This is a genomic window from Amycolatopsis sp. NPDC059021 (genome assembly GCF_042739895.1).
Lineage (GTDB): Bacteria > Actinomycetota > Actinomycetes > Mycobacteriales > Pseudonocardiaceae > Amycolatopsis.
Genome location: NZ_JBHYIQ010000011.1, coordinates 100334 through 158004, shown reverse-complemented (window position 1 = coordinate 158004; position 57671 = coordinate 100334). Strand labels below are relative to the sequence as shown.

Sequence of the window (57671 nt, the reverse complement as noted above, 5' to 3'; positions counted from 1 at the left end):
GCTCGTAGCGCGCTCCACGGAGCGGGTCCACATCCCATGAACCGATGTCCGAGTGGAGATCGACGTCGTGCGGCATCAACGCACCGTCGTCCCCATGGCTCCCGCGTACGATCACGCGGTCACGCTGTGCGGCCCCATCCGCGACGATCAACAATCACCGGCGCAAATTTACGCGACCCCGACGAACGGGTGGGCGTTCCTGACGCCGCCCATACGCGATGTGCCCCGCCCCACAACAAAGCAAGAGCTGATCACCTGATCGCGTCCTTCGACGGCCGTAGCCTGTTTCCCGGATTTCTCCACCGATCACCTCTGACGGGGCGCCTGTCCCCACGTTCACACTGGAGCCGTGGCGGACGCATGATCAAGGACGATCGTGCGTCCGCCCGAGTTGCTCGCGGGAGGACACCATGATCGCTTCGGCCACACCGATCTCCGGGGCCAGGTGAGCCGGCGGTGACGGAAACCATCCGGATCGTGCGCGCCGTCCTGGTCGCCGCGAACGCTCCGCTCGGGCAGGCCGCTATTGGCCCTGCTCCCCCTTCCGCACGACCTCCACCCGGTACTGTGGCCGCCTCACCCGTCCACCCCTTAGCGCCTCGCGATCACGGCCGCCATGATCGCGGACTTCGTTCTCATGACCGTGCTGTTCTTCGACGGCAGTGCGGAATCTCAGCGCTTCAGCTGGTCCTGCAGGTCGCTGGTGAAACTGGCGAGCCGGGTGTAGATCCCGGGATGCTCCCGCTCTCCGCAGCCGGCACCGCCGGAGACGATGCCGATGACAACGCCGTCGACCAGGAGCGGACCGCCGGAGTCTCCTTGGCACGCGTCCTTGCCACCGTGGGGATCGCCCGCGCACAGCTTGACCCGCCGGTCGTAGTCGCCATAGGCCGCGGCACAGTCCTGATCGGCCATGACGGACACCGTGACCCCGTTGAGCGTGGTCGCCGGCGCACCGCTCGCGCTCACCCGTCCCCATCCGACCACGGTCGCCTGAGTACCCGCCGCGTAGCGCCCCTCGTCTCCAGGGCCCGCGAACTTCGCCGGCCGGTACCGCAACTGCCCGTCGAGCCGCAGCACGGCGATATCGTTGCTCTGGTGCGCATTCTCGTAGCCGGGGTGCACCCAGCTCCTGCGAACCCCGACATCGACGCCGTCACTGTCGCCCGGATGCTGACGTCCGGCGACGACCCGCATGCCGTCCGCACTCGCCGCCGCGGCACAGTGCCCGGCGGTGAGGACGGCGTCGGGGGCGACCAGCACGCCGCCGCACCGCCCCTGCGCCGAATTCACCATGACCGCGAACGGATAGCCGGTGACCGGCACCTCCCGGCCGCCGATGATCGCGTGCGCCGTGTCCACGGGAAACACCAGCACCACCGCAGCCGCGGCGACCGATACCACCCTGACCTTGCGCATCCGCGCAGCCCGCATCCGCACTTTCCCTTCCGTTCAGTCTTACGGTCCCTCGCGGCGACAACCAGAAGATTCCACCCGGCATGGCCGCACGCGCCGGAGCGTAGTCACGCCGATCACCACACACGAGGAAAGTCGCACGATCGTGTAGGCCCGCCGGCCAAGCGGCCCGGGTGACGGCTGGTGCGGGCTCTCGCGCTGGCCGGTGCCGTCGTGAATGGTCCATTGTGGACGCCTACCGCGGTGCGGCAAGGAACCCGCGCGATCGCGGTACTAACCTTGGCGGAGCTGGGTCAGGGTGTGCTCGACATTGCGGCGAGTGGCCTGTGCGGCGCCGTCCGGATCGCCGGCCTCGATCGCGGCGACGAGGTCGTGGTGGGCCCGGTGGTGATCGGTCGTGCTTTCTTCGCCGGTGTCCAGCGTGGTGAGACTGGTGGCCACCGCGCGCAGGGCGTCCAGGAAGGAGTCGAACACCTCGGTCAGCACCGGGTTGTGGGCCGCCACCACGACAGCCCGGTGGAAGGCGACGTCGGCGTCGAGCAGTTCGGGCAATGAGCCGGCCCGGTCGCGGGCCGCCAGCGCCTTGCGGAGCGCCTTGAGGTCGGCGGTGGTGCGGCGGGCCGCGGCCAGGCTGCCCGCCTCGACCTCCAGTGCGACGCGGACTTCGTACACGTCGATCACCGCGGCCCTGCGCAACCTGCGGTCCAAATCGGACAGTGGGGTCGCGGAGGCGACGTAGGTACCCGAGCCCTGCTGAGAGTACAACTGGCCGGCGGAGATCAGGGCGCGGACGGCCTCCCTCGCGGTGGACCGCCCGACCCCGAGCAGTTTGCTCAGTTCGATCTCGTTGGGCAGCTTGGCACCGACCGGCCACTCGCCCTCGCCGATCAGCCGGCGTAGTTCGGCCGTCGCCGCGTCGACCAGTGAGGTTCGCTGTACCGCCCGGACCGTCATGTCGTGTTCCTCTCCCCTGTCGAAGGCCTGGTCGAGTCGGCGGACCACGGCGTACGCCAGGACAATGTATCAGGTCACCAGCTCCTCAGAGGGCTTCTCGGACGCCTGAGCGGGCAGGACGCGATCGCGCAGCCGGGTACCGAACAGCACGGCGGCACCGAACACCACGAGCACCACACCGAGTGTGAACCGCAGGCCCTCGGCGTCGGCGAGCCAGCCGAACAGCGGTGAGCTCAGCCCGCCGACCGACATGGCAAGGCCGAGGGTCAAGCCGCTGGCGGTACCGGGACGAGAGGGCAGGTAGTCCTGAGCGAGGGTCACCTGATTGGCGAACGGCAGGAACATGGCCAGACCGAACAGCACGGCGCTGAGTTCCAGTACGAGAGGGTTCGGGCTGACCACCACCCCGGCCAGCGCCGGGATGCCCAGCAGGTACCCGGCCCTGATCGGCACCAGGCGGCCGAGCCGATCACCCAGCCATCCGCCGAGCACGGTCCCGGCGGCGCCGGCCAGCGTGAACGAGGTCAGGGTGACCGCCGCGGCCGTGGCCGAGGTGTGCAATTCGCGAAGCGCGTACAACGACAACAGCGAACTGACCGTCACATAAGGGATCGACCAGCCGACGGTCGCCGCGACCAGCCTGCCGAAGGCCCGCCAGTCATCCGGTATGTCCACAGTGGAATCCCTGGCCGCGCTTCCGCTGGTGACCAGAGCGGGGACATTGCGACGATTGAGCAGCCACAGCAACGCCATCACCACGGCCGGGACCGCCAGCAGGGAGGTGCCCGACAGACCGAACGATCCGACGATCACGGTGACCAGTGCGGGGGCGAGTGAGCTGCCCAGCGTGCCGCCCACCGAGAACAGGCTCATCGCCTGCTGCGACCGGCCGCCCGCCGCGCGAGCCTGGTTGGTGGCGGGTGGATGGTAGGCGGCCACGCCGATTCCCGCCACGGCAACACAGATCCACGTGAGCAGGTAGCCGTCCGCGAAGCCTGCGCCGGCGATCCCGGCGGCGGCCACGAGGAAACCCAGGGGTGCCAGCCAGTTGCGCGGGGACCGGTCCACGATCATCCCGAACACCGGCTGCACCACACTCGACAAACCCGTCGCGGCCAAGGCGATTCCGGACACCGCCGCGTAGCTGTAGTGACGCTCGCTCATCATGAACGGCAGCAACGCCGGCACCGAGCCCTGGTACAGATCGTTGACGACATGAGTCCCGGTCAGGAAACCCAGTTGAGCCTTTCTCATCGCTTCGCCCGCTCCAGTTGTGCCGCAACGGAAATGAGGGTCGTCTCGGCGCCGTGGCGGCCGGTGAGCAGCACGCCGGCGGGCAGCCCGTCCGGCGCCCGGTGCACCGGGACGGTCACCGAGGGCTGGCCGGTGATGTTGGCCAGCGGGGTGAGCGGGTGAAACTCCAGCATGTTCTCGAAGGTCCGCGCGGGGTCGGCATCGACGAGGCCGCCCACCAGCGGCGGCAGTCTGGCCGTGGTGGAGCCGAGGACGACGTCGAACCGGTCGTAGCGGCCGGCGATCCGGCGAGCGGTGGCCTGCAGCGACACCAGCGCGGACATGAAGGTCAGCGCGTCATGGCCCCGGGCCTTCTCCCGCAGCCACCGGGTCAGCGGCAGCAGGTCCTGCTCCCGCTCGGCGGGGACCGGCACCGAGCCGGCGAGCAGTGACCACACGACGGTGAACTCCGCGCGATAGTCGTCGGGGCCCGCCGACGCGGCCTCCGCGACGTCGTGGCCCAGCTCCGCGAGCAGCTCGGCGGTGTCGTCGCAGGCCTGCCGGCACGACGGGTCGTCGCTCCCGGGTCCCCGGATCACGCCGATCCGCAGCCGGTCCGGATCGCGCCGGGCGCTGTCCAGGAAGTGCCCGGCCGGCGTCGGCGGCAGCTGGTGGGCGTCGCCGGGGCGCGCGGTGCTCATGACGTCCAGCAGCAGCGCGGCGTCCGCGACCGTGCGGGCGATCGGGCCGGCGGTGGCCAGCCCGGCCGAGTCCGGGCCGGGCGCCGGGCTCACCCGGCCCCTGGTCGGCTTGATCCCCACCAGTCCGCAGCACGCGGCCGGGATCCGCACCGAGCCGCCCCCGTCACTGCCCTGCGCCGCCGGGGCGAGTCCTGCCGCGACCGAGGCGGCGGCCCCGCCGCTGGATCCGCCGGCGATGCGGGTGAGGTCGTGCGGATTGCGGGCCGGGCCGAACACCGTCTCGGTGTAGGAGGAGCACCCGAACTCGGCCGCGTTGGTCTTGCCCAGCAGCACCATGCCCGCCCGGCGTAGCTGCGTCACCACCGCCGCGTCCACCTCGGCCACCCGGTCGGCGAAGACCTTCGATCCGGCGGTGTACCGCAGGCCCTTCACCGGCCACGTGTCCTTCACCGAGATCGGCACCCCACACAGCGGCGGCAGATCCGGGGTGCCGGACGAGACCAGCGCCTCCGCCTCGCGGGCGGCCGCGAGCGCGCCCTCGTGGTCCACCGTGAGGTAGGCGCCCACCTGGTCGTTGTCGCGTTCGATCCGGCCCAGGTATTCCCCGGCGAGTTCGACCGGGGACACCTCGCGTGCCCGGACCGCGGCCGCCTGCTCCACGAGCGTCAGATCTGCCATCTCAACCCCTCATGTCATCTGAGGACTTGAACGGTAACCGACCACTCAGCGTCAGGCAACCCTTATCGGGCTCCAGTAGGACGTCCTGCTCAGCGCGGCCGGCGGCGAGACCCGGTGCCCGCTTTCGTCCACATTGGACATTTTGGCGAGCAAGTCCCACCGCCCGGCCATCCCCGCAAGCCCCCTGTTCGAATTCGGCGAGGTGACGCCGATTTGGCGGTTCCGGCAAGATCGGCGACGCCCCTACGTTGTGGTTGTCGATCTCGTGGAACGAGAGGAAACCCCGCCATGCCCGCTGCCGCTTCCCGCATCCGCGCCATTTCCGTGGCCGGCGATGACCTGGCCGTGCGAGTCAGCACCGACGAGGACCCCGCCGAGGACGCGCCGATCCTGCTGCCCTCTTTGGGCGAATACCCGGTGTACGGCGACTTTTCCTACGAGTACATGATCGCCGACAAACTCCGGACCGACGCGTACCGAGCGGCGGTGCGCGCACTGGCACCGGGGAAGGTCGTGCTGGACATCGGCACCGGCCAGGACGCGCTCTGGGCGGTGACCGCGGCGAACGCGGGCGCCGCACGGGTTTACGCCATCGAGGTCATTCCCGAGGCGGCCGATCAAGCTCGCCGGACGGTCGAAGCCGCGGGGCTGGCAGGCAAGATCACCATCCTGGACGGCCTGTCCGCCGAGATCGAGCTGCCCGAACGAGTCGATGTGCTGGTCTCGGAGATCATCGGCGCCATCGGCGGTTCCGAGGGCGCGGAGTACGTGCTCGACGACGCACGCCGTCGGTTTCTCAAGCCCGGCGGCGACTCCATCCCGCATCGGTGCGTCACCACCGTCGCCGCGGTCGACACGAGCACCGTGCTCCCGGACGGCGAACTGGCGTTTTCGCCGCTCTTCCTGCCGGATCTGGAGCAGATTTTCGCCAGCGTCGGCCATCCGTTCGATCTGCGGCTCTGCCTGCTCGGGCTGGATCAGGCGGAGTTCCTGTCCCCGCGAGCGGAGGTGGAGGAACTGCGCTTCACCGCCCCGATGGCCGGGAACGGGACCGACCGGGTGGAACTCCCGGTGACCAAGGCGGGCCGGTTGCACGGGCTCGCGCTCGGCATCCGGCTGTGGATCACCGGCGAGGAGGATCAGCCGATCGACTCCCTCGCCCAGCAGACCAGCTGGTGCCCCATCTACGTGCCCCTCTCGCTGGAGGGCATCGCGGTGGCGCGGGGTGACCGGATCACGCTGGAGCTCCGGCGTTCACTCAGTGACGACGGCGTGCACCCGGACTACGAGCTCACCGGCCGGATACTGCGCGCCGGCAGGTCCACTGTGGACATTTCGTGGCACTCCCCGCACCACGGCACCACGTTCCGCGGCTCAGCTCCCTACCGCCTGCTGTTCCCGGCCCAGGACTGAGGTCAAGGCCCTCGACGCCGCGGGACCGCGGTCCGCCGGTGTTCAACGCTCATTGATCACAAATGCATTCTCCGAGGTCATCCAGCCGCTGCCGCCATCCGGTTGGCAGCCATTCGAATGACGACGAGATCTTTTCTCGGCACACTTAGTTGAACCTGGTACCTTTGCCGAAGGAGGGCACATCAGACCGAGGTCGAGGATCCCGTTTACGGCGCACCACAGAAGACGATCTTCGGCGTCCGATCGAGGGGTTTACACCATGCCATACCCGCTCCTTTCGGGAGGGGTAATCATCGGTTATCGTTCCACATCGCGGAACGAGGCGACCGAGCGCCACAGTAGGTGCTACCTCGCATTTCCGGCTTTTCTTTCGAGTGAACGGAAGTGTTTCCGGTCACTCGCGCGTGACCCTGCTTCGCTGGTCACGCACCGGATCCTGCCCCTGAGGGCATGACCACTCGCGGCGCGTTCACCCGCCGCGAACACTCATCGTCGGACAGCCAGGGCACGGGACCGAATCCCTGACGGAGTCCGACGCGCGTTCCGCGCCGGACTCCGTCACCGATTAGACGTATCCCATCAATCGGCACACCTGCGTGCAAGTCCGGATGTGTCCGAAGAATGCATTGTTACGCCACTTGTGCGCCGATGTCGCATGGAGGTATTAGTAGTGTCGCTTCCGACAAGGGCAGGGCTGCTGCACACGGACTCGCACGGGATCCATAGCGTCCCGCTCACGACTGTCGAACAGGACGCCCTGCGCATGGCCATGGCGCTCGAGACCCGGGGAGTCCGGCAGGAGGACGCGGTCCTGCTGATAGCGAACAATTCAGCGGAGTACATTTCCGTCCTTTTCGGGCTCATCCATATCGGCGCGTCCATCGTCCTGGCCGACCCCCGCCAGCAGCCGGACCAGCATCGCAGGCTCGCGGCGTTGACCGGGGCGAGCTGGGCCATCACGGATGCCCTGCCCTCGGCAGGAGAGGCCGACAGCCTCGCCGACAGCGCAACGCCGCTGTTTCTCGGCGAGTTGCGGGCGGAAGCCATCGCCGGACGACCGGACCCGGCGGCGAAGCTGTCCACCGAAGCGTGGCGCGCGCGGGACGACGCGCTCATCACCTGCTCGTCCGGCACCACGGGCGCCCCGAAGGCCGTGGTGCGCTCGGGCAGATCGGTGTGGGACAACGTGGCGGCCACCCGGCGCCTGCTGGCCTACCGGGACACGGACGTCCTGCTCCCGCTGCTGTCGTTTTCCCACCAGTACGGCCTTTCCCTGGTGCTGGCGTGGTGGCTGACCGGCTGCTCACTCGTCGTCGCACCGTACGTGCGGGTGGACCACGCACTGGAGATCATCGCGCAGGCGGGGGTGACCGCCGTCGACACCACACCGTCGACGTACCACAGCCTCCTCGGCGTCCTCGACCGGCGGCCGGGCCTGGCAGGCAGGCTCGGCTCGGTACGCATGTGGTGTGTGGGCGGGGCACCGCTCGGGCCGGCGCTGGCGAACCGGTTTCAGGCCCGGCTCGGAACGCCGCTGCTGGACGGCTACGGGAGCACCGAAGCGGGGAACATCGCCCTGGCCACACCGCGCGACCCACTCGGCTGCGGTCGCCCGTTGCCCGGAGTCGACGTCGAGATCCGCAACGACAACGGGGATCCCGTGGCGCCCGGGGAGATCGGTGAGCTGCGGGTGCGTTCGGCGGGCTTGTTCGAAGGATATCTCGCCGAGGACGGCACTCTCGTCCGCCGGAACGGCGAGTGGTACGTGACGAACGACCTCGGTTATCGGGACGGCGACGGAAATCTGTACGTCCTCGGGCGTAAACATGCCGTGCACCGGCTCGGGTACACGCTGTACCCGGAGGAGCTGGCGCGCAAGGCCGAGGCCTGTGGCCGTGCGGTCGCCGTCGTCGCGCTGGAGGACGACCGGCGCGGCTGCCAGCTCGTCTTCGTCGTGGCCGATCCCGGCCTTCGCGACGCGCGCTACTGGCGCCGATCGCTGGGCGAGCACCTGGCGGAGTACGAGCAGCCCAACCACGTCGTGGTGGTGGAAAGCCTGCCGGTCAACGGAAACGGCAAAGCGGACCGGCTCCGGCTCGAGCGGATCGCCCGCGATTCCGTGCCCGCTCCGTCGTCGCGGGTACGCGCGGGCATGCCCGCCGCCGCGGCGTCGTTCCGGGAACGGGCGGCCCGGCTGGAAGCGCTTCACGCCGCGGTCAGCGCGGACCCCGGCCCCGTACTGGACATCCTCACCGAGATCTCCAACTTCCGGTCCGCCCAGGCGGAAATCGAGGTCGCGCTCGACACCCTGCGGGGCGCGGTCGAGGAGATCGACACCTACCGTCCAGGACCGGTCGCCAGCATGGCGGTGTTCATGCCCTCGAACGTCGTCTTCTACTCCTACGTCCTGCAGTTGCTCGTACCGGCCCTGTTCGCGGGCGAGGTCGGTTTCCGGCCCTCCGGCCAGGTCGCGGAGACCACCCGTCGGCTGCACGAGGTGCTGGCGGACATCCACGGGCTGCCCGTCACCCTGCACCAGCTCAGCCAGCGGCAGTTCGTCGAAGGCCCGGTCGCGCGGGCGGACCTGGTCACGTTCACCGGAACGTACAAGAACGCCGAGCAGGTCAGGGCGGCGCTGCGCGCGGACCAGCTCTTCCTGTACTTCGGGCAGGGGGTGAACCCGTTCATCGTCGGCCCGGACGCCGACCTGGACCTGGCCACCACCGATGCCATCCGCATCCGGCTGCTCAATTCCGGGCAGGACTGTTTCGGCCCGGACGTGTTCTTCGTGCACCAGAGCTGCTTCGACCGGTTCGTCGGCTTGCTGACCAAGCGGGTCGACGAACTGCGGTTCGGCCAGTACACCGATCCCGACGCGGACTACGGCCCGATGTACTACGACAGTGCGCTGGGCGCGGCGGCGGAGTACCTCCAGACACACGGCGACCACATCGTGTCCGGCGGCCGGGTGGACTTCCGCACCCGCCAGGTCCAGCCGACCGTGCTGGCCCGGCCGTTGAGCGCCAAGGCGCCGGTGGAGGACCTGTTCTCCCCGATCTTCAACGTGATGCGCTACGACACGGCCATCCAGCTCCGGGAACGTCTGGGTTCGGCCTTCTTCACCGAGCGCGCGATGGGAGCGATGGTGTACGGCGACGACCCCGGCACGGTGGACCTGCTCGCGGGCAGGCACACCGTGTGCCGCAATGCCACGCTGCTCGACGTCGACAACGGCAACGAGCCGTTCGGCGGTTACGGCATGATCGCCAATTACGTGGCCTACCAAGGAAAACGGATCGCGAAACCGCTGCTGATCTCGAAGGCGGTCGCCGAGCACCTGCAGGGCAGGAAGGTTCCCGCGTGAGCGACGTCGGCGAGCGAATCACGACCCGGTATCCGAATGCCTGGCACGCCGCCACGGACTACCTGCGCCAGCTCGGACTGGAGCTGGTTTTCGGCCTGCCCGCCGACGATCTGGAAGTGCTGCCCGCGGTGGAATCCGCGCGGCTGCGGATCATGCTGTGCCGGGACCAGCGCAACGCCGCGTTCATGGCGACCGGCTACGCGGCGCAGTCCGGGAAGCCGGGGGTCTGCGTCCTCGGCAAGGGCCCCGCGATCACCAACGCGCTGACCGGACTGCTCGAAGCGCGGAGTTCGGCCGTCCCGCTGGTGGTCCTGGCCGCGGGCACCGGCCAGGACCGGCGAGGTTCCGGGGCCTTCCAGGAACTCGACCAGATCGCGGTGACGACGCCGGTGGTGAAGTGGGCCCACCGGGTCGATCATCCCGATCGGGTGATTCCCGCACTGGAGAAGGCGTTCCTCGCCGCGACCGGCGGCGTGCCGGGGCCGGTTTACCTGGAGTTCCCCGATCATCTGCTCCGGCACGAGATCATCCGGGGCAGGCCGTGGTCCGGCCTGCCCCGGACCCCGCGCGGACCGGTCACCGATCCGGTGGACCACGCGGTGGTGGACGCCCTCCTGACCGCTCGCAGGCCGACGGTGCTGGCGGGTGGCGGGATGCGGCACCACAACGCGGACCGGATCGTGGAACGCTTCGCGGAACGGATCGGCGCCCTGCTGATCAGCACGGCGTCGGGCCGCGGCTGTCTCGACGAGAACCACGGGCAGTTCGGCGGTCTCGCCGGGCTGTACGCGCCGTCGGAGACGACCAAGCTGCTGAAGACCACCGACCTCGTCGTCGCACTGGGCAGCCGGCTGGAGGAGACGGCCACCTTCGGCTGGCCGGGCCTGGGGACGACGCTGCCCGTCCTGCAGGTCAACATCGATCCCCTGGACCTGTCCACCGAGTACTGGGGGCCGAAGGTGGCCGGGGACGCGGCCTCGGCGCTGCGCTCGTGGCTCGGCGTGCTGCCCGACGACCACGAGCCCGACCCCGGCTGGCTCGGCGAGATCGGCCGCTGCCGGGAGACGCTCCGGCACGATCGGCGGGAAACCCTCGCGCTCATGGGAAAGTCCGACGACCTCCATGTCGCCGAGGTACTGGCCGCGATCGAGAAGGTCGTGCCGCCGGAGCGGATCCTGGTGCAGGAGAACGGGTTGCAGGACATGTGGTCGTACCACTACCCCTTCTACACCTGCGCGGCCGAGGGCGGTTCGATCGTTCCCTCGGAACAGACCAGCCTCGGGTTCGGGGTCTCCGCGGCGGCGGGCGTGCGGCTGGCGGCCCCGGACCGGCCGGTGGTGGTCTTCGCCGGTGACGGGGCCTTCGCGATGGGCCACGGCGATCTCGGCACCGTCGTGCGTGAAGGCATCGGCGTGCTCTACGTGGTGCTGCACAACGGCGGCTACGGCTGGCTGCACAACCAACTGGACCGTCACGCGCTCGACGCCACCCGATACCCGTTCGTCTCGAAGGCCGGTGCCGTGCCTCGCGCAGGCGACCTGCCGGGGCTCGACCAGTTCGTGCTCACCCGCAAGGACGAGCTGGAACGAGAACTCGAGCGCGGCCTCCACGCCGGCCGCGCCGGGCGCGTCGCGGTGCTCCACGTGCCGGTACGGCTCGACGACGTGCCGCCGGGCCTGGACGTGCTCGACGGCGACTTCCCGGAAGCGGGTGCCACCGATCAAGGACTGGAGGCCGAGCATGACCGTGGCTGAAGCACGCCGGAACCGGCGACGGGTCGTCATCACGGGGTGGGGAGCCATCACCCCGGTGGGCCTGTCGGCGGAAGAAACCTGGACGGCGTTCCTCGAAGGCCGCAGCGGCGTCGCGAAGATCAGCTCCTTCGACACGACCGGCCTGCTCACGCAGATCGCCGGTGAGGTCAAGGGATTCGACCCGGCGCACTACATGCCGCACAAGATCAGCCGCCGGATGGACGCCTACGCGCAGTACGCGCTGGCCGCGACGGTCCAGGCCGCCGAGGCGGCCAAACTGACGATAACGCCGCACCTCGCGTCCCGGGTGGGAGTGCTCATCGGCTCCGGGTACGGCCCGGTCGGCACGTACTACCGGAACGCCGAACTGCTGCGGGAGAAGGGGCCGCGCGGGGTCAGCCCGTTCTCCGCGGTCACCGGGGCGATGGACAGCGCCACCGGCGAGGTCAGCATGATGTTCGGCGCGACCGGCCCGTCCAGGGCGATCAGCACCGCGTGCGCCACCGGCACCGACGCGATCGGTGAGGCCACCCGGTGGATCCAGCACGGGTACGCCGACATCGTGCTCACCGGCGGCGCGGACTGCTGTGTCACCGCGGTCGACATCGCGGGGAGCATCAACGCGCGGGCCCTGTCCCGGCGCAACGACGAGCCGGAGAAGGCGTCACGTCCCTTCGACGAGGACCGGGACGGCTTCGTCATGAGCGCCGGGGCGGGCGCCCTCGTCCTGGAGGAGGCCACCGGGGCGAGCAACCGCGGCGCGCCCATCCTGGCCGAGGTGATCGGGTACGCCACCACCTCCGACGCCTTCCACTGGACCTCACCACACCCGGAAGGGCTGGGCGCGCGGCGGGCGATGCTGGACGCGCTCGCCGACGCGGGGATCGAACCGTCCGATGTGGACTACATCAACGCGCACGGCACCAGCACCGAACTCAACGACGCGACCGAGGTCCGGGCGATCCGCGAGGTGTTCGGCGACCACGCGGCGGAGATCCCGGTGAGCTCGACGAAGTCCATGACCGGCCACATGATCGGGGCGGCGGGCGCGGTCGAGCTGATCGCGGCGGCCTACGCGATCCGGACCGGGCTCGTCCCGCCCACGATCAACTGCGACCGCCCGCTGGACGCGGAGATGAACTTCGTCGCGCACCGGCCGCAGGAGCGGGACACGCGGATCGCGATGAGCAACTCCTTCGGCTTCGGCGGACACAACGCGGTCCTGCTCATCCGGCGCTGGGAGGAGTGATGCCCGCCGTGCCGGACCAGCGGCATGCCAAGACCCTTGCCGAGATCGCGCCCCTCCTGCGTTGCCCGGCCTGTTCGCGAGGATCCCTTTCGGCTGTTTCGACGGGCGTGCACTGCCTTTCCTGTGACCGGGGGTTCCCCTTGGTCGACGGTGTGCTCGAGATGGCCGATGCGCGACACCTCTCCGACGTCGGCGACAAGCCTTACGAAGGCTGGTGGGCGCGGTTCTACGGGTGGCTGATGAGGCATCCCGCCCGGCAGCGGATGGACGCCGGGCTGCTCGGCCTCGACGTGCCGCGCTACTACACCGAGGTGAACAGCCGCCTCGGCGCGCTGCCGTCCGGGCCGACCCTGGAGGTGCCGTGTGGCAACGCCCCGTTCCTGGATCACCCCGCTTACCACGAGAACGGGCCGTGGATCTTCGTTGATCTGTCCTGGACGCTGCTTCGCCAGCTGACGGACCGGTTGGCCGAGCGAGGACTGGAGCGGCATCTCGCCGTACACGCCGACGCACGGTCGCTTCCGGTACTGGACGGGCGGATGCGCAACGTCGTCTCGTTGTTCGGACTGCACTGCTTTCATGACAAACCCGCGGTGTTCGCGGAGCTTCGCCGCTGCCTCGGCGCCGAGGGCTCTGTCATGGCCAGCACGCTCACGACCGACGGCCACGCGGTATCCCGGTTCTACCACCGGTTCAACCAGTCGGACGGCACCTTCGCCCCGGACAACTCGGTGGCGGACGTGCGGACCGCCGCCGGCGAACAGGGCTTCACGATCGAGGACGAACTGCGGCTCGGCTCCGCATACCTGTTCGGCGCCGGCGTCGCGCGCGAGGCCGGATGAGCGGACGCCTCCCCGAAATTGCCCGAAACGACGGCATCCACCACGACGCGCCCGGTCGATCGCCGGCAGGAGAAAGCAGATGACGGAAACCATCGAAGAAGCGACAGCGCGAGCCGCCGGGATTCTGGTGAAGAACGACTATCTCGTGCTGTCCACAGTGGACGAATCCGGCCCGTGGGCGGCCGTGGTCGCTTATGCCGTGGCGGCGCCCGGTTTCCTGTACTTCGTATCACGGAGGAACTCCCGGCACGCCGACGCGGTGGACCGGGACCCCAGGATCGCCGGCGTCGTCTACGATCCGGCCACCTCGCCGGACGATTCCGACAGTTTCCAGTTCTCCGGAACCTGCGCGGAGGTTTCCGACGAAAGCCTCGTCCGGCTGTTCCTGGAACGGACCGAACACCTCACCGAGGATTCGGTGGACGAAGAACTCGCCGCGTTCCGCGAAGACGAGGATCTCCGGTTGTATCGCATCGCTGTGCACCGGGGCTATGTACTCGACCAGGAAAAATGGATCGAACACGGCGTCGATGCCCGCAAGGAAGTACTGGTCGAAGGAACCTTCGCCAGGGCCGAGGCCGCTTCTCCTGTCCGATCCGTTTGACAGCCCGCCGAAAGGAGGGAAATGACCGCGGCCTACGAAGTGCGCGTTTCCGATCGGCTCGACGTCGACGAGAGTGCCTGGGCCGGGCTCCGGTATCCCGAACCACCGCACACGACGGCCTACCTTTCCGCGATCGCCGCCGCGGACCTGGACTGTGCGTTCCGCTTCTTCACGATGCGCCGGAACGGGATCCTCGTGGCAGCGGCCTACGGGTGCCTGGTCGACTACCCGGTACTCGGCCCGCTCCACGTTCCGGTGTTCGTCGGCGGGTCACCGGTGAATCTGGGGCCGCCGTTCTACTTCGCGTCGGCCGATATCGCCGTCGAAGCGCTGGAGGTGCTGGCCTCGGCGGTGCTCGACGAGGCCGCGGCCATGCGCGCGAAGGTGGTGCTGCTCCGCGACTTCTGGGAACCGGGTCCGGACGAAGTCTGCGGGGATCCCCTGCGCGCGCTGGGTTTTCGCCGGACCACTGTGTTCGCCGACGCCGTGCTCACGGTGGACTGGCCGGATTTCGACGGCTACCTGGCGTCGCTGCCGGCAAAGACCCGGAAAGGCCTTCGCCGGGACGCGCGCCAGGTGGTGGCGGCAGGCTATCGCGTGGAGATCCACCGGGATCCCCTGCCGGCCGACAAACTCGCGACCATGCAACGGTTGTGGAACAACCTGTACGAGAAGTACCGCGACCCCGATCAGATCTTCCTCACCACGGACTACTTCCGCCGGGTCACCGCGCTGCCCGAGACGGTGGTCCTCCTCGCGCACCACGGAGAGACCCTGGTCGGTTTCGATCTGCTGCTGGCACGGCACGGGACGCTGGAATCCACCTACAGCGGACTGGACCACGACCAGGTCGGCAAGGTCTCGCTGCACCGGCACATGGGCCAGCAGATCATCCGGTTCGCGATCTCCGGCGGGTTCCGCACGGTGGACTTCGGGATCTCGAACGAGGCGGCCAAGGCCAGGGTCGGCTGCCGCTTCCGGGTGAGCCGGGGATACCTGCGCCCGTTGTCACGGCTGTGGCGCGGCCTGCGCGTCGACCGGCTCATGTTCCCCGAACCGGATCTGCCCGCCCGGCTCCCCCGGATGCGTGTGACGGCGGACCCGGCGGCTGTCGCCCGGCCGTAGCACCCGGGACGCCGGCCACCTCCCCTGCCGCACACACCCACCCGCACACCAAGGAGAATCCGCGTGACGACATCCGCATCGGCGGCGCTGAAGAACTGGCCGTTCACCGAGTTCCTCGCGGCGGGCGAGGGTCTCGGCCTCACCGACCCGCCCGTGGTGGACGGCCCGGTCGGCCCCACCGTGGTGCGCGACGGCCGCACGCTGGCCAACTTCGCGAGCATCAACTTCCTGAACCTGCAGGAACGCGACGACGTCCGGCAGCACTTCCTGGGCGGCATCACCCGCTACGGCCTGACGACCGGTGGGTCGAGGATGACTCAGGGCATCTGCCGTCCACACCTGGAAATGGAGCGGGAGCTGTGCCGCATCACCGGTAAGGAGCGCGCCATCAGCTTCGCCAGCGGGCTGCTGGCCAACCTCGGCTTCGTCCATGCCATGACACACCACATGAATCTGGGCCAGGGCTGGGAGATCGACAACCAGGACGCGGTGTTCGTGCTGGACCGGGACGCGCATTGGAGCCTGTGGAAAGCCGTCGAGAACCTCACCTACGGACGGCAGCTGTTCGCCTTCCGGCACAACGACCCCGCCGATTTGGGGCGGATCCTGGGTACGCTCGAGGGCAAGAAGACCGTCGTCGTCTTCGAAAGCGTCTACTCCGCCGACGGCACGGTCGCCCCGATCGGCGAGCTGCTCGACCTCTGCGAACAGCACCAGGCACTGAGCTACGTCGACGACGCGAACGGATTCCTGCTTTACGGTGGGGAAAACCGGCCGTTCGCCGCGGAGTTCGACGCTCTGCGCAGAGCAGACTTCGTGATGGTCTCCTTCTCCAAAGCGGTCGGTCTCGAGGGAGGTGCCATCGCCGGGCCCGCCGATCCGCTGCTCGCGTTCGAACTCCTGTCGGGGACCTCCATGTTCACCGCGGCGATGCAGCCACCCACGGCGAGCACCGCGACCCACATCATGCGCCTGCTGCGCACCGACCCTTCGATCGTCGACAGCTATCTCCGCCGCGTCGCGGTGTTTCGCGAGCGGTTGGCCGAAATGGGGTACCCACCGCACCCGACCCCGTCCTACATCATCTCGGTGCCGGCGGGCGACGACACGCTCGCGGTCGAACTCAAAGAGGCGTTCCTGGCACACGGCTACCTCGTCCCCGTCTTCTTCTACCCCGCGGTCCCCCGGAACAAGCCACTGCTCCGGCTGATCCTCAACGCCGGGCACACCGAGGAACAACTGGACGGCTTCCTGCACACCTTCGCCGCACTCGGTGACAAGCTCGGCCTCGGCAGCGGGCGGCCTCCGCGATGAACGGCGTCCTCGCTTCCGGAAACGACCTGGCCGGCAAAGTCGCCCTGGTGACCGGGGCATCGCGAGGCATCGGTGCCCACACCGCGTGCCTCCTCGGCCGCCGGGGCGCGCGGGTCGTGGTGAACTACCGCCACAAGACCCGACGAGCGGGCCGGGTCGTCGACGCGATCACCGCCGAAGGCGGAACGGCGATCGCGATCGGAGCGGATCTGACCGACCCGGCCGCGGTCCACACCCTGTTCGCCAGGATCCGGAGCGACCACGGGCGGTTGGACCTGATGATCCTCAACGCCTCCGGCGGCATGGAACGCGACGCGGATCCCGGCTACGCGGTTCGCCTCAACCGTGACGCGCAACTGCACGTCCTGGACTGCGCTCTGCCGCTGCTGCTCCCCTGTTCCCGGGTCGTGTTCGTCACCAGCCACGAGGCCCATTTCCGCGGCCACGAACCCCCGCCCGATCAGTACGCGCCGGTCGCGCGCAGCAAGCGGGCCGGCGAGGACGCGCTCCGCGCGCGCATTCCGGAACTGGCCGAACGTGACGTCGGCCTGGTGGTGGTCTCCGGCGACATGATCGAAGGAACCGCCACCGCCATGCTGCTCGATCGCGCCCGCCCCGGCACGGTCGAGGCCCGCCGTCGCGAAGCCGGCAGGCTGCCCACGGTCGCCGAGTTCGCCGCGGAGATCCTCACCGCCGCTACCGCCCCGCTCCCGAGCGGGCACACCGTCTACGTCGGAGGCAGCGACTACCTCACCGGGAGCACTTGAAGCCACCGGACGGCACGATTCCGTCGACGGTACCGGGAATCCGGGTGATCAGTGCACGGAGGCGGGTCTGTCGCCGGGGTCCGCCGAAGTCTCCGCGGTGGTGATCCACTTCGGCATGAGGAGGGCGGTGGCCACGGCCACCACGGCGGTCAGTCCGCCGCCGAGAACCGCGGCGAGCCGCAGTGCTTCGGTGAAGCTGCCGGACGCCGCGGCCACCAGCCGGGTACCGGCATCACCGGGCAGTGACGCGGCCTCGGCGGCCGCGGCCGCCATCGACTGCCGCGCCGCGTTCATGGTGTCCGGTCCGACACCGGCCACCGGGCCGAGCCGGTCCGCGTACGCCCCGAGCGCCACGCCGCCGAGCGCCGCGATACCGAGGCCGGTGCCCAGTTCGTAGCTGGTGTCCTCGGTCGCCGCGGCGATTCCCGCCTGGGACGCGGGCGCGGTGGACAGCACCGCGTCGTTGGACGCCGACATCACCATGCCCACTCCGGTGCCGAGCACGACCATCACCGCGGCGAGCGGCCAGTACCCACCGAGGCCCAGTGCGAGCCACGCGCCGAACAGCGCCAGGCACATCAGGACCAGCCCGGTGACGAACACCGCCCGGGTGCCGATCCACCGCAGCACCGGCGCGGTGAGCAGCGCGGCCACGACGCACGCGCCGACCAGCGGCAGCAGGCCGACCCCGGCCCGCAGCGCGCCGAAGCCCAGCACCGACATGAGGTGCTGGGCAAGCAGGAACAGCAGCCCGGACATGCCGAACGTGGCGCTGCCCGCCGCGATCACGCCGACGCTGAAACCGCGGTTGCGGAACAGGTTCGGATCCACCAGCGGATGCGGCGTACGGCGCAGCCACAGCACGAACAGGCCGAGGACCGCCAGGCCGGCCACCACGAACAGCACGGCAGGCCAGGAAAAGCCGTCGTGGCCAAGCTTCTTCACACCGAACACGAGGCTGCCGATACCGGCCATGGACAGTGCCATGCCGATCACGTCCAGCGGGTGGCGCTCCGTGCCGCGTGACTCGGGGATGAACCACACGCCCAGCGCTATCGCCAGGATCATGACCGGAACGTTGATCAGGAACACCACACCCCACCAGAAGTGTTCCAGCAGAAATCCGCCGAGGGTGGGACCGATCGCCGCGCCGGCGCCCATCACCGAGCCGATCACGGCCATCGCCACGACACGCTCGCCGCGCACCGGGAACACGATCCGGGTGATCGACATGGCCGAGGGCATGATCATCGCGGCGCCGGCGGCCTGCGCGAACCGGGCGGCTATCAACGCGTCCGCGGCAGGCGAGAAGGCGGAGGCGGCCGAGGCGAGCCCGAACACCGCGAAACCGGCCAGCAACACCCGCCTGCGCCCGAAACGGTCACCGGCGGCGCCCATGGTGACCAGCAGGCCGGCGAGCGTGAGCGGGTAGAGGTCGTTCATCCACAGCAGTTGCGTGGCACTCGGCCGGAGATCCTCGGTGATCTTGGGAATGGCAAGTTCGAGCACGGTCGCGTCGAGCACCACCAGCAGCAGGCTCACGGCCAGCGCGGCGAGGATGCCCCAGCGGTTCACGATCTTGGTCGCCATCTCTGGCCCCTTCGCGGATCACCTTGCGTCCCACTCTCACTGCTCTTAGCGTGTTTAGTCAAGAGTAAGACCCATCGGCGGATACACTCGGTGATCCGGAAGGGAGCGCGTGCGATGACGGCGGTCGAGGAAGACGCCCTGGCCCAGTTCGTGGAGGACTTCGCCTCCGCGATGGAGTCCACCATGCCGCGGATGGCGGGCCGGATCGTGGCCGCCCTGCACATCGCGGACGAGCCGCACCTGACCGCCACCGAACTGGGCAAGCGGCTGAACGCGAGCTCCGCGTCGATCTCCAACATGACCCGGCTCCTGGAGCGTCAGGGCATCATCGAGCGCTTCGTGAAGCCGGGTATCCGCCGCGATCTGTTCCGGCTCACCCCGATGTCGTCCACGAACGCGATGCAGGACGCGGTCGACTCACTGCTGCACATCGCGAAGATCGCCGAGGGCGCCCTGCGCCTGCCCGAGCTGGCAGGCAGGCCCGCGATCGGACGGCTCACCGAGACACGCGACTTCTACGCGTTCCTGGCCGAGCGGGTGCCCGCGTTGATCGAGGAATTCGAACGCACACGCACCTCGTGAACAGCAAACGAAGGCCTTCACCAGGGCGACGCGGGGAGCGGGAATCCCGCATGCGATGGCCGTGTCATGGCGCACAGAATTCAGACAGCAGGAAGGAACCATGAGAACCACTGTCAAGCGTATGACCATCACCGCGATCCGGCTGATCGTCGCCGGGGACGTGCTGCTGGGCGCGGGGGCCCTCATGGCGATCGCCGAGCCTTCCGGGCCCGGTTTCAATTTCGGTGCGGCCGGCTTCCTTTTCTTCGGTCAGTGCGTGACAGGGGTGGGCCTGCTGCTCGGCGTGGTGACAGCACTGGCGTGGCTGCTGGGGAGCAAAGGCGACCGGCATCCCCCTGCCCAGCTCATGGCCTGGGAAAAGCGCCTCAGGGGCTTGACCGCGGCCGCGGTCGGCCTGATGACCATCGGTGCTGCCGTGCTGTGCGTGGGTCCTCTCTTCGTCCAGGAGGAACCAGGCAGCGGCTTCGACAACGACATCCCGGTCTTCCTGGTCGGCCTCGGCGTTTCTGCTGTCGGCTTGCTGGCAGGGACCCCATCCGCGGTGTACTGGTTGTCGAAGCGGAGCGCCGGTGTCGATCGCTGAGATCGATGATGCCGGCCAGCGCGCCATCGCGCTCGGCGGCAGTCTTCTCCAAGCCGCACGCAAACCCACGGACAACCCTGACGGAGACGAGTTGTTCGCCGTCTACGCCAGCCCTGCCGGACATCCGTTCTGCTTCGGGACACACTGACACAGTTACGATCGGGTCAGCGATCGTCGTGGAGTTCGGCGTGCATCTGGGGCTGGTCGTCCTGGTCGTGGGTGAGCGCGTAGTGCTCGACGCCGTTGAAGGCTTTCGAGGCGATGCCGAGGATTTCGTCGTAGGGGTTGAGACCCACCGCCTTCTGGGCGGTGCCACCCGCGAGACCGCCGAACGCGCTGCTGAAGATCCCGTGCACGGCCGCGGCCGGTTTGGCGACGACGCTGATCAGGTTCTGGGGAATGTCGGCCATATCGGCGTATGTGTCGGTGAGCGCGACACGGATCATCGCGGTGAAGGGTTCGTAGGCGCCGGGAGGCAGGATCTTTTCCTTGTAGAACTTGAGGGCCTGCTGGGTCATGAACACCCCGTCGTCGGTGCGTTTCCACTCCCTGTCCCGCTCGGCGTTCCACAGCCGCTCGACCTCGCCGGCGTCCTTGGCAGCAACCACTTCTCCGGGGTGCCGAGGTAGTGGTTGACGTAGTGCCAGGCACACATGAATCCGTCGGCGTCCTCGGGCGAGACGTGCACGCCGAGATGCTCCATCGCCTGCAGGATCTGGGTGCTGAACACGCACGCGGCGCCGGTGGTGTATTTCTGGGAGACCGGTTCGCCCCATTTCTCGTAGTCCCACACGCCGCTCTTCTTGTGCAGCTGCCGGACCGAAGCGTGGACCAGGCGGACCTTGGTCACCGTCGAGGCCAGCGTCCCGTCCCGCAGGGCATTCTTGTCGCCCATGCCGATGAACAGCCGCGAGGACTGCGACAGCCGCCGGCCCGGCCCCTGCACCCCGCCCAGCCGTCCGGTGGACCGGAGCGTGAACGCCCCGGTCGGAGACAGATAGGTCCCGATCAGGCCGACGGTGCCCTGCAACATCGAGGCAACTCCGTGATGGTGAGCGAAGAAACCTTCGGCCGCCGCGGCATCGGCGTCGGTCCAGCCCGGTGGCCGGGCAGCGGCCTCGTGCAGGAAGTCACGCAGCCGCTCGGGGAGGTCCGACTTGTCCTGGATGGTGTTCAGGGTCCCGATGGTGCGGAACAACGCGTTGACCCCGTCGACCTCCCCGTTGTCGATCAGATCGGAGACGAGTGCGTCGGCGGCCGGGTCACCGACCTTGCTCGCGGCGTCCAGCTCGTCGGCGATCGAGACCATGGTCAGTGCCATCATCGGCTCCGTTTCTCAACGCTCGGGTGTTCGCTGGCAGTCTCGGAAACCAGGAAGGCCGACGGCCATGACGCGCCAGAATTGCCGACGCCGCAGGAGTCGCTCTTAGCGAGGCGCCGGATCCGGCACCCGGTCGCACCCTTCCCGACATCGATGGTCTCACTCCGACACCCATCACTGCGATTACCTGATGTGATGACGCCAGAACAGCCTCCGGCGAGTAGCGCCCGGGTTTCCCTTATGGATCACGGGAAACCTGTCTGGCTGACAGTTCGGCGTTGTCGTCACGCCGTTCACCGAAACCGGGTCGACCGGATGCTCCAGTCGTGACACGAGCTGCTCACACAGCGGATCGCGGCCGAAGGGCATGAAGGAGAATTCCGCTCCGAAAACACGATAGCCTATCCCCGAACGCGAAAAAGATTGCTCATCAAAGAAATTCACCTCGCCCCAACGCTTGGCGTCAGTCCCTTCCGGCGTGCACGATCTTCTCGGCGAGCAGCCGGGGGTCGGTGAAGACGACCTCGTGGCTGCCGGGCAGCTGCACCAGGCGGTGCAGGCCGAGCCGCCCGGACATCCGCGGGTGCCACCCCCACTCGCCGGGCGGGAGCGCGGTGTCGCCGGTGCAGTTCAGGTAGCTCTTGGCGATCTCCAGCCGGGAGAACCTCGACAGGTCGAGCCGGTCCAGGAAGGGCTGATACGGCGTCGGTGACAGCTGGTGGTAGGCAGCGGTCGCCTGGTCGAGGTCGGCGTCCTGGATGAACGCTTCCCGCCAGATCGGGAACGGCAACATCACCGTGTTGTCTTCGGACTCACCGGCCAGGCGTGCGAACAACTCGCGATAATGGGGCGGGAGATCGTCGTCGACGCTGGTACCCGGCAGCGGCACGAAGGCGTTCCAGAAGACCAGGCGACGCAGCCGCCGCGGGATCTCCTCGGCGACCCGTGCGATCACCGTCCCGCCGAAGCTGTGGCCGACCAGCACCACGTCCACGAGATCGTGGTCGACGACGAACCGCTGGATCGACCGCACGCAGTCATCGTGCCCGACCGCTTTGTCCACTCCCTTGCCGTGACCGGCGATCGTCGGGCTGTACGCGACGTGCCCGAGTTCTTCCAGCCGGGGAACAACACCGTCCCAGGCCGAGCCGTCGTGCCAGGAACCGTGCACGAGAACGAACGTGATCATGATCGTGCCTCCGTCGGTCGGTGTGCAGGACGGCGCGAAAGGGCAGGACCCCGATTCCCCGACGAGGACGGCCGGCCACCCTTGCGCCCCGGGCCGGGCGAATCCGGACCTGGCCGACCGTAGTACCGCTATCCGGGAGCGGTCCCGGGTTCCGGGCGCTTACCGTTGCACAGCTCTAACACGCACCATGGAGAACATGCCCTCCGGCCGAACGCAGGAGCCGCGATACCGCAATTATTGCCTCACACACGGCAATTTCGAGCATGGAGACGCGCATTACCCGGCTCTACAGTTCATGGATATCAGGCTTTCACACCGATTCATCATGAAATACCCGACAACAGGAGACTTGATGACCGCCGCAACTCATCCGGCGCGCACCGCCAGCCAGGCCTTGCATGCCGCGGTCCGGGCGCGTGACAAGGAGGCCTGGCTGGATCTGTTCGCCGTGGACGCCCTCGTCGAAGACCCGGTCGGTCCTTCGGATTTCGACCCCGAAGGCAACGGGCACCGGGGCCGCGACGCCATTTCGGCGTTCTGGGACAAGGCCATCGCCCCCAACGAGTCGATCGAGTTCCTGTTCGAGGACTCCTTCGCCTGCGGGAACGAAATCGCCTTCACCGGCAAGGTCCGCAGCCTCAACGACAGCCGGGTAATCGACGCCGAGGGTGTGTTCATCTACCGGGTCGACGAGACCGGCAAGATTCTGGCCGTACGTGCCTTCTGGGAGACCGAGCGCACCATGCGGACCATGAGACCTGCCTGACCGCATGGAGAACGCGATCCCCCGGCTTCGCCTTCGGCGTCCGTGGTGGCGATCGCGTTCTCCGTGGATCCGGTCCGGGGATCAGAGGTGCATGCTCGAGCCGAGGCTGTCCAGCGCCTTGGTGACCATCGCCTGGGTGTTGGCGTTCAGGGTGGAGTTGGTACCGTTCACGACCCAGTCCGAGCCGGAGAAGATCACCACGGTCACGCCGTTGTCGACGCCGCCGTCGGTGCCGCTGCTGTTGATGCCGAGCAGCGACGCCGCCTTCACCGACGCTTCGCCCAGTTCACGGGAGTCGTTGTCCGAAGTGTCCTGGTCGTTCGCGGTCTGCGTGTCGCCGAAGATCGCGCCGATGACCTTGCTCTTGTAGAACATCAGCGCGAACTGCCTGCCCTTGATGCCGTGCTCCTTGTAGAAGAAGTGCGGGCAGGGGCTCTTCTTGTCGTAGCAGTCGTCGCCGAGCACGTAGAACGGCACGTGGTGCGCGCCAAGGGACTTGCCGTCGCTGTCCTTGAACGTCGTGGTGCCCTGGTGGTCGGGATCGGGGTCGGGGTCGCTGCCGTCGGTGTCGACCGCCAAGCCGGAACCGTAGGCGTAGACGCCCTTCGCCACCTGGTACACGTTCACGTTCTTCGCCCGCGTCATGGTGTTGATGTGCGGTTTGCTGTTGACCTTGTTCGCGTCCGTGCTGTTCTTCTTGACGCCGGCCAGCACCTGGGCGGGCGTGTACGACGGGGCCGCCGCGGTGCCGGCGTTCGTCGTGGCGGCGTCGGCGGACTGGACAGCGAGCGGCAGGGCGAGCGCCAGAGCAGCGCCTACCACCGCGAAGCGCCTTCGGGGGGATGACATGACCGGGCGACCTCCAGCATTCATTAGGAAAACTTCCTAACATATGGAACCACCCAGTACCGCCCCGTGTCACGAGATCACCTTGAGAAAATTCCCGTTCGCTGCCCCGGATTCCGATCATCGGGACGGCTCCCGCTGATCGGAACGCGGGCCGGGAAAACGCTATCGAGGGAACGGGATGTCGGTGAGGCCGGTCGGCCAGGTCAGATCGGTGCCGATGGGCCGGGCCGGGAGCACGCGGTGAAGTAATTCGGTGACCGGGGTGTCCGCGTCTCGCGTGATGTCGGCAAGGATCTGCTGATAGCGGGCGAGAAATTCGCGGGCGTCCGCGACGCCGAAGGTGCGCGTTCGCAGGGTCGCGACTCCGGTGAAGGGCTCGTCGTCGGGTTCGACGAGGAACAACGCCACGTCGTAGTGCAGCCCGGCCGCGCGGAAATCGAGCAGGCGCAGGTCGAGGTCGCCCGGCCGCTGGGCGCGTGCCTCGCACATGGCTCGGGGGTAGAGCTGGAGGGTCGTCTGGAGTTCCGGGCTGTCGCCGCGTTCCCGCAACGCCCGGAGCACGGCGTCGAAGGGAGCGTGGCGGTGTTCCATCGCGTCCAGCACGATCTCCCCCACTTCCCGTACCAGTTCGGCGACCGTGTCGCCGGGGCGCACCGGGATGCGGAGGGGAAGCCGGTTGCTCATCAGGCCGACGGTGTCGTCGTACTTCTCCTCGTCGCGGCCGGCATAGGTGGCGTTGATCATCGTCTCCCGCCTGCCGGTCCACTGGGCGAGACAGAGCGCCAGCGCGGTGAGGCACACGCAGTACACAGTGGCGCCGGTGCCCGAGGCCAGTGCGCGGGCCGCCCGGCCGAGATGCTCGGGAAGCACGAACTCGATGTTGAAGGTGTCGTACCCGTTGTCGGCCCGGTCCGTGCCGGCACGCGCGAGCGGCACGCGCCAGGGAGCTCCGGCGAGGTGGTTCAACCACCACGCGAGGTCTTCCCGTGCCGTGGTCGATGTCCGGTCTGCCGCGTCCTCGGCGATGAACTCGGCATAGGACGCCACCGGCCGCGGGACGGGCCCGCCGGCCGCGTGCCGGTAACACCGTTGCAGGTCACGGACGAGCGCGCCGCAACTCCAGCCGTCGGCGACAAGGTGGCTCACCGTCAGCAGCAGCACATGCCGGTCCGGTGCCAGGCGGAGCAGCATCGCGCGCAGCGGGGCGTCCACCGACAGGTCCAGCGGGACCGCGGCTTCGCGTGCCCGGTAGAGCTCGCATATCGGCACCGCGACGTCCTCGTCCACATTGGACGTATCGATGACGGGAAGGGGAAAATGTCCGGGAGCAGGGCGAAGCACGCTCTTCGGCCCGCCGTGCTCGTTCACGATGCGCAGCCGGAGGGCGTCGTGCCGGCTCGACAACAGGCAGAAGGCGCGCTGGAGGACGCTCGTGTCGAGCGGTCCCGTGAGCAGGTAGGTGGTGGAGATCTGGTCCGCGTTGCGGGTGGCGCCGCGCGACGCCTGGGTCCATCGTTCCAGCTGGTCGCCGCGCAGCAGGTAGGCGGTTTCTTCGCCGCCCTGTCGCGTGCTCATCGGACCCGCATCGCGGACAGCATGCGGTAGATCATCTCGGCGCCCTGGCGCAATGCGGCCGCGCCGACCCGTTCGTCGGTGCCGTGCATCCGGTTGAGGCTCTCGTTGTCGATGAGGTGCGGATAGATCCCGTAGACGGGAATGCCCCTGGCCCGCAAGGGACCCGCGCTCGTCCTGGCCTCGAACTGGGTGGCCACGGCACCGGCGCCGGGGTAGGTCTCGTGCACCGCGTCGCGCCACATCCGGAAGACGTCGGTGTCCGTTGTGGACGGTGGCACGGCGAGGTCGGCCTCCAGCCGGGCGAGCGTCTGTTCCTCGGTCGCCCCCGGCTCCCCCAGGACGTTGACCGACACGCCCGAGCCGTCGAGGAAGCGGCGCAGCGCGGCGATCACCTCGCGAGGGTTGTCGCCGCCGGGCTGGAACACGATGCGGAGCTGGGCGGCGGCGTGGCTGGGTATGACGCTGACGTAGTCCCCGGCGGTCGTGGACATCGCGGACACCGTGGTCCGGAGCAGAGCGTCGTGCAACCACGGGTAGTCACTGCGCGCGACGATCATCGCGCCCGCGCGATCGCGGCCGGCCTGGCCCTCGGCGTTCAGCATCGCCCGGATGGCACTCGCGAGGTGCTCGTCGTGCGTGCTCGTGGCCAGCTCGGCGAAGTACGCTCGCCCCAGCGCGTTGGGGCGGACATGCCGGGGGAAGTCGTCGAGGCGGCCGAGTGCGCGTCCCACCAGGACAGCGGCCTGGTCCGGGTAGGGCCGGGAGCTGTGGGTGGCGAACCGGTCGGCGACGAGCTCGACCGAGACACCCCTGCGGTCGGCGCAGGTCAGTGACGCGAGCATCGGACTCCGCTGATCGCGCTGGGCGAGAAACCAGCCGCCTTCGGTGAGGGCGACCCCGGCGGCGATCTTGTCGTAGTGGTGATCGACCAGCCACGCCACCCCGTACCGGCCGTTTTCCTCGTCGCAGTCGGAGAGGAAGACGATGTCGCGGTCGAAGACGGCGCGCTCACGAACATGGCGGAGCAGGGCCGACATGAAGACCGCGTTGGTCCCCTTCATGTCCAGCGCGCCCCGGCCGTAGAGCCAGCCGTCTCGCAGCTCACCACCGAAGGGATTCACGCTCCATCGTTGCGGGCCGGGTGGCACCACATCGGAGTGCCCCATGAACAGCAGCGGCGCTCGGGAACCCTGTCCGGCGATCCTGGCTACGAAGTGGACATTGTCCGGTGTGGGCGTGGGGATGATCTCGCCGGGGACGCCGGCCGCCCGCCACAGGTCCCGCAGCATCAGAGCGTAGGGAAGGGTGACGGCGGCACCATCGACGTTGGACGTGTCGTGGCGGACCATGGCGCGGGCCAGTTCGACGGGATCGGTGGCATCCAGCCCACCGGGTGCCGCCGTGAGAGCCGGGCTCTCCGCCGCGGCGCCGCGGCCGGTCCCGCCGAGCAGCGCGCCGGCCGTGACGGTGCCGAGGCCGAGCGCTCGCCGGCGGGAAAGGCCGCTCGGCTGCTGTGGATTCGTCATAATCCGTCCTTTTTGGATAGTTCGAGGCCGTGAGCCGATCAGCCCACCCGCTGAACGAGCTTGACGATCCCGGCGAATGTCGAGGAGCCGAGCAGCTTGCGCAAGGCGATGCGGCGGCCGAAAGCCTTCTCCAGCTTGGTGGCGAACCGGACGGCCAGCAGGGAGTGACCGCCTGCCTCGAAGAAGTTGTCCTCCGCCGTGGCCGGGGCCGCACCGAGCAGCTGCTCCCAGATCCCGAGCACGGTGCGCTCGGTGTCGCCGGACGGCGTGAGGCGTTCGCTCCGGTTCCTGGCGGCGCGGCCGGCGAGCCGGGCGAGTGCGACGCGGTCGAGCTTTCCGTTGGCGCCCAACGGCAAACCGGGCAGCACGACGATCCGGGCCGGCAGCATGTAGTCCGGCAACCGGTCCCGAACGTAAGCGCGCAGGACCAGCGGATCGGTTTCCTCGTTTTCGGTGACACATCCCACCAGACGAGGATCACCCTGTTCGCCGGAGACGTAGACGCCCGCGTCCGCGACGGACGGGGCCCCGCGCAGCGTGGCCTCGACTTCCTCGAGTTCCACCCGGTAACCGCGGATCTTCACCTGGTTGTCGGTCCGCCCGACGATCTCCAGGTCACCGCCGTCGGTGAGCCGGCCCCGGTCCCCCGTCCGGTAGCGCCGGACACCATCGTCCCCGGTGACGAACCGGTCCCCCTCGCCATCGCTGACGTAGCCGAGCGCGAGCGGCGGTCCCGCCACCCACACCTCGCCGGCCACTCCGGGTGGCAGCCGCCTGCCGAACCGGTCGTGCACCGTGATGGACGCGCCCGCCACCGGCCTGCCCACCGGCACCCGGTCGGCGTCCGCCTCGAGCGCGGAGGTGTCATAGGCCGCGACGTTCGACGCCGTTTCCGTCATGCCGTAGAGGTTGAGCAGGGTGGTGCCGGGGAAGACCTCGCGAAATCGCCGCACGGTGTTCACCGGCAACGCGTCCGCCCCGCTGGTGACGAGGGTCGGCAGGTGCGCCAGGCCGCCCCGGCGGCCTGCCTCGTCGACCAGTCCGGCGATGAGGTGCGGGGTGAGGAACAGATGCGTGAGACGGTCCCGTTCGAGCGCGTCGGCGAGGAGCACGGGGTCCAGCACCTCGTCCTGGCTCAGGTAGACCGACGGCACACCCGCCAGCAGGCCACCGAGCAGTTCCCATGGCGAAGCGACCAGCGAAACGGGCTTGTGGACCGCCAGCACCGAGCCGGGCGGGAAGGGATGGTCACGCCACATCCACCGCAGGCGGTTGAGGACGGCGAGCCGGCTGATGCGCACGCCTTTGGGGTTTCCGGTCGTCCCGGAGGTGTAGACGACATGAAACACCTGTGAGGCGGCGTCGTCGATCTCCCGGGGCGCGAGCACCGGCCCGTCCGCGAGCTCCTCCAGGCGCACCCGGGGCGCGTCGAGGATCGGGAACTGGTCCAGTCCCGGCGCGGCGAGGACGCAGTCGGGAACCGTCTCCCCCACCATCCGGCGCTGGCGGCGGGCCGGGATCGCCGGGTCGAGCCCCAGGTAGCCGCCGCCGGTACGCAGGACCGCGAGCACACCGGCGAGCGCCAGCGGTCCCCGGCCGACCGCGAGGGCCACGAGGCTGCCGGGGCCCACACCGCGGTCGGCGAGCCGGGCCGCGAGGCGACCGCTCCACTCGTCCAGTTCCCGGTAGGTCACGACCCGCTCACCGCTTTTCGCGGCGACGGCGCCGGGAGTGAGCGCTGCCCGGTCGGTGAACAGTCTCGCCAGACCCGCGGCACGGTTGCCGGTTGTGGCGGATCCGGTGGTGTCGGACAGCATCAGTGAACGCCTCCCGTGGCGAGAGCGGTGACGAGGTGGTGATGTCCCGGGTCGGGCAACAGGTCCAGTGCCCGGACCGTGACGTGCGGCGTTTCGAGAAGCGCGCGCAGGGCGATCAGCACGCTCTCCAGCACGCGGCGGGCCGCGTCCGCGGACAGCAACTCGTCCTGGTAGGCGAACTGCAGAAGGAATTCCTGCGGTCCGTGGTGCTGGGCGTAGAGCGCGCAGTCGTACTTGGTGTAGCCGGTGTCCAGCTCCACGAACCGGAACCGGACCCCGGCCGCGGTGGTGTGGCGGACCGGGTATGCGGGCATGTTGAGCATGGTCTGGAACACCGGTGTGGTGGCGACGCTCCGAGCCGCCGCGGGCAGATCTCGCAGCGTCCAGCCGAAGGGATAGTCGGCCGCGGCATAGCCGTCCAGCACCACCTCGCGCACCCGGTCGGTGAAGGCACCGAGATCGATGTCCGCGTCGACCGCGATGCGCAGGGGCAGCATCGACAGCATGAAGGCGGGCACCTCGGCCTGCTCCGGGCGGTCGCGACCGGCCATCGGGGCGCCGATCACGACTTCGCCGGCATCGCTGTAGTACGTCAGCGCCAGTGCGTAGGCGGCGAGGAGGTAGACGAAGGGAGTGCGGCTCGTGCTCGCCACGGCTTCGCGCAACGTCGCGGTCAGTTCCCGAGGAATGACGGCCTCGATGATCCGGCCTCGATACGTGGGCCGGGCCGGCCGGCTGCGTTGTGCCACATCGAGCACGGGCAGTTCGCCGCCGAGCTGACGCTTCCAGTAGGCACCGGCTTCGGCGATCCTCGGGGAACGCAGGAGCCGGTCGTGGAAGTCGAGGTAGTGGTCATAGCGCGCGGCGCGTTCCGGGTTCGCGGCGGCGCCGGGGTCGGCCGCAGCCCGGTACAGCTCGGCGAGGTCTTGGAAGAGCACCGTGGCTCCCCAGCCGTCCAGCAGGATCTCGTGCATGGTGACCAGCAGCCGGTGGTGCTGGTCGCCGAGGACGAACAGCCGGGCCCGCAGGCACGGCTGCGCGGCCAGGTCGAACGGGCGAGCCGCCTCGGTGGCGGCCGCCTCGCGGTACTCGCGGTATCGCGCTTCGGTGCCGAGGTGCCTGAGGTCCTCCGCTTCCGGAAGGCTCACCGTCCACTGTGGATAGATGTGGACCGGTGTGCCGTCCTGTTCGGTGAACCGGGCGAGCAGGACCGGGTTCTCCTGCAGCAGCAGTCGCCAAGCCCGGCCGAGCCGGTCCAGGTCGAGCGGGCCGTCGAGGAGAAGCGAACCTTGGTAGCTGTAGTAGGGGCTGTCGGGGTCGAGACGCCAGTGGAAGTACACGCCTTCTTGCTGAGGTGTCAGTGGCCGGGTACGCGTCCCCGCCGGCTCCGGTACCGCGCCGGAGCGCACGACCGGAGCCGAGGTGGCGAGGGCGGCGAGCGCGGCCGGACTGCCGTCGCTCAGGACGTCGCGCAGGACGGCCGTCGATCCGTCGGACCGCAGCCGGGACAGCAGGCGCATCGCCAGGAGGGAATCGCCGCCCAGGGCGAGAAACGTGTCGTCCCGGCCGACCGCGTCGACATCGAGCAGTTCGGCCACGACTTCCGCGATGCGCTGCTCAGTGGGGTTCTTCGGTGGACTGAGGGAACGGTCCACGGACCGTTCCCGGCGGGGCGGCGCGGGCAGGGCCGGGTAGTCCGTCTTGCCATTGCGGGTGAGCGGCAGGCCGGCGAGCTCCACGAACGCACGCGGCACCATGGCCGTGGGCAGCCGCTCCGCGAGGTACGCACGCAACTGGTCCGCAGACAGCGGGGTATGCGCGGGCACCACGTAGGCGACGAGGCGGGACGGCCCGGCCGAGGTCGTCAGGCCCGTCTCCCTGGCGACGAGCGCGGGGTCCGGCGCCGCGGTGTGCACGGTCACCGCGCACGCGGCCACCGCCGGATGCGCGCCGAGGACCGCCTCGATCTCGCCGGGTTCCGTCCGGACACCACCGATCTTCACCTGCCGGTCGACGCGGCCCAGATACTCCAGTTCCCCGGACGGCAGCACGCGCACGGCGTCGCCGGTTCGGTAGACCCGGCCGTGCCCGGTGAAGGGATCACGATAAAAACTGCCGGCCGTGCGCCGGGGATCACCGAGATAACCACGGCCGACGGCGACGCCACCGACGAACAGTTCGCCTGCCTCGCCCCGACGGCAAGCCGCCCAGGCGCTGCCTTCCTTACGCAGGACGTACAGCGTGACGTTGCCGATGGGACCGCCGATCGGCAGATGACGCACCTCGGAGTCCGGCGGGCTCAGCCGCGCGTGCGTCACGTCGTCGGAGCACTCCGTCGGCCCGTACGCGTTCAGCAGGCCGATCGCCGGGAACGTGGCGAACCAGCGAGCGGCCAAGGCAGGCGGAAGTTCCTCGCCGGTGGCGATCAGCCACCGGAGTCCCGCCAGGTCCGCGGGTTCCGCCCGGGTGTCCTGGGCGTCCAGCAGCAGGCGGATCAGCGTGGGGACGACCTCGAGGACGGTCGTGCCGCGGTCGGCGACAGCGGCCAGCAGGACCTCGCCTTCGCGGGCTTCGTCGTCGCCGTAGACCTGGACCGTGGCACCCACCAGGAGCGGGGCCAGCATCTGCCAGATCGAGATGTCGAAACCCAGCGGCGCGGTCTGGGCGAGCCGGTCGCCCGCGCCGAGTCCGAGATCCTGGACCTTCGCCCACAGGTGGTTGAGCATCCCCTGGTGTTCGACGAGCGCGCCCTTGGGCCGCCCGGTGGACCCCGAGGTGTAGAGGACGTACCGGATCTCGTCGGGAGCCGGTGGCAACGGCCGGGCCACGGCGAAGGCCGCGTTCTCGGCCAGGGGCAGCGACGTCGTGGGGCAATTCGCCGCGTCGGCACCTGCCTGGAGCGGTGCCCAGCTGTCCGTCCGCCCGGTGGTGATCAGGAGCGTTGCCGCGCTGTCGGCGAGTACGCCCTCGATTCGGGCAGCCGGCCATCCCGTGTCCACCGGGAGGTACACCGCGCCCAGCAGTTCCAGGGCCAGAAAGGCCGTCACGACCTCGGCTCCGCGCTCACCACCCACGGCGACGACCTCACCGGGGCCGACCCCCTTGGCCGCGAGCGCCGCGGCCGCGCGCCGCGCCCGGTCGGCGAGTTCGCCGTAGCCGACGGTGCGCCCCGCCTCCGCCACGGCCGGCTGCTCGGGCCGCCGGGTCGCGTGCCGCATCACCTGCGTGATCACCGCGTCGGTGCAGTCGTACGGCTCGACCCGGGACAAGGCGTTCGCGATCGCCTCCTGCCGCTGATCCTCGGCTACGGGCAGCAGCGCGAAATCAGTGGGCGCGGCGACCGAGCGTCGTCCGGTCATCGGTGGCTCTCCTTCTCCGCGATCACCAGCAGGTACTCGACCGGCACGCCGGTGCCCCGGGCGTCGGTGGTAACGAAACTCTCGGTCATTTCCACCAGTTCGGCGCGCAGATCGGCCCATCGGCCGGGCGGGGAAATGGCGTTGCGTGCGGCGATGCACGGGCCGAAACAGGACTCGAAGAAAGCGACGAGGGCCTCGGCCTCCGGGAACGGGTACCACAGCCAGCGGCGTTCGGTGGCCAGCGTGAACCGCGCCCCGAAGAGGTCGCGCAGGTAATCCTCGCGGCCCCAGAGCATGGGCTGGCCCTGATGCCCAGTGGGAAAAGGAAAATAGGCGGAGAGAATCTCCTGGAAGTGCGCCGTCCAACTGCGACTGGTCCAGTTGCACATGCCGATCCGGCCCCCGGGGCGGCATACGCGCGCCAGCTCGCCGGCCGCGGCGGCATGGTTGCCGGCGAACTGCACACCGTAAGTGGAAGTGACGAGCGAGAACGAGTCGTCCGGGAACGGGAGATCCTCCGCGTCACCAAGGTGGAACTCGATCTCGACCCCGGCCGCCGCCGCGCGCTCGCGGGCGTCCGGGAAGAACTCGTCGGTCAGGTCGAGCCCCTGGACGTGCGCCCCGCGCTGCGCCGAAAGGAGGGCGACGTTGCCGTTGCCGGTCGCCACGTCCAGGTGAGGTGTGCCGGGTTCGGGGTCGAGCCGGTCGACCAGTTCGACGGCTCCTGGCCGGAGCAGGTCAGCGACGTGGCGGTACTCGCCGTACGACCACATCGTGCGATTGACCTCCCGGATGTCCTGATCGGCGGGCATGGTGTCTCCTCTCCTTCAGAGTTCGAGCAGGCTGCCGATGCCCGCGCTCTCGGCCTGTGCGCGAACGCGGTCGGCGACGGCGATGTCGAGAACCGCCATGCCGAAGGGATTGCTGACGACGATGTCGGTATCGCTGCGCCGGCCGGGATGGCGCCCCGTCACGACGTCGCCCAGTGAGGCGTCGACCCGGCGGGCATCCGGGTGCGGGGTCACCCCGGCGCGCGGCTCGCCGTCCGGGCCGAGCAGCGTTCCCGCGCGGTGCATGCGACCGAGCAACCGCCGGGGATCGTCGCGCACCAGGCCCCAGTCGTCCACCACGAGGAGATCCGCGGCCAGCACGGCCGCTTCGGTGAGGTCGTCGAGCGAGACGTGGGCGACCAGCGCGCCGGGCTTCAGCCATTCCGGCTCGATGTACCCTTCCGCGACGGTCGTCACCGGGACGACGAGATCGGCCCCCGACACGCATTCCATCGGGCCGTCCGCGGCCTTCACGGTGACGCGGTCTCCGCGGGGAAGCCCGGCGACGAACTCCCGGAACACCTGCGCCCGGCCCGGCGTCGTGTCGTAGACGACGATCGCGTCGATCGTGGGCACCGCGTCGAGAAGCAGCCACGCGTGCGCCTTCGCCAGCGTGCCGCAGCCCAGCAGCGCAAGGGTGCGGGGCGACTCGGCGGCCAGGTGCCGCACGGCGAGGGCGGTGACGCCCGCGGTCCGCATCGCGCTGAGGTACGCGGCCTCCATCATCGCGACGGGCCGGGCTGTGTCCGGATCCAGGAGCAGGATGACGCCCTGGGCACGGGGAATGCCGCGGCCGGGGTTCGCCAGGCTCGCGTTGATCGTCTTGAGCCCGATCACCGGTCGCGCACCGGCGGTGAGCGCTCCCGGCATGGCCAGGCAACGGGCGGCGGCGCCGTCGGACGTGGTCCAGCCGAGATAGGCCTCTTCCGGGAGGATCGACCGGCCTTCGCCATGCAGGACAACGGCTTCGGCCACGGTCTCGACGATGTCCACACCGTGGACGGCTTCGATGACATCCGCCCGGGTCAGGTAGCGGAACGCGTGCTCGGGATGGCGTTCGAAATCCACAGTGACGAGACCTCCAGGACTGACGGGGAACACGGTTCAGCCGCCCGGTCGCACAACGGGCCGCTTTCCGGTTCGCTGGGTGCGGAGCACGAGGACGGGGACGAGCGAAGTGAGGACGAAGACCACGCCGAGCGCCGTCCAGCCCGCCGCGCCGAGCGCGATGACCACTCCGGTCATGAGCAACGGGCCCGCCACCCGGTTGGCCGTGGTGCGCCCCAGGTTGAACAGCACCAGGTAGGCGCTGCGCGCGTCGTCCGGGGCGAACTCGTACGACAGCGTCCACGAGGCGCCTACTTGCAATACTTCGGCGAAGGTCAGTACGACGATCGTGCCGGCGAAGATCGCTATCGCACCGGCGGCCGGGAACACCGGTGCCGCGGCGAACCCGGCGCACGAGACGGCGAGCAGCCCACCGGCGATACCGCTGGCCAGCCAAGAACGCCGGACTGTGCCGTACAAACCGTTCAACGGGTACTGGAGAGCAATGCAGCCGACGGTGTTCACGGCATAGAGAAAGCCCACGAAACGGTCGGACACGTCGGTGCGGGTCACCAGCCAGAGCGGAAACGCGACGTTGAGAATGGGTGTCCACAGCGACAGCACGGCGTGGTAGGCGGTGAGGCCCAGCAAGCGGCGATCCGTGAGCAGGGCACCGATATCCGGCCGGGATTCCGCTTCCGGCCCCTCGTCACGCATACCGAGCAGGAAAAGGGCGACGATCAGATAGGCCACCGCGCCGCCGAGCAGCAACCAGTAAAAGGCGGAACGGCTCTCGGCACCGAGCACCACGCCCGCGATCAGGCCGCCGAAGCTGATGCCCACGTTGACGATCGTGCGTTGCAGGGCCATCACCCTGCCGCGCAGATCCTGCTGGGCACGGCTGCCGACGTACGCCTGGACCAGCGGCGGCAGTGACTGTTCGGTGACCGCGATCACCACCGTGATCACCACGAAGCTGCCCCAACCGTCGACTCGGAGGTACGCGATGGTCGCGACGGCACGCAACAGGTTGAGCACGACCAGCAGCGCGCGGGGACCGAAGCGCTCCGAAAGCCGGGCGACCGGAACCGCTGCCAGCATCGCCAGCCCGCCCGCGACACTCATCCCGGCGCCCACCGAAGCGGTGCTCAACCCGACGACCTTCACGAAGTAGATGGCCGACACAGCAAGGAAAAGCCCCGTCCCCGTCCACTCCACCATCGCCAGCACTTGAATCGACGGCAGATAAGATCTGATCCGAGCCCCCGTGGCAATCATGCGAACCGCACTCAGCCCGAGACCCTGAAGGACAGCCCGTCCGCGCGCCATCGGCGCACCGCGGCGCCGATCTCCGCGTGGATGCCCTGTTCCCTCGCCCAGCCGTCGGAGAAAATGGTGTCGGCGTATTTGGCCCCGCCGTCCGCGGCAAGGCAAACGGGAAAACCGGCGACCGACCCCGCGATGACGTCGTCGAGCAGCGCACGCAGGACACACCCGGTGGATCCGCCGACGGTGAGGCCGAGGTCGTCCCGGACCATCCGACAGACCGCCATGGCCTCGGCGTCATCCACGCGCACCGCGTGGTCGTATTCGCCGCCGCGCAGGAAAACGGAACGCCTGCTCGCACCGATCCCGGGAATGAGACGCCTGCCGCCGGCGCCGCCCAGTGCCGCCGAACCGGTGACGTCGACGGCGACACAGCTGACATCCGGACGGTGGGCGCGCAGGTGGGCCGCGATTCCCGCCAAGGTTCCCCCGGTCGACACCGGTACGTAGACGGCACCCAGCTCCGCACCTGCCTGTTCGGCGATCTCGGGCCCCGTACTGCTCCGATGCGCCTCGGGATTCGCCGGGTTCTCGTATTGGTTCGGCCAGCGGTAATCCGGGTGCTCGTCAAGAGTGCGATGCACGGCTTCGAGTCTCCGCACCAGGTAGCCGCCCTGCTCGTCGGGCTCGTCCATGACGACGAGCCGGGCGCCCTGCTCGAGCAGCGCTTGCCGGGTGGCCTGCGGAGTCTTCAGATCCACGACGGCCAGAAAGCCGCAGCCGATACCCGCGAGGAGCTGAGCCATGGCCAGGCCGAGGTTTCCCGAGGTCGACTCGACGACCACGGTGCCCGGCACGAGAGGGCGTTCGTGATGGAGGTCGCTCAGCAAGCCCACCGCGGTACGGGTCTTGACGGACCCGGCAGTACCGCATTCTTCCAGCTTGAGTCCAAAGCCGACCGCACGGCCCCGCAGTGACATTTCGATTCGACGCAGCGGAGTACGGCGCAGGACCCCTTCGAAAACCCGCTCGACCCGCAGCAAGGATCTTTCCATTGTCTACACCCCCAGCCCAGCCCGGAGATCGCGCATGACACGCGGTCGCCGAACGGCAGGACGAGGAAATCCTTCAGAACGGCGGCGATCAGTGCGTGCACGAACGGGACCCCCAGGCCGGCATGTGACCATGCGCGAACCCTCCGGTCTTCGACTGTGCCCCAGCCCGGCCGCACCGGTCAACGCGATCGGCGAGAATGCACCGAACGGCGCAGCACGGCAGAGATCATCGTCGATATCCGCGCCGTCGGCTGCCCGATCCGCCGCCCGATCGCGCCGCGTACGGTCCGGCGAACGCCTGCCGTGCGGTCATCTCCGGCGCACCCATCTGTCCACAAAGGACAATTTGCGGACGGCGTAAGCGCTGCCTCGGCTACCCACCGGCACCGACAGGGCACGGGCGGCGTTACTCCAACCGGGTAAACCGGGAAGTATCGGGGAGCACCACTTGTGTGGCCGGTCAGCGCGTCGATACTGTCGGCGAGAGGATGATCCTACGACGCGGCACAGTGCGGACATCTCGAATTGCCGCCTCGAATGGATATGAACGCCCGTGCTCACCGAGGAGGTTCCGCGGTGTGGTGGCGCAACGCGGTCATTTACGAGATCTATGTACGATCGTTCGCCGATTCGAATGGCGACGGTATCGGCGACATACCGGGAATCGTCGGCAGGCTCGACTATCTGTCCTGGCTGGGGGTGGACGCCGTCTGGCTCACCCCGATCATGACCTCACCCGGCCACGACCTGGGGTACGACGTCTCCGGCTATCTGGACGTCGATCCCGTTCTCGGCACCTTGGCCGATGTCGACCGGTTGGTGGCCGAAGCGGCCGACCGGGGAATTCGCGTGCTGCTCGACCTCGTGCCGAACCACACGAGCATCGAGCATCCCTGGTTTCGCGACCCGGAAACACGGAAACGGTACTACGTCTGGAGCGACCGGCCCAACAACTGGCTGAGCACGTTCCACATTCCTTCCTGGACTTTTCACGAGCAGGAAGGACGCTACTACCTGCACAGTTATCTACCGGAACAACCCGATCTCAACTGGTGGCATCCCGAAGTCCGCGATCATTTCGACGAGATACTCGGGTTCTGGTTCGATCGGGGAATAGCGGGTTTCCGGATCGACGCCTGCTATGCGATCGTCAAGGACCAGCTGTTGCGGGACAATCCTCCGGCGGGCCCTGCCGATCACCCGTGGGATCGCAACCGGGGGCAGCGCCCGGTCCGGAGCGCCCACCAGCCGCAGGTGCACGACGTGCTGCGGCGCTGGCGGCTGGTCGCCGAGAAGTACGATCCGTGCCGGCTGCTCATGGGCGCCACCTGGGTTCCCGAGGCAGGCGAACTGGCCGCGTATTACGGCGCGGGGGACGAATTGCACCTTCCCCAATATCCCCAGTTGCTGTTCACGCCGTTCGAGCCGCGGGAACTGTGCCGCGTGGTCGAGGAATGGCTGGCGGCCGTGCCGGACGGCGAGACACCGGTCTGGCTCGCGTCCAGCCACGACTTTTCCCGGTTCCCGTCCCGCTGGTGCGACGAAAACGAGCCACTGATCCGTACCGCGCTGAGCATGCTGCTCGGCCTTCCCGGGGCCTGCGTCCTTTACCAGGGCGACGAAATCGGCCTGGCGGACACCCCGATGCCCGCTCGGCGGATCCGTGACCCCACCGGCCTGTGTCGCGACACGTACCGCGCTCCGATGCCGTGGTGCGACGCCCCGGGTGGCGGTTTCACCACGGGCAGGCCGTGGCTGCCGCTCGCCGATCCCCCGCTCCGCAATGTCGCGGATCAGCGGCGCGACCAGGACTCGACACTCCAGCACACGCGCCGGTTGATCGCCGCGAAGAAGACGCTGACCGGACCGTACCGGCGGCGCGAGGTGTCCGGCCACCACTGGGCCTTCACCCGCGGCGACTCGCTCGTCGAACTGGACTTCGGCCCCGCCCGGCCGCTCGGTCCCGGACCCGCGCGGGTGACCCGGTGACGCGCGGAGCCGATCCCGGACCGGAGGCGGGGGTCACCGAACAGCTCCTGGACCCGCGCGCTCCGGACGACGTCTCGCCGGCGCTCGCCGCCGCCGCGCGGGCACTGGACGGCAGGCAGGTCTGGCACGTCAACACCACCGCGCTGGGCGGCGGTGTCGCCGAGCTGATCCGCGTGACGGTGCCGGAGCACACCGCCGCCGGCGTCGGCTCCCGATGGCTGGTGACCCAGGCGCCGACCGGGTTCTTCACCATGACCAAGCAACTGCACCACCTGCTGCACGGTATGCCGGGCAACGGCCGGGCGCTGACTCCCGCCGACGGCGCGGACTACGCCGCGATCACCGCCGAGCACGCCGCTGCGGTTCTGCGCCGGGCGGGCCGCGGGGATCTCGTGGTCCTGCACGATCCGCAGACCCTCGGCCTGGCACCGGCACTGCGCGACGCGGGCATGCGTGTGATCTGGCGTTCGCACATCGGCACACGGCGGGAGTCCGCGCGTACCGCGTCGGCTTGGCGTTTTCTCGCACCTTTCCTCGACGGCGTGCACCAGCTGGTGTTCACCTCGCCGAGCTATGTCCCGGCGCACCTGTCCGGCCGTGCCGTCGCCATCATCCCGCCCGCCATCGATCCCCGATCGCCTCGGTGCCGCCCCATGCCCGCCGGCGAGATTTCGGCCGTGCTCGGCGCCATCGGGCTACAGAACGGCCCGCCCATCGCCGACCTGGCCACTGCGGCGCGTGTCGTGCAGGACGAGCACCTGCCCGCCGACGCGCCGGTCGTCGCCCAGATCTCCCGATGGGATCCGCTCAAGGACATGCGTGGCGTCCTGGAGGCGTTCGCCGCGGAGATCGCTCCGGGCGGGCCCTCGCACCTCGTGCTGGCCGGGCCCGATCCGGACGAAGTCGCCGACGATCTGGAGAACCGGGCCGTGCTGGCCGACGTGCTCGACGCGTACGCCCGGCTGCCGCCGCCGGTGCGCCGGCGGGTTCATCTGGCCATCCTGCGGTTGTCCGCGCGGGAAGCCAACGGCCGCATCGTGAACGCGGTGCAGCGGCGCGCGACCGTGCTGGTGCAGAAAAGCCTCAGGGAGGGTTTCGGCCTGGCGGTGACCGAGGCGATGCACAAACGCCGTCCCGTGGTGGCCTCGGCGGTCGGCGGGATCGTCGAGCAGATCACGCACCGCGTGCACGGATTGCTGGTGCCGCCCCGGGACGCGCGGGCCCTCGGCGCCGCGGTGCGGGAGTTGCTCGGCGACCCGGGACTCGCGACCTCGCTGGCCACCGCGGCGGGCGCGCACTGCGACCGCACGTTCCTGGTCGCGCGGGAACACGAACGCTACGCACGGCTGTTCCTGGCCGCCGTGTCCGAGCCGTGAGGCACCAGCCGCGCTCGACGGAGAGGCAGAGCACGTGACCGAAACCGGGAAGGACGTCGCAGGCACCGGAGCCTTCGTCCGAGGTCGGCCGACCCTGCTTTCCTACATCGCGCTGGGCGCGTACACCTTCTGGTTGTACGCCTTCGGGCCGGCACTCGCCCTCTTGCGGGCCGAGATCGGATTCTCGTACACGATGATCAGTGTCTACTCGGCCATGTGGGCGGGCGGGTCGATCCTGGCCGGACTGACCTTCCCGGCGGCCGCCGGCCTGTTCGGCCGCCGGGCGCTGTTGTGGTGGACGGCGCTGGTGACCACGCTCGGGGCCGCGCTGTTCACCTTCAGCCATGCCCTCGCGCCGACGCTGGCCGGAGCGGTGGTGATGGGCTGGGCAGGCACCACGGTGCAGATCACCACGCAGTCGGTGCTCGCCGACCAGCACGGCCCGCGCAGCGACAAGGCCTTGGTGGAGGCCAACATCGGCGCCGGCGCCGCCGCGGTCCTCGCCCCACTGGCGCTCGGCGCGTTGCACGGCACCCCGGCGGGCTGGCGGGCCGCCATGGCGGTTCCCGCGGTGGGCCTTGTCGTGCTGTACCTGTTCTATCGCCGCACGTCCTTTCCCGCTGTGTCCCTGCGAGGCTGTGGGAAGGATCGGGCCAGCCGGACCGGGCTGCCGGCCGCCTGCTGGTCGCTGTGCCTGCTGGTGGCGGTCGGGATCGGAGTGGAGTTCTGCGTGGTCTATTTCGGGTCGGAACTGCTGACCGCGACCACCGGGCTGTCCACGTCGTCGGCCACCACGGCGATGACGGTGTTCTACGCGGGCATCCTGCTCGGCCGGGTCGCCGGTGCCCGGCTGACCCGCCACCCCGGCCGTACCCGGACGCTGGTGTGGTGGTCGCTGGCGATCACCCTGGCGGGACTGATCGCCCTGTGGCTGGGCGGAAACGTGACCGTGGCGCTGGGCGGCCTGTTCGCCGCCGGGCTGGGGATCGCCAACCAGTTCCCCCTGACACTCGCGCTGGCACTGGCCGCCGCGCCGGGCCGGACCGACACGGCGAACGCCCGCGCCCAGTTGCTCGGCGGTGTGGTGGTGCTGGTGTCGCCGTTCCTGCTCGGCACGATGGCCGACCACATCGGCCTGGCAGGCGGTTTCAGCGTCGCGCCCGCACTGACCGCGCTGTCCGGCCTGCTGCTGCTCGCCGCGCGCGGCGGATCGGCCGTCCGTTCCGGCACCTGAAACGAAGCATGGCTTCCCGGCGTATACGCGCGATCGGTGTCGTCGGCGCGAGCATTCGGCGGACGTCGCAATCCACTCTCCATCGCTTGTCGATTACGGGGCCGTAGTCATGGACAGGTGCTGGGAGAATCCATCGACGAAGCGCCGGCCCGCGAGGCAGGCAAGGGCTACGCGAACCTGCCACCGGAACCCGATCCCGCGCCCTCCCCGAGCCCCGGAGTGCCCAGGCACACCCCGGATTCTCCCCGCGCCCGAGCCACACCGGTCACCGTCGCCGTACTGGCCGCGCTCGTCGTGGCGATCGGCGCCTTGGAGAGCATGCCGCTGCCCGCGCTCCCCCTCATCCAGCGAGAGCTGGGGCTGACCCCGGCCCAAGCCGCCCTGCTGGCCACCACGCTGCTGCTCACCGGCTCGGTGACCATGCCGACCATCGCCAAGCTCGCCGACGCCCGCGGCGGGCAGCGGACGCTGCTCGCGCTCGCCTGGTGCATCGTGGCAGGCGGGACGTGCTCCGCGTTCGCCGGCTCCTTGCCTGCGATGCTCTTCGGCCAGTTCATGCAGGGGCTCGGAGCCGCCATCGTCCCGGCGACGTTCGTGGTCCTGCGCGAGTCGTTCCCGGAGCGGATGCCGGTGGCGGTCGGTGTGATCACCGGGTGTTTCACCATCGGCGGCGGTGTCGGCGTCCTCGCCTCGGGACCGCTCGCGGACGCGCTGTCCCGGCGCTGGATGTTCTTGCTGCCCACGCTGATCGTGGCGGCACTGGCCGTCGTCGCGCATCGCGCGCTCCCGCGCCGGACCGTCCACAAGGGACGATCGGCGCGACTGGACTGGCCGGGTGGCGCGCTGCTGGCGGCGACGCTCGTGACCGTGATCCTGAACCTCACCTGGCTTCCGCAGAACGGGTGGTCTTCCTTCACCACCCTCGCCCTGCTCGTCCTGACCATCGTGTTCGGCGCCGCGTGGGTATGGGTCGAACGCCGCGCCGCCGATCCCATGGTGGATCTGCGCATGCTGGGCAGGCGAGGCGTCTGGAGTTCCAGTGTCGTCGCGGGGATGCTCGGGGCGGGCTACACGGTGCCCTACTTCTTGTTCCCCCAGCTGCTGGCGATGCCGCCGGCGGTGGCCGGGTTCGGGTTCGGCGCGTCGTCCAGTGCCGTCAGTCTGTACCTGTTCCCCGGAATCGCCGTGGCGATCGTGGTCGGCCCGCTGACCGGGCTGCTCGTGCGCAGGGTCGGTTCCCGCGCGGTCGTCGCGGGCGGACTGGTCCTGACCGCGTCGGGCGCCCTGATCGCGACGCTCTGGCACAGCGCGCCCTGGCACGTCCTGCTCAGCCTCCTGTTGACGACCGGTCTCGGCATGGGCACCGCCTCCACCGCCCTCTACACCGGCATCATCGACTCGGTCGAGCAGGCGGACACCGGAGTGGCGACCGCCCTCAGCGGCATCTCCCGCGGGATCGGTGCCTCGCTCGGGGTCCAGATCGCCGCCGTGATCATCTCCGCGGGAACCAGTCCCGTCACGCACCTTCCCACCGAGCAGGGCTTCCAGGCCGGTTTCCTGCTGTCCGCGGCACTCGTCCTGCTCCCGCTCGCGATCGTTCGCTTCGTCCCGGGCAGCACGCGCGCTGTGCGGTAGTGATCTCCGGACACACCCCGGGGTCCGGCCACGCGCGGTGCTAGATTCGGTCAGCCATCGGGAAGCCGGCCCGTGGACCGTGTCCGGTCCCGTCGGCTCCCGGACATCATCGACCTCGACAACCTGTGCGAAGAATGAGGGATTCATGGCCGGCGAGCCGATCGACCTGATCCATCTCGGCGGGGAGGGCAACAGCGTCGCGCTCCGGATCCGCGGCACCTATCCGGGGTCCGACGACCTGCTGGACGGAGAGCTCCGGATCGACACGGCCTTCGTCACCGGCAGGCTGCAGATGTGGCTGGCCAAGGACACCTTGGACGCCTGGCGGGACGCCCTCGACGTGCTGGACGCGGGCGAGGACGTGGTGTGGGACACCGGAACCCGGGGGCCGATGGTGTCGCTCGGGCACGAGGAGTTCGGGCGGGTGGCCATCACGGTCAGGGACCCGGACGCGTCGGGGGTCGGGGTGACCGTGCCGGTCCCGCTGGACGACGCCTGGTTCGACGACGCCTACGACCGGCTGGACCGGGTCTGGCGGGCGTGGTTCGGCTCCGCCTGATCCCCGTCCCCCTGTTTCCCCTGTTCAACGGCCGTATCCCGAAATTCCGCCTGGCAAAGGATACCGAGAACCCCTTTCACCCCACGTGGCGTCCGCACACACTTCTCCCATCGGTGGTGAGGGGAGAACGCGTGCCTGTACAGCCTGGGCGGGAATCGGCCATGCCGGATCACGGCTCTCGCCGGCCTCGCTCGTCCGCGGAAGGGGCCTGTCCGCGAATGATGTCTACCGGCGCCGTGAGCCTCCGGTGACCACGGTCCTCGCCGACCCCGGTGTTCTTCGCACGCGCTTGCGGGACGCGGGATTCACTGTCGTGGACCAGCAGCACGACCGGCCGGACGTGGTGCTGGCCGACTTCCGCGAACGTGCCACCGTGGTGTTCGGCGCGCCGGTGCTGGCCTGGGTGGACGCCGGGTCGCTGCCCGCCGCGATCCGGTCGGGCGCGCGGGGATTCCTCGAGGAGGAGGTTTCCGCCGGGACCTTGCGGCGCGCGGTGCTCACGGTCGCCGCCGGTGGCATGTTCTTCGGGCCGGGTCTGCTCGCCGCAGCGGTCGAGGCGACCTGGTGCGGGCTGACCGAGCGGGAAGAAGAGATCCTCCGCCTGCTCGCGGCGGGCCGGTCGACCGCGGACCTGGCCCAGCATCTCGAACTGGCACCGAAAACCGTCCGCAACCACTTCGCCGCGATCGGCGGCAAGCTCGGCCTGCGCGGCCAGGCAGAACTCACCGCCTTCGCCCGTGGAGCCCTGCCGGGGCGTCACGCGCTCATGGACACGGGGGCTGGTACGGGTAATCGCCGAACTGAGCCGACCACTCGTCGCGCGTGATCGGTGTGCCGGCCCATGCGCAGATACGGCGCACGGCGGTATCGAGGCCGGCGTCCCAGAGTCTCATGACGCGTTCGTTACTCGCGATCGCGATCCGTCCGCCGGTTGCGGTGAAGACCATCCGTGTCACGTCGGCGTCGGGGACGCGCAGTGCGGCGATGAGCTCGGGCTGCCGCGGGTTTCCCATGTTCCACAGCCGGGTGCTGCGATCCGCGCTCGTCGTGGTCAGGGTGTGGTTGTCCGGGCTGAAGTGCACCGTTCCCACCGGGCCGGTGTGGCCGGTGATCGTGGCGAGCGCCGCCGGCTGCCGCGGGTCGGCGAGATCCCAGACGCGCGCGGTCTGGTCGAGACCGCTCCCGGCCAGCAGGCGGCCGTCGGAGCTGAACTCCACACTGGTGACGGCCTCGCGGAAACCCGCGACCGTGGCGAGCCGGCTGGGCCGTGCCCGGTCAGCCATGTCCCACAGGCGAATGGTGCGATCGGTGTTGCCGGAAGCGAGGTAGCGCCCGTCCGGGCTGAACGCGACCGCGTTGACGTTGCGGAACTTCTCGGTCAGGGTCGCCAGCCTGACCGGCCTGCGCGGATCGGTGACGTCCCAGACCGCCAGCACACCCTCGTCATCGCCGGTGGCGAGGGTGTTTCCGTCCGGGCTCCATGCCACCGCGCTCACCGCGTCGTGGTACCCGTCGAGGACAGCCAGGGAATCGGGCCGGTCCGGGGCGGTGATGTCCCACAGCCGGACCACGCGATCGGCGCCGGCGGTGGCGAAGTGCGCTCGTCGTGGGCTGAAGGCCGTGCCCAGCACCGCGTCGGTGTGCCCGGTCAGCGTGGCCAAGGACGTCAGCCGGTTCCAGTCGGTGGTCCTCCACAGCCGGACTCGCTGATCACGACGGGCCGTGGTCGCGATGATCCCGGTGCCGGGATCGACGGAGATCCCCTGCAACTCCGTGTCGTGCCCGCTCGGGTTGACCGGCGGCAGGTGCCACAGGTAGGCGCGACCGGCACTGCTGGAGCTGGCGAACACGGCGCCGGAGCGGTCCGCGGCCATGGCGCGCACCCGGTTGGGCTGGGCGAGCCGGGAAACCTCCCGGCGCGCGCCGACATCCATGATCCTGATGATGCCGTCGCTGGCACCGACAGCGAGATGCGTGGCGTCCTTGGTGAACGCGAGGCCGCGCACCAACCCGTTCGGGCTGGAGAAGGCGGTCAGCCCGCCGGCCCGTGGCCCCGCCACCGCGGACAACCACAGGTGGTTGCCCTCGTCGGCCACCGCCAGTGTCCTGCCGTCCTGGCTGAAGGCCAGCGCGCTGACCTCACCCGCCGCGTCGCCGATCACCTGCGGAGGTGGCGGGTTCCGGGGATCACGCACATCCCACAGCAGCACCGTGCCGCGCTCACCGGTGGTGACCATCGCCGGGCCCGCCGGGCTGAAGGCGATCTTGGTGGCCTCACCGCCGCGGTCGGCCAGTACGGCCAGCGGGGCGGGCTGGGCGGGAACCCGCACGTCCCACAACCGGACGTCGTGATCGGCGCTGCCGGTCGTCGCCAGCAGCGTGCCGTCACTGCTGAAGCGGACCTGGGACGTCGGCACATCCGGCGCGACCACCGCACGCAGCGTCGGCTGTTCGGGGGTTCCCACGTCCCACAACCGGACTCCCCCGGCGGCCGACACGGCCAGCGTCCGCCCGTCGGGGCTGAAGTCCAGCGCCGTCACCTTCCCGGTGTCGGTCAGCGTGGCGACCGGCCGGGTGCTCCGCCCTTCGGCGTTGTCCCACAATTGCAGGACTCCGTCGATGCCACCGGTCGCGGTCAACGTCCCGTCGCCACGCAACGCGACGGCGTCGATCTGGTCACCACCGCCGTACAGCCTTGTGGGGTAGGGCAGCGACAAGCTGCTGAGCATCGCGCCTCTGGCCGCCGGGGTGTCCGCCATCCGGTATGCGGCGACGGCGAGCTGACCTGCCAGCGACGGATCGGTGTCCAGCAGGCCGGACGCCCGCTCCGCGGCCTGCCGCGAGGTCGCGACATCGCGTTCGGTGATCGCGTTCTGCCGCTGGACCAGTGCCATACCTCCGACAACGGTGGTGAGCACGACCGACACCGTCAGCGCCGCGACCAGCTTGCGCAGCCTGCGGATGCCCTTGCGCTCCTCACGCGCGCTGCCGTGCAGGAAATCCCTCTCCACCGGCGTGAGCTCGTCTTCGTGTGCCTCGCGCCATTCCCGCGCGCCTGCCAGCGCGGCCCCCCGGTAGGTCAGCCCGGCCTGGCGCCCTTGCCGGTCCCATGCCTCGGCGGCCTCGACGAGCCGCTGGTGAGTGTGCAGCCCGGTCCGGTCGGCGTCGATCCAGTCGCTCAACCGCGGCCACGCCCGCAGCAGTGCCTCGTGGGTGATCTCCACACTCGTCCGGTCGAGGGTGAGCAGCCGCGCCGAGACGAGGGCTTCCAAGGCGATCATGACCGGTTCGTGCTGCGCGGTATCCCCGACGAGACGGTCCCGGTCGACGCGCCGGCGGGTGTCCTCGCCGTTTTCCCCGACCCGCACCAGACGCAGCAGCACTCGGCGAGCGGCCTGCTGGGCGGCGGGATCCAGCCGGTTGTAGACGCGTTCGGCGGTGGCCGCGACCGCGCCGTAGACACCACCGGTGCGCTGATAGCCGACCACCGTCAACGTGCCGTTCTCACGCTCCTGCCAGGTCGCGAGCAACGCGTGCGACAGGAGCGGCAGAACTCCCGGTTCGTAGCCGGCGGCTTCCCGGCCGGAGCCGATCGCCATGCCCAGGTCGCGCAGCAGCAACTCGACCAAACCCGGCTCGACGGCCAGCTTCGCTGCCCGCGCCGGAGCGGTGATGGCCTCCACGAGCTCGGCACGGTCCATCGCACCGAGGGCGAACTGGTTGTCCTGCACCGCCCTCAGCAGCTCGGGATAAGCAAGGCAGCTGCGATAGAAGTCGGCGCGAACGCCGAGCACCACCAAGGCGGCGGCCTGCTCCCCGTGCGCACCGGGACGGGCAGCGGCGAACAGCGCGCCGATGAACCGTTGCCGCTGCTCCTCGCTTTCGCAGAGGGTGAAGACTTCCTCGAACTGATCGACGATCACCAGCAGCCGACGGTCGTCCGGGCCCAGCGCGGTCCGCACCGCGCTGCCGAAGCTCGCGGAGTCGATCCCGTCCCGCAGGTCTTCCGCCGGAACTCCGAGCAGTGTGGCCGTTTCTTCGGCCAGCACGGTCGTCGGATGCGTGGCCGGGGTGATGGCCAGTACCGGCCAGGTGGCCGAGTCCGGCACCGGCAGCACGCCACGCGCCAGTGCGGGCAGCAGGCCGGCGGCCAGCAAGGAGGACTTGCCCGCGCCCGAAGCGCCCAGCATCACCAGCGGCAGCTCGCCGGTCAGGCTTTCGGCAAGCCGCTTGACCAGATCGTCGATGGCTCGCTGCCGTCCGAAGAACCAGGGAGCGTCCGCCGGGCCGAACGCGGCCAATCCCCGATACGGGCAGGGTTCGGTGTCCCTGGCCTGTATCGCCAAGGCGACCAGGACACCCTCGGCCCCGAGCACCTCGTCCAGCCGCTTGGCCAGGTCCGTGGTCGCCGGTTTGCGTCCGTTCTCGACGTTGCTCAGGTAGCCCTTGCTGTAGTGGGTGAGTCCCGAGAGCTGGGCGAGCGACAGGCCGCGCTCACCACGCAGACGGCGCATCCGCGCCCCGAACCCCGACGCCTCGGACATCCCCACCCCTTGGTCAGAAGCTGTATCCCGATCGGCCCGTCGCGAAGGATACGGGCATCCACTTCCCGTCGATGCGCTGACACAACACACTGAGGGCCTGATCGCGAACGGTGACACAGGGGGCGCGAATGATCAGCAGAATGCCCGCGAGAAACGCACTGGCCGGCGTCTTGACGCTAGCGGCCACCCTAGGCCCAGTACCGTTGACCGCGCAGGCATCGACGGCCGAACAGCCCCGTGTCGTGCTCGACGCGGCCAAGCTGAGTTCGCTGCGACAGCGCGCGCAAGCCAACGATCCTGCCTGGACCGCGCTGCGGAACAAATGCGAGAGCTACCTGGCCGGGCATGTCGAATGGCCCGAGGGCAACGACTATCCCGACGCCGGCAGCATCGGCGAGGGCTATCAGGGAGACGGCTACTTCCCCGCCGTCACCAATCTCGGCCTCTGTTTCCTCGTGGCGAAGGCGACCGACCCGGAACGCGCCAAACAGTACGGGGCCAAGGGCGTCGACGTCCTGGTCCACATGAGCGCGCCCGAGGGTGACCCGCACGCTGTCGATCCGTTGCGCGACAGCGGTTACGGGATCCGGTTCTACGGACTGGGCATGGCCATCGGCTTCGACTGGCTGCGAGAGGCCCTGTCCACGGCCGACCGGACCCGGGTGTACACCGCCGTCGATCGCTGGATCGGCGCGTACGAGACCGGCGGCTTCGGCCGCGGCTACCCGCAGGGAAACTACTTCGCGGGCTACTACGCCACAAAGGCCGTCGCCGCGCTGGCCACCGAGGGCGACGACCCACGCGCCCCCGCACAGTGGACGGATTTCCTCGACCGGGTGCACGGGAGGATGGTCCAGCCGTACTACGCGGCCAACCTCGCGGGCGGCGGCTGGCCGGAAGGCCAGAACTACGGGCCGCTGGGCACCTTCAACATGCTCCTTCCGGTGCTGGCGGCCAAGACGGCCAAGGGCATCGACCTCGTCCACGCCGCGGCGCCCTACCGGTTCCCTTCCGGCGCGGCCGAGTGGTACGTGCACAACCTGTGGCCCAGTCTGCAGCGGGTCGACGACCGGGGCACCATGCGAACCCAGCCGGAGCCCGCGGCGGCCCCGGTACGGATCATCACCCAGCTGGCAGGAATGCTGCCCGTCTGGAACGACCCGCTGGCCCCGGCGTTCCACCGATTCGCCCGCGATGTCCGTGCCGCCAACCCCGGCGGCACCACCTCGAGCGACCAGCTGTGGAGCGAGTTCCTCTTCTGGGATCCGGGCGCGCCGGAGTCGGACTACCGGACCAGTCCGCTCGCCCATTTCGCACCGGGCATGGAGATGGGCTCGGTCCGCTCCTCCTGGAACCAGGACGCCGTGTGGGGCTCGCTCAACGCAGGGCCCTACACGGGCGATCCGGCCAGCTCCGAGCAGCTGTTCGACGCGGGCAGCCTGGCCGTCGCCCGCGGCAACCGGCCATTCCTGGTCAACGCGACCGGGCAGCTGTTTCGCGGCAGCAAGGCCCCCGACGACTTCATCTACGACGACAACTTCGGTTCGGCGTCCACCCGAGGGCTCTACAACGTCTTCTACACCGACACCCCGACCCCGACCGGCCAAGGCACGAAGCTGCGGGCCGACGGTGCCCGGACGCGCATGAGCGCCTTCGACCAGACGCGGGACTACGTGTTCATGCGCGCCGGCGACCTGGCGGACATGTACCCCAGGAACTCGGCGGCCGCCACCATCTCGTCCTGGACCCGTGACGTGATGTACTTGCGGCCCAACCTCTTCGTCGTCTACGACCGCACCGAGACGGTGAACCCCGCTGTCGGGCAACGGATGCGGTTCCACTTCGCCGGCGTTCCCGCTCGCTCCGGCGACACCGCGCCCGGGGTGAGCCGGTACGACATCGGCGCCGGTGCCGCCTACGCCGGCTCCGTCAGCAGCCTGCTGCCGGCCGGCCACCAGGAGCAGGTGGTCCCCACGGTGTTCGGCGGCAGCGATGTCTCGCGCATCGATGTACGGCCGGGAACCGCGGCAGGCCAAAACCGGTGGCTCACCGTCTTCGACGCTGCGACCGGCCCCGCCGACGCGGCTCGCGCCAGCCGGCTTTCGGCGGCCGACAACACCGTCCTCGCCGGACCGGTGACCGGCACGCTGCTTCGGTCCGCCAGTGGGAACTTCGCCGTGCTCAACGGAACCGAGGCCCCGGACACCCCGATCACCCTGCCCGTCCGATACCGCATCGGCAGCGAGCGCACGCTCAACGTCATCACCGGACTCGCTCCGAACACCGACTACGCCGTCACCTCGACCGGCGACCGGGACGGCACGACTGTCGAGATCACGCCCGGCTCCGGGCAGCGGACCAGCCCGGCCGGCGTGCTCAGCTTCACCACCGGGGCCACGACACCGGCGCGGGCGAACTGACGGCAGGTCCCGGGCTCACCAGGGCGGTGACCTGAGCGCAGCGCGGACCCGACAGTCGTGGTGCGGACGTCAGCACCACCACCGTCCTCGTCAGGAGCGCGTCGTTCGGGCCGCCTTGGAACCGGAGCACTATTTCGAGCCGGCAGCCGCCGGGGTCATGTCCGCCGACCCCGGCGTCCGGTTCGCGATCATTCCCCGCCGGGAGTGCCGCCGCGGTGGGCTGATCGAGCGGTTCCGCTTTGCGTTCGAGCTGCTCGCCGATGGCTGGTTCGACTACTATCTCGCACCGATTGATGCCTCCGTGCCCCGGAACTGCCGTCGGAGTGATCTGTTCGCGTCGGCCGGGATCGATGAGCGCGCACAGATCGGTCACGCGGAGGCCGGTGTCCCCCGGTACATCGGCGGCGGCCGGTGGAGAGCCGACGCCTTCCGCGTCCTCGGGGTCGACCGCGACGGCGGCCACCAGGATCGGCGCGGCCACGGCCGTGACCGCGGCCGCCTGTATCCCGCGCCGGAACGGCCCACGGAACGACTTCTCCCGGCGGGCTTCAGCCGTTGCCCTGGCTTTTTCCTTACCTGCACAGGGGATTCCGTCGCGGCATGCTGTCAGCAGTGGCCGCACACCACGCGCCGCCGGCCGTTCCCGGGGATCCCTGGGCATGAGCGTGGCCAGCGCCCGCCCCAGCTCGCCCGCGTGCCGGGGCGGCGGCACCTTGCCCGCCGCGGTCTTCCGGAGTACCGCGCACGGACTCGCCCCGTCGAACGGCGGCGCGCCCTCCACCGCCGCGTAGAGCGTCGCGCCCAGCCCGAAGATGTCCGCTGCCCGGGTCGGCTCCCCGCCGTCGGCCACCTCGGGCGCGATGTATCCCGGAGATCCGCTGACCATCGCGGACGGGGTGATGGTGTCGTCGGTCAGCACGGACCGGGAGATCCCGAAGTCGGTCAGTTTGATCACCCCCAGCGCGGTGACGAGAACGTTGCCGGGTTTCACGTCGCGATGCACGATCCCCTGTTCGTGGACCGCTTCCAGCGCGTCGGCGAGTTGCAAACCGATTTCGATGACCGTACGCGCCGGCAGCGGCCCGTGCTCCAGCATTTCGGCGAGGGTGAAAGCGGGCACCCATTCCATGACGAGCCACAAATCGTCATCGGAAACCACGGCGTCGTGGATCGTCACCACGTTCGGGTGCTGCAGCCTGGCGGCCAGCCGCGCTTCGCGGAGCAACTGCCGGCCGCTCCCCGAATCCGGGAGCTTCGCCCGTTTCACGGCGACCATTCGGCAAAGTTTCCGGTCGTAGGCCCGCCAGACCACCCCCATGCCACCGGAACCGATGATCTCCAAGAGCCGGTACCGATTCGCTATCTGCCTGCCGACTTCGCTCACCGTTTCTCCTCGAAACCGATCCGGCCGCGGGAGATGCCCTTCCGGATCAACCCTAGAAGCAACGGTCTTGCCGGTGTGAGGGGTGTTCGGCCCCCACATCCGTGCGCTACAGGTCGTCGATCCGGACAATGCCGTCCTGGATCGCCCGTGCCACCAGCGTCGCCTTGGTCGGGGCAGGCCGCCCGGCGTTGGCGTATTTGATCCGGACGCGGTCGAGGTAGCCGTTGACGGTGCTGACCGACAGCGAGAGCTTGTCCGCGACCATTTCCTTCGATTCGCACGTGAACCAGTGGATCAGTACGTCGGTTTCCCGGGGGGACAGCCGCGGGCGGCTGCTGCTGGTGTCGGTGCCGAACGCGCCCGCCATGGCCGGTGGGGTGTAGGGCCGGTCCTCGGCGGCGGCGTGGATCGCGGCGATCAGGTGTTCCTCGCCCTCGGCCTTGGTCAGGTAGGCGAAGGCTCCGATGTCGAGGCAGGTCAGCGCCGTGTCCCGGTCGTCGCGCATGGTGTACACGATCACCTGACGGCCGTCGTCGACCAGGCGTTTGAGGTCCGCGTAGGCGGGGGCGAACGAGCCCAGCAGCAGGTCGTAGATCACCACCCGCGCCGAACGTCCTGGCTCCTGCCAGGCCACGGCCACGCTGGGTCCCGCGTCGGCCAGCCGGACGGCAGGCACCGCGGCACCACACCACGCCCGGATGCCGGCGACGACGACCGGATGGTCGTCCACCAGCACCGCTGTCACGGTTTCTCCGTTTCCCACCTGACCTCCACCCACACCTGACCGGCTCGTTCCAGACGGGACACGGCGACCTCGCCGGTGTTCTGCGCCGGGACGGCGTCCAGGGGCGCATCGGTGATCACGCTCAGCACCACGGTGCGCCGGGACCCGACGACGGTCACCCGCGCCCGCGACCGGGCGGCGGCCAGCGTCACGATGACCGGCTCGGTCAGCGCCCGGCGTACCGCCTTCGTCAGTTCGGGACGCTCGCCGCGCGCGACCAGCTGAACCGCCGTCCCCCTGCGTTCGGCCGCGTCGACACAGGAGGTCAGCTCGTGCAGGAGCGGATCGGGTACGTCGTCGCTCTCCGCGAACAGGCGGCGCATCCGCGCGGCCTCGACCGCGCACGCGGTGCGCACCCGTTCGTCGCCGGGATCCAGTCTCCCGGAGGCCAGCCCGTCCAGCAGCGGAACGGCGCTCGTCGCGACCTGGGCATAGCGTTCGCCGCGGTCCCGGTGCAGTTGCTCGGCCACAGCCTGCCCGGTCCGGGCTTCTTCCTCCTCGTGCGCCGTGCGCGCGGCGGTGACCGCCATGCGCCGCAACAACACGGCCCCCGCCGCGACCGCGATCTGAAAGGCCAGCGGAAGCAGACTGGCCATCGCCAACTCGATCAGGGCGAACCGCTCCGCATGCCCGGCGACGAGGACGTAACCGAAACTCAGCACAGTGTGCGCGGCAAGAAACAGCACCACCGCCGTGAAGGAGTGGTCGAGCAGCAGCAGGAGCGCGACCCACCCGAAGCCGCGCACCGTCCAGCCCAGATCCCCGCCCAGCCGTGCGGGCGGTGTGCCGGAGATCGCGGCCGCGGCCGCCACCAGCACCACCCCGGCCAGCAGCCAGCGCCACCGGCCCAGCGGCCGTTCCCGCCACAGGAACACACCGGCGACGAGCGTTACGGCGACCAGCAGCGCAAACGACGCGAGCTGAATCCCGAACGACGCGTACTCACCGGAATGGGCCGGGAACCACGGCAGGACCAGAACGAACAGGACCGCCAGCGCGATGGCGAGGGTGGCCAACCGCAGCGCGCGGAGGAAACGCGCCTCGGTCACGGCCCGCCAGCCGCTATCCACGGGACCACTCCACGCGCACCCGGGTGCCCCACCCCTGCTCGCTGGTCACGACGGCCCGCCCGCCGGCTCGCTGCATCCGTTCGATGATGGACAGGGACAGGCCGTGGCATTCGGGCGTCACCGAACCCGGTGCGAAGCCACGACCCTCGTCCGCCACCTCCACACACACCTGTCCCGCCGTTTCACTGGCGACGAGGGACGCGACGGTGCAGCCGGAGTGGCGGGCGGCATTGGTCAAGGCCTCCGTCACAGCGCCACGGATGGCCAATCCCGGCGCCCGGGGCAGCACCAGCTCGGACGGCAGGGAAGAACGCACCTCACGGAGCTGGCTGCGCGCGGCGACGTCGGCGAGCAGCACGACCAGATCGACTTCGCCGCCGGTGACGCTGTCCTGCTCACCACGCAGGATCGCGGCGTCCCGCGCCGCCTGCGCGGCGAGCCAAGGTTGTCTGCCCTCGACGACGCCCGCGCCGAGCAGGAGAAGCGTTGTCGCCGCGGTGTCGTGCAGCGCGCTGAGGTATTCCCGTTCGTCGGCACGCCGCGCGGCGGCCACCGACGCGGCCCGGCGTGCTCGCTCCCGATGAGCGATGAGCTCGTCCGCGGTCCGGGCGCCTCGTCGCACCAGCGCGAACAGCCCTCGCGAAAGCGCGCCTTCGGCGACGAGCCACACGTTGGAAAGCGCGGCAGGCCAATGAGCCGGGTCGGCCAGCGCGAAACCCAGCATGTAGACCGAGGTAAGCAGAACGGCAGCCGCCATTCCCGCGCCCAGCCCGGTATGCCACTGACATGCGACGATCACGATCGACAGCACCACCAGCGCCCAGCTGGTCCCGTTGTGCAGGGACGCGATGGACACCGTCCAGGGCTGTGTTGCGCACATCGCGGCCGATATCGCGAAATCCACGTACAGCAACCACATTCCGGCGCCGCGCGGCAACGCGAGAGCGTACGCGGTGTTCCAGCACCAGAATGCCAGCACCGCTCCGGCGAGAGCGAGGTCGGCGAAACCGGACGCGACGAGCGCGAGCGTACCCGCACACGTGCACACGACCATCCGTGAGACGGCCGCGCAGCGCAGGCCCAGGACGTGCAGCCCCCGTTCGACAGCGCCGCCGGCCTGTTTCCGCCGAAAGCGATCGCGCCTCGGCACGGCGAACCGGTGCCCTGCCTCGGCGACGTTCGTCATGCTTTTCCCCTTCAGCACCGCATATCCGCTGCCGGGACGGAGGTCCACTTTATGATGACCACCGGGACACGCAGGCGGCTTATCGACGATTTGTCACCCGAACGGCGCATGCCTCCCGATCGGCTGTACCCACGGCGTGGGGATGTGCCTTCCGGCGCGGTGGCTCGCGTGAAGATCGGCCGTCAATCCCGAAGCGGAATTCGACCCCTATGAGGCGGTTTCGACAATTCGCCGCACAGGCGCTTCACCGGGTAAGGAGGAAGTAGGCGTAACGCTCGTCGAGTTCGTCCTTCGGCACCAGCTGAACGGCCTTCGGGACCAGACCGCTGGCCTCGGCGAGCTGCCAGAACGCGTCGATCGGGTAGGTCGTCATCTCGGCGAGTCCCGTCGCATAGGACCGTCTGCGCGGCTTCGTGCGCCAGCGGCGGGTGCCGTACTTGATCTGGATCAACGCGAGCCCGCCAGGGGCGAGCAGCTCACGCGCGATACGCAGCAGCCGTTCCCCGTACTCCGGACTGGGAATCAGTTCGAAAACGTAAAAACACAGGAAAACGTCGCAGGGGCCACCGACCCGCGCGAGCGCCTTTTCCGGCGCCGCCACGTCGATCGCGATCCGGCGGAAGGGCGTACCGCAGACGTCGGCGACCTGCTTCTCGCACTCCGTCAGCGTCGCCTCGGCGATGTCCACACCGACGAACTCCCCCGCCTCCGGCGCGAAATGGACCGCGTTCGCGCCGCCACCGCAACCCCACTCCAGGACCCGGTCCCACGGCCGCGTGAAGCCGGCCATACGCGCGCCCGCCTCGAACATTTCCCGATGCCGCGCACCGATCCTCGACCACAGATCGGTGCCGGCGAACGTCGGCGAGTCCCGCCAGTGCGCGTTGGCCCGCCATTTCGCACCCGCCGGTTCCCGCCAGTACCGCTGGGCATCCGCCGCGATCCGCGATTCCCGTTGCCTGGCCCCGATCTCGGCCAGCGCACGCTGAACGACGTCTTCGGCATTTCGGGCCATCTTCTTCCCCCATGCGAAAGCGGGGAAAGGCGACTGCTGAGCTGAGACATTCGTCAAGTCCATTTCGATAGGCAGCACAAGGAAAGCTTCGGGCATCACGGCACTTCCGGCAGGAGCGCGCCAGGCCGTGCGGCACACCGATCCGGCGGGCGGAAACGTGAGAACGCGCCTCGTCGGGCAACGGCGGCATCGCTCGCCCCAGCGTCATCGCCATCGACCGCGGCACCGCGAGCACTACGGCATCGGCGTGCGCGAGCACCAGCCCCGTGACCACCCCCGCCGGCGTGCGCGCCGACCGTCGTCACCGAGTCCGTCCCGGCCAGTATCCCGGTTTCGTGCTGGTGCGTCAGCCCCGGCGGCAAACTGAGTACCCCAGGCAGGACCGGCCGGTCCAGCTCGTAGTCCACAGAGGACACCGAGGCACCCGTTCCCGGCACCGGTCCGCGGGGCGCCCGGCCTCGGGTGGGCACGGGCCGGCGCGGTTGAGTACCGTGGACGCGTGATGGCGAGCGTGCTCAGCAAGACACGGCAGGTGCTCCTGCTGTGCGCGCTCGCCCTCGGCGTGATCGCGATGCACCACGTCAGCCCGGCGAACGGGATGCCGTGCGGAACCCCGGCGGCGGTCTCCCATCTGATGTCCGCGGGCGAAGCCGGCATGGTCGTCGCCACGGCGTCCGAGTCAGGGCATCCCGGGATGCCCGCGAGCGGCCACGAGCTGCTCCACCTGTGCCTGGCCGTGATGACCGCGGCCGCACTGCTCGCGCTGGTGTTGCGAGCGCTCGTCGTGCTCTCCCGTGCCGCCGCCACGGCCGTGGCGCTGACCGGGCCGCGTGGCTCACCGGGCCCCGGGCGGCCGCCTGATGACAGACGGGGACGCGGTGTTCTCACTTCTCTTTGCGTGTTGCGGGTGTGATCGGACGAGTTCTCGTTCGCTCACACCCTGACCAACCACAGCAGAGAGAAGTACTCGTCATGCGCAAAACACTTGCCATCAGCGGCGTCGCCGTGGCTTCCGCCCTTGTCCTCGCGGCGTGCGGCGGGAACGACGACATGTCCGGTATGCGGCATTCGAGTTCGCCGGCCCCGTCGGCGGCGTCCGGGCCGCAGGCCGGGCACAACGCCGACGACGTCGCCTTCGCCCAGCAGATGATCCCGCACCACGGCCAGGCGCTGGACATGGCGAAAATGGTGCCCACCCGCAGCACGAACCCGAAGGTCCTCGACCTCGCGAGCCGCATCGAGAAGGCCCAGGACCCGGAGATCACGCAGATGCGGAGCTGGCTGTCCTCCTGGGGCGCCGCGCCCGGCGCGAGTTCGATGCCGGGCATGGATCACGGCTCGATGCCGGGTATGAGCGGCGGCCCGATGCCCGGGATGATGTCCGGCGACGACATGACGAAGCTCGGCCAGGCCAAGGGCGCCGACTTCGACACGATGTGGCTGCGGATGATGGTCCAGCACCACCAGGGCGCGATCGACATGGCCAGGACCGAACTGGCCAAGGGCGGCAGCGCCGACGCCAAGGCGCTGGCCCAGAAGATCATCGACGGCCAGCAGGCCGAAATCACCGAGATGCGGGGCCTGCTCGGCCAGAGCTGAGGAATCGGGTGGAGGTTCGGGTTGTCCTCCCCCGCCAACCGCGAGGCCCACCCATGTTGACCCACCACCACGGGCAGCACAACAGGCCCCAACACCATGACCCCGGA

Annotated in this window: 46 protein-coding genes (1 of these 46 cut by a window edge); 22 read left to right on the top strand and 24 right to left on the bottom strand. The window is 69.5% G+C overall.

What is annotated here, in order from left to right:
- From ACFWX1_RS09275 to ACFWX1_RS09255, 5 genes are all read right to left on the bottom strand, one after another.
- Positions 1–115, bottom strand: partial view of a hypothetical protein gene (locus tag ACFWX1_RS09275; protein ID WP_378385521.1) — the 5' portion only. Its footprint begins 83 nt before the window's first position; 115 of the gene's 198 nt are visible here — the first part of the coding sequence; it begins with the start codon at positions 113–115; its stop codon lies off the left edge, out of view.
- Positions 116–672: 557 nt separating this feature from the next.
- Positions 673–1434 (bottom strand): S1 family peptidase, encoded by a 762-nt coding sequence (locus ACFWX1_RS09270; protein WP_378385519.1) that lies wholly within the window; start codon positions 1432–1434, stop codon positions 673–675.
- Positions 1435–1689: 255 nt separating this feature from the next.
- Entirely contained in the window at positions 1690–2370 is a 681-nt protein-coding gene (locus tag ACFWX1_RS09265) for a FadR/GntR family transcriptional regulator (RefSeq protein ID WP_378385517.1), read from the bottom strand.
- A 69-nt stretch (positions 2371–2439) separates the two neighbouring features.
- Positions 2440–3624, bottom strand: a complete 1185-nt coding sequence (locus ACFWX1_RS09260) for an MFS transporter (RefSeq protein ID WP_378385515.1) — start codon at positions 3622–3624, stop codon at positions 2440–2442.
- A complete protein-coding gene (locus ACFWX1_RS09255) occupies positions 3621–4982 on the bottom strand; it encodes an amidase (protein WP_378385513.1) in 1362 nt (453 codons plus the stop codon). Before ACFWX1_RS09255 ends, ACFWX1_RS09260 begins: the two co-directional genes overlap by 4 nt.
- A gap of 288 nt (positions 4983–5270) precedes the next feature.
- On the opposite strand from ACFWX1_RS09255, the gene ACFWX1_RS09250 reads away from it, so the two are divergent.
- The 9 genes from ACFWX1_RS09250 (at position 5271) to ACFWX1_RS09210 (ending at position 17414) form a co-directional block, all read left to right on the top strand.
- A complete protein-coding gene (locus ACFWX1_RS09250) occupies positions 5271–6395 on the top strand; it encodes a 50S ribosomal protein L11 methyltransferase (protein WP_378385511.1) in 1125 nt (374 codons plus the stop codon).
- A 670-nt stretch (positions 6396–7065) separates the two neighbouring features.
- Complete coding sequence (locus ACFWX1_RS09245; protein WP_378385509.1) at positions 7066–9759, top strand: aldehyde dehydrogenase family protein; 2694 nt, start codon at positions 7066–7068, stop codon at positions 9757–9759.
- Positions 9756–11513 carry a thiamine pyrophosphate-binding protein gene (locus ACFWX1_RS09240; RefSeq protein WP_378385507.1) on the top strand — a complete coding sequence of 586 codons (1758 nt, stop codon included), beginning with the start codon at positions 9756–9758 and terminating at the stop codon, positions 11511–11513. The genes ACFWX1_RS09245 and ACFWX1_RS09240 overlap by 4 nt, the downstream gene beginning before the upstream one ends.
- Positions 11500–12762, top strand: coding sequence for a beta-ketoacyl-ACP synthase II (gene fabF, locus ACFWX1_RS09235; protein ID WP_378385505.1), 1263 nt, complete (start codon positions 11500–11502; stop codon positions 12760–12762). The genes ACFWX1_RS09240 and fabF overlap by 14 nt, the downstream gene beginning before the upstream one ends.
- Positions 12763–12923: 161 nt before the next feature.
- Entirely contained in the window at positions 12924–13604 is a 681-nt protein-coding gene (locus ACFWX1_RS09230) for a class I SAM-dependent methyltransferase (RefSeq protein WP_378385503.1), read from the top strand.
- A gap of 79 nt (positions 13605–13683) precedes the next feature.
- Entirely contained in the window at positions 13684–14208 is a 525-nt protein-coding gene (locus ACFWX1_RS09225; protein WP_378385501.1) for a pyridoxamine 5'-phosphate oxidase family protein, read from the top strand.
- 21 nt (positions 14209–14229) lie between these two features.
- Positions 14230–15333 carry a GNAT family N-acetyltransferase gene (locus ACFWX1_RS09220; protein ID WP_378385499.1) on the top strand — a complete coding sequence of 368 codons (1104 nt, stop codon included), beginning with the start codon at positions 14230–14232 and terminating at the stop codon, positions 15331–15333.
- 63 nt (positions 15334–15396) lie between these two features.
- Positions 15397–16647 (top strand): aminotransferase class I/II-fold pyridoxal phosphate-dependent enzyme, encoded by a 1251-nt coding sequence (locus tag ACFWX1_RS09215; protein WP_378385497.1) that lies wholly within the window; start codon positions 15397–15399, stop codon positions 16645–16647.
- Positions 16644–17414, top strand: a complete 771-nt coding sequence (locus ACFWX1_RS09210; protein WP_378385495.1) for an SDR family oxidoreductase — start codon at positions 16644–16646, stop codon at positions 17412–17414. Before ACFWX1_RS09215 ends, ACFWX1_RS09210 begins: the two co-directional genes overlap by 4 nt.
- Positions 17415–17462: 48 nt before the next feature.
- On the opposite strand, the gene ACFWX1_RS09205 is transcribed toward ACFWX1_RS09210, so the two are convergent.
- Positions 17463–19004, bottom strand: coding sequence for an MFS transporter (locus ACFWX1_RS09205; protein WP_378385493.1), 1542 nt, complete (start codon positions 19002–19004; stop codon positions 17463–17465).
- A gap of 114 nt (positions 19005–19118) precedes the next feature.
- Between ACFWX1_RS09205 and ACFWX1_RS09200 the strand changes: the two genes are divergently transcribed.
- From ACFWX1_RS09200 to ACFWX1_RS09190, 3 genes are all read left to right on the top strand, one after another.
- Positions 19119–19586 (top strand): GbsR/MarR family transcriptional regulator, encoded by a 468-nt coding sequence (locus ACFWX1_RS09200; protein WP_378385491.1) that lies wholly within the window; start codon positions 19119–19121, stop codon positions 19584–19586.
- Between the two features lie 121 nt (positions 19587–19707).
- Positions 19708–20169: a hypothetical protein gene (locus ACFWX1_RS09195; protein WP_378385489.1), complete on the top strand. Its 462-nt coding sequence runs from the start codon at positions 19708–19710 to the stop codon at positions 20167–20169.
- Positions 20156–20317 (top strand): VOC family protein, encoded by a 162-nt coding sequence (locus ACFWX1_RS09190; RefSeq protein WP_378385487.1) that lies wholly within the window; start codon positions 20156–20158, stop codon positions 20315–20317. The genes ACFWX1_RS09195 and ACFWX1_RS09190 overlap by 14 nt, the downstream gene beginning before the upstream one ends.
- A gap of 16 nt (positions 20318–20333) precedes the next feature.
- Here the strand turns inward: ACFWX1_RS09190 and ACFWX1_RS09185 are convergent, their stop codons facing one another.
- From ACFWX1_RS09185 to ACFWX1_RS09175, 3 genes are all read right to left on the bottom strand, one after another.
- Positions 20334–20687 carry a hypothetical protein gene (locus ACFWX1_RS09185; RefSeq protein WP_378385485.1) on the bottom strand — a complete coding sequence of 118 codons (354 nt, stop codon included), beginning with the start codon at positions 20685–20687 and terminating at the stop codon, positions 20334–20336.
- A complete protein-coding gene (locus tag ACFWX1_RS09180) occupies positions 20684–21493 on the bottom strand; it encodes an oxygenase MpaB family protein (RefSeq protein ID WP_378385483.1) in 810 nt (269 codons plus the stop codon). The genes ACFWX1_RS09185 and ACFWX1_RS09180 overlap by 4 nt, the downstream gene beginning before the upstream one ends.
- Positions 21494–21953: 460 nt before the next feature.
- On the bottom strand, positions 21954–22679 hold the full coding sequence (locus tag ACFWX1_RS09175; protein ID WP_378385481.1) for an alpha/beta fold hydrolase: 726 nt from the start codon (positions 22677–22679) through the stop codon (positions 21954–21956).
- A 352-nt stretch (positions 22680–23031) separates the two neighbouring features.
- Here ACFWX1_RS09175 and ACFWX1_RS09170 point away from each other — a divergent pair, with 352 nt between their 5' ends.
- Positions 23032–23445, top strand: a complete 414-nt coding sequence (locus tag ACFWX1_RS09170) for a nuclear transport factor 2 family protein (RefSeq protein ID WP_378385480.1) — start codon at positions 23032–23034, stop codon at positions 23443–23445.
- A gap of 81 nt (positions 23446–23526) precedes the next feature.
- Here ACFWX1_RS09170 and ACFWX1_RS09165 read toward each other — a convergent pair whose 3' ends face one another.
- From ACFWX1_RS09165 to ACFWX1_RS09125, 9 genes are all read right to left on the bottom strand, one after another.
- Positions 23527–24267: a glycoside hydrolase family 75 protein gene (locus ACFWX1_RS09165; protein ID WP_378385478.1), complete on the bottom strand. Its 741-nt coding sequence runs from the start codon at positions 24265–24267 to the stop codon at positions 23527–23529.
- A 189-nt stretch (positions 24268–24456) separates the two neighbouring features.
- A complete protein-coding gene (locus tag ACFWX1_RS09160) occupies positions 24457–25869 on the bottom strand; it encodes a condensation domain-containing protein (RefSeq protein WP_378385476.1) in 1413 nt (470 codons plus the stop codon).
- Positions 25866–27395: a M20/M25/M40 family metallo-hydrolase gene (locus tag ACFWX1_RS09155; RefSeq protein ID WP_378385474.1), complete on the bottom strand. Its 1530-nt coding sequence runs from the start codon at positions 27393–27395 to the stop codon at positions 25866–25868. Before ACFWX1_RS09155 ends, ACFWX1_RS09160 begins: the two co-directional genes overlap by 4 nt.
- A gap of 38 nt (positions 27396–27433) precedes the next feature.
- Positions 27434–29212, bottom strand: a complete 1779-nt coding sequence (locus tag ACFWX1_RS09150; RefSeq protein ID WP_378385472.1) for an AMP-binding protein — start codon at positions 29210–29212, stop codon at positions 27434–27436.
- Positions 29212–32571, bottom strand: a complete 3360-nt coding sequence (locus tag ACFWX1_RS09145) for an amino acid adenylation domain-containing protein (protein WP_378385470.1) — start codon at positions 32569–32571, stop codon at positions 29212–29214. The genes ACFWX1_RS09150 and ACFWX1_RS09145 overlap by 1 nt, the downstream gene beginning before the upstream one ends.
- Positions 32568–33383: a class I SAM-dependent methyltransferase gene (locus tag ACFWX1_RS09140; RefSeq protein WP_378385468.1), complete on the bottom strand. Its 816-nt coding sequence runs from the start codon at positions 33381–33383 to the stop codon at positions 32568–32570. Before ACFWX1_RS09140 ends, ACFWX1_RS09145 begins: the two co-directional genes overlap by 4 nt.
- Positions 33384–33398: 15 nt before the next feature.
- A complete protein-coding gene (locus ACFWX1_RS09135) occupies positions 33399–34469 on the bottom strand; it encodes an ornithine cyclodeaminase family protein (RefSeq protein ID WP_378385466.1) in 1071 nt (356 codons plus the stop codon).
- Positions 34470–34505: 36 nt separating this feature from the next.
- On the bottom strand, positions 34506–35726 hold the full coding sequence (locus ACFWX1_RS09130; RefSeq protein WP_378385464.1) for an MFS transporter: 1221 nt from the start codon (positions 35724–35726) through the stop codon (positions 34506–34508).
- 11 nt (positions 35727–35737) lie between these two features.
- The gene (locus ACFWX1_RS09125; protein WP_378385462.1) at positions 35738–36769 is read right to left on the bottom strand and encodes a pyridoxal-phosphate dependent enzyme; all 1032 of its coding nucleotides are present in this window, start codon (positions 36767–36769) and stop codon (positions 35738–35740) included.
- Between the two features lie 576 nt (positions 36770–37345).
- On the opposite strand from ACFWX1_RS09125, the gene ACFWX1_RS09120 reads away from it, so the two are divergent.
- The 6 genes from ACFWX1_RS09120 (at position 37346) to ACFWX1_RS09095 (ending at position 44388) form a co-directional block, all read left to right on the top strand.
- Positions 37346–38758, top strand: a complete 1413-nt coding sequence (locus tag ACFWX1_RS09120) for an alpha-amylase family glycosyl hydrolase (RefSeq protein ID WP_378385460.1) — start codon at positions 37346–37348, stop codon at positions 38756–38758.
- Complete coding sequence (locus tag ACFWX1_RS09115; protein ID WP_378385458.1) at positions 38755–40134, top strand: glycosyltransferase; 1380 nt, start codon at positions 38755–38757, stop codon at positions 40132–40134. The genes ACFWX1_RS09120 and ACFWX1_RS09115 overlap by 4 nt, the downstream gene beginning before the upstream one ends.
- A gap of 34 nt (positions 40135–40168) precedes the next feature.
- Complete coding sequence (locus tag ACFWX1_RS09110; RefSeq protein WP_378385456.1) at positions 40169–41368, top strand: MFS transporter; 1200 nt, start codon at positions 40169–40171, stop codon at positions 41366–41368.
- Between the two features lie 117 nt (positions 41369–41485).
- Positions 41486–43003: an MFS transporter gene (locus tag ACFWX1_RS09105; protein ID WP_378385454.1), complete on the top strand. Its 1518-nt coding sequence runs from the start codon at positions 41486–41488 to the stop codon at positions 43001–43003.
- Between the two features lie 145 nt (positions 43004–43148).
- Complete coding sequence (locus ACFWX1_RS09100) at positions 43149–43562, top strand: DUF5959 family protein (protein ID WP_378385452.1); 414 nt, start codon at positions 43149–43151, stop codon at positions 43560–43562.
- A gap of 247 nt (positions 43563–43809) precedes the next feature.
- Positions 43810–44388 (top strand): response regulator transcription factor, encoded by a 579-nt coding sequence (locus tag ACFWX1_RS09095; RefSeq protein WP_378385450.1) that lies wholly within the window; start codon positions 43810–43812, stop codon positions 44386–44388.
- Here ACFWX1_RS09095 and ACFWX1_RS09090 read toward each other — a convergent pair.
- Positions 44327–48106, bottom strand: coding sequence for a helix-turn-helix domain-containing protein (locus ACFWX1_RS09090; protein ID WP_378385449.1), 3780 nt, complete (start codon positions 48104–48106; stop codon positions 44327–44329). The genes ACFWX1_RS09095 and ACFWX1_RS09090 overlap by 62 nt on opposite strands.
- A gap of 203 nt (positions 48107–48309) precedes the next feature.
- On the opposite strand from ACFWX1_RS09090, the gene ACFWX1_RS09085 reads away from it, so the two are divergent.
- Positions 48310–50526 (top strand): hypothetical protein, encoded by a 2217-nt coding sequence (locus tag ACFWX1_RS09085; protein WP_378385447.1) that lies wholly within the window; start codon positions 48310–48312, stop codon positions 50524–50526.
- Here ACFWX1_RS09085 and ACFWX1_RS09080 read toward each other — a convergent pair.
- The 5 genes from ACFWX1_RS09080 to ACFWX1_RS09060 form a co-directional block, all read right to left on the bottom strand.
- On the bottom strand, positions 50489–51910 hold the full coding sequence (locus tag ACFWX1_RS09080; RefSeq protein ID WP_378385446.1) for a serine/threonine-protein kinase: 1422 nt from the start codon (positions 51908–51910) through the stop codon (positions 50489–50491). The genes ACFWX1_RS09085 and ACFWX1_RS09080 overlap by 38 nt on opposite strands.
- A gap of 106 nt (positions 51911–52016) precedes the next feature.
- Positions 52017–52655: a DNA-binding response regulator gene (locus ACFWX1_RS09075; protein ID WP_378385444.1), complete on the bottom strand. Its 639-nt coding sequence runs from the start codon at positions 52653–52655 to the stop codon at positions 52017–52019.
- Positions 52652–53764 (bottom strand): hypothetical protein, encoded by a 1113-nt coding sequence (locus ACFWX1_RS09070; RefSeq protein WP_378385443.1) that lies wholly within the window; start codon positions 53762–53764, stop codon positions 52652–52654. The genes ACFWX1_RS09075 and ACFWX1_RS09070 overlap by 4 nt, the downstream gene beginning before the upstream one ends.
- Complete coding sequence (locus tag ACFWX1_RS09065; protein ID WP_378385441.1) at positions 53757–54950, bottom strand: sensor histidine kinase; 1194 nt, start codon at positions 54948–54950, stop codon at positions 53757–53759. The genes ACFWX1_RS09070 and ACFWX1_RS09065 overlap by 8 nt, the downstream gene beginning before the upstream one ends.
- A gap of 244 nt (positions 54951–55194) precedes the next feature.
- Positions 55195–55965, bottom strand: a complete 771-nt coding sequence (locus ACFWX1_RS09060) for a class I SAM-dependent methyltransferase (protein WP_378385439.1) — start codon at positions 55963–55965, stop codon at positions 55195–55197.
- Positions 55966–56467: 502 nt separating this feature from the next.
- Between ACFWX1_RS09060 and ACFWX1_RS09055 the strand changes: the two genes are divergently transcribed.
- Together ACFWX1_RS09055 and ACFWX1_RS09050 are read left to right on the top strand one after the other, a co-directional pair.
- Positions 56468–56878 (top strand): DUF6153 family protein, encoded by a 411-nt coding sequence (locus ACFWX1_RS09055; protein ID WP_378385538.1) that lies wholly within the window; start codon positions 56468–56470, stop codon positions 56876–56878.
- A 59-nt stretch (positions 56879–56937) separates the two neighbouring features.
- Positions 56938–57564, top strand: coding sequence for a DUF305 domain-containing protein (locus ACFWX1_RS09050; RefSeq protein ID WP_378385438.1), 627 nt, complete (start codon positions 56938–56940; stop codon positions 57562–57564).
- The last annotated feature ends 107 nt before the right edge of the window (positions 57565–57671 follow it).

What these genes read in the sequence shown, in the direction of transcription:
- ACFWX1_RS09270 (WP_378385519.1), bottom strand. Translation starts at nt 1,434, where the DNA reads ATGCGGGCTGCGCGGATGCGCAAGGTCAGGGTGGTATCGGTCGCCGCG.
- ACFWX1_RS09265 (WP_378385517.1), bottom strand. Translation starts at nt 2,370, where the DNA reads ATGACGGTCCGGGCGGTACAGCGAACCTCACTGGTCGACGCGGCGACG.
- ACFWX1_RS09260 (WP_378385515.1), bottom strand. Translation starts at nt 3,624, where the DNA reads ATGAGAAAGGCTCAACTGGGTTTCCTGACCGGGACTCATGTCGTCAAC.
- ACFWX1_RS09255 (WP_378385513.1), bottom strand. Translation starts at nt 4,982, where the DNA reads ATGGCAGATCTGACGCTCGTGGAGCAGGCGGCCGCGGTCCGGGCACGC.
- ACFWX1_RS09250 (WP_378385511.1), top strand. Translation starts at nt 5,271, where the DNA reads ATGCCCGCTGCCGCTTCCCGCATCCGCGCCATTTCCGTGGCCGGCGAT.
- fabF (WP_378385505.1), top strand. Translation starts at nt 11,500, where the DNA reads ATGACCGTGGCTGAAGCACGCCGGAACCGGCGACGGGTCGTCATCACG.
- ACFWX1_RS09230 (WP_378385503.1), top strand. Translation starts at nt 12,924, where the DNA reads ATGGCCGATGCGCGACACCTCTCCGACGTCGGCGACAAGCCTTACGAA.
- ACFWX1_RS09225 (WP_378385501.1), top strand. Translation starts at nt 13,684, where the DNA reads ATGACGGAAACCATCGAAGAAGCGACAGCGCGAGCCGCCGGGATTCTG.
- ACFWX1_RS09220 (WP_378385499.1), top strand. Translation starts at nt 14,230, where the DNA reads ATGACCGCGGCCTACGAAGTGCGCGTTTCCGATCGGCTCGACGTCGAC.
- ACFWX1_RS09210 (WP_378385495.1), top strand. Translation starts at nt 16,644, where the DNA reads ATGAACGGCGTCCTCGCTTCCGGAAACGACCTGGCCGGCAAAGTCGCC.
- ACFWX1_RS09205 (WP_378385493.1), bottom strand. Translation starts at nt 19,004, where the DNA reads ATGGCGACCAAGATCGTGAACCGCTGGGGCATCCTCGCCGCGCTGGCC.
- ACFWX1_RS09200 (WP_378385491.1), top strand. Translation starts at nt 19,119, where the DNA reads ATGACGGCGGTCGAGGAAGACGCCCTGGCCCAGTTCGTGGAGGACTTC.
- ACFWX1_RS09195 (WP_378385489.1), top strand. Translation starts at nt 19,708, where the DNA reads ATGACCATCACCGCGATCCGGCTGATCGTCGCCGGGGACGTGCTGCTG.
- ACFWX1_RS09185 (WP_378385485.1), bottom strand. Translation starts at nt 20,687, where the DNA reads ATGACCCAGCAGGCCCTCAAGTTCTACAAGGAAAAGATCCTGCCTCCC.
- ACFWX1_RS09180 (WP_378385483.1), bottom strand. Translation starts at nt 21,493, where the DNA reads ATGATGGCACTGACCATGGTCTCGATCGCCGACGAGCTGGACGCCGCG.
- ACFWX1_RS09175 (WP_378385481.1), bottom strand. Translation starts at nt 22,679, where the DNA reads ATGATCACGTTCGTTCTCGTGCACGGTTCCTGGCACGACGGCTCGGCC.
- ACFWX1_RS09170 (WP_378385480.1), top strand. Translation starts at nt 23,032, where the DNA reads ATGACCGCCGCAACTCATCCGGCGCGCACCGCCAGCCAGGCCTTGCAT.
- ACFWX1_RS09160 (WP_378385476.1), bottom strand. Translation starts at nt 25,869, where the DNA reads ATGAGCACGCGACAGGGCGGCGAAGAAACCGCCTACCTGCTGCGCGGC.
- ACFWX1_RS09155 (WP_378385474.1), bottom strand. Translation starts at nt 27,395, where the DNA reads ATGACGAATCCACAGCAGCCGAGCGGCCTTTCCCGCCGGCGAGCGCTC.
- ACFWX1_RS09150 (WP_378385472.1), bottom strand. Translation starts at nt 29,212, where the DNA reads ATGCTGTCCGACACCACCGGATCCGCCACAACCGGCAACCGTGCCGCG.
- ACFWX1_RS09145 (WP_378385470.1), bottom strand. Translation starts at nt 32,571, where the DNA reads ATGACCGGACGACGCTCGGTCGCCGCGCCCACTGATTTCGCGCTGCTG.
- ACFWX1_RS09140 (WP_378385468.1), bottom strand. Translation starts at nt 33,383, where the DNA reads ATGCCCGCCGATCAGGACATCCGGGAGGTCAATCGCACGATGTGGTCG.
- ACFWX1_RS09130 (WP_378385464.1), bottom strand. Translation starts at nt 35,726, where the DNA reads ATGATTGCCACGGGGGCTCGGATCAGATCTTATCTGCCGTCGATTCAA.
- ACFWX1_RS09125 (WP_378385462.1), bottom strand. Translation starts at nt 36,769, where the DNA reads ATGGAAAGATCCTTGCTGCGGGTCGAGCGGGTTTTCGAAGGGGTCCTG.
- ACFWX1_RS09100 (WP_378385452.1), top strand. Translation starts at nt 43,149, where the DNA reads ATGGCCGGCGAGCCGATCGACCTGATCCATCTCGGCGGGGAGGGCAAC.
- ACFWX1_RS09090 (WP_378385449.1), bottom strand. Translation starts at nt 48,106, where the DNA reads ATGTCCGAGGCGTCGGGGTTCGGGGCGCGGATGCGCCGTCTGCGTGGT.
- ACFWX1_RS09065 (WP_378385441.1), bottom strand. Translation starts at nt 54,950, where the DNA reads ATGACGAACGTCGCCGAGGCAGGGCACCGGTTCGCCGTGCCGAGGCGC.
- ACFWX1_RS09060 (WP_378385439.1), bottom strand. Translation starts at nt 55,965, where the DNA reads ATGGCCCGAAATGCCGAAGACGTCGTTCAGCGTGCGCTGGCCGAGATC.
- ACFWX1_RS09055 (WP_378385538.1), top strand. Translation starts at nt 56,468, where the DNA reads ATGGCGAGCGTGCTCAGCAAGACACGGCAGGTGCTCCTGCTGTGCGCG.
- ACFWX1_RS09050 (WP_378385438.1), top strand. Translation starts at nt 56,938, where the DNA reads ATGCGCAAAACACTTGCCATCAGCGGCGTCGCCGTGGCTTCCGCCCTT.